Source organism: Flavobacterium sp., from assembly GCF_044349645.1.
Classification (GTDB): Bacteria; Bacteroidota; Bacteroidia; order Flavobacteriales; family Flavobacteriaceae; genus Flavobacterium.
Window position 1 is genome coordinate 57,672 of the sequence record NZ_JBIKQP010000003.1, and the last position, 45,004, is coordinate 102,675.

Annotated in this window: 31 protein-coding genes and 1 other RNA gene (1 of these 32 running past the window's edge); 27 read left to right on the forward strand and 5 right to left on the reverse strand. The window is 32.3% G+C overall.

Going from position 1 to position 45,004, the window contains the following annotated elements; genetic code table 11:
• A protein-coding gene (gene metH / locus AC9UFV_RS01290; RefSeq protein WP_509571965.1) for a methionine synthase crosses the window boundary here: on the forward strand, positions 1–953 show its 3' portion. It extends 1,735 nt beyond the left edge of the window; the window shows 953 of its 2,688 coding nt (coding positions 1,736–2,688); the start codon falls outside the window, past its left edge; it ends in the stop codon at positions 951–953.
• A 12-nt stretch (positions 954–965) separates the two neighbouring features.
• Entirely contained in the window at positions 966–1,922 is a 957-nt protein-coding gene (gene metF, locus AC9UFV_RS01295; protein WP_509571967.1) for a methylenetetrahydrofolate reductase [NAD(P)H], read from the forward strand.
• 4 nt (positions 1,923–1,926) lie between these two features.
• Here the strand turns inward: metF and gldA are convergent, their stop codons facing one another.
• Positions 1,927–2,826, reverse strand: a complete 900-nt coding sequence (gene gldA, locus AC9UFV_RS01300) for a gliding motility-associated ABC transporter ATP-binding subunit GldA (protein ID WP_509571969.1) — start codon at positions 2,824–2,826, stop codon at positions 1,927–1,929.
• A gap of 196 nt (positions 2,827–3,022) precedes the next feature.
• Here gldA and AC9UFV_RS01305 point away from each other — a divergent pair, with 196 nt between their 5' ends.
• From AC9UFV_RS01305 to AC9UFV_RS01355, 11 genes are all read left to right on the forward strand, one after another.
• Complete coding sequence (locus AC9UFV_RS01305) at positions 3,023–4,111, forward strand: chorismate mutase (RefSeq protein ID WP_509572033.1); 1,089 nt, start codon at positions 3,023–3,025, stop codon at positions 4,109–4,111.
• A gap of 15 nt (positions 4,112–4,126) precedes the next feature.
• The gene (gene rsgA, locus AC9UFV_RS01310) at positions 4,127–5,107 is read left to right on the forward strand and encodes a ribosome small subunit-dependent GTPase A (RefSeq protein WP_509571971.1); all 981 of its coding nucleotides are present in this window, start codon (positions 4,127–4,129) and stop codon (positions 5,105–5,107) included.
• Positions 5,108–5,112: 5 nt separating this feature from the next.
• Positions 5,113–5,565, forward strand: coding sequence for a D-aminoacyl-tRNA deacylase (gene dtd, locus AC9UFV_RS01315; protein WP_509571973.1), 453 nt, complete (start codon positions 5,113–5,115; stop codon positions 5,563–5,565).
• 56 nt (positions 5,566–5,621) lie between these two features.
• Complete coding sequence (locus tag AC9UFV_RS01320; protein WP_509571975.1) at positions 5,622–7,529, forward strand: DUF3858 domain-containing protein; 1,908 nt, start codon at positions 5,622–5,624, stop codon at positions 7,527–7,529.
• 10 nt (positions 7,530–7,539) lie between these two features.
• Positions 7,540–9,555, forward strand: a complete 2,016-nt coding sequence (locus AC9UFV_RS01325) for a transglutaminase family protein (protein WP_509571977.1) — start codon at positions 7,540–7,542, stop codon at positions 9,553–9,555.
• Positions 9,556–9,578: 23 nt separating this feature from the next.
• Positions 9,579–9,905 (forward strand): MazG nucleotide pyrophosphohydrolase domain-containing protein, encoded by a 327-nt coding sequence (locus AC9UFV_RS01330; RefSeq protein WP_027310794.1) that lies wholly within the window; start codon positions 9,579–9,581, stop codon positions 9,903–9,905.
• Positions 9,905–11,134 carry a 3-phosphoshikimate 1-carboxyvinyltransferase gene (locus AC9UFV_RS01335; protein WP_509571979.1) on the forward strand — a complete coding sequence of 410 codons (1,230 nt, stop codon included), beginning with the start codon at positions 9,905–9,907 and terminating at the stop codon, positions 11,132–11,134. Before AC9UFV_RS01330 ends, AC9UFV_RS01335 begins: the two co-directional genes overlap by 1 nt.
• A 144-nt stretch (positions 11,135–11,278) precedes the next feature.
• Positions 11,279–12,328, forward strand: coding sequence for a tRNA preQ1(34) S-adenosylmethionine ribosyltransferase-isomerase QueA (queA, locus tag AC9UFV_RS01340; protein WP_509571981.1), 1,050 nt, complete (start codon positions 11,279–11,281; stop codon positions 12,326–12,328).
• A 132-nt stretch (positions 12,329–12,460) separates the two neighbouring features.
• Positions 12,461–13,735, forward strand: coding sequence for a kynureninase (gene kynU / locus AC9UFV_RS01345; protein ID WP_509571983.1), 1,275 nt, complete (start codon positions 12,461–12,463; stop codon positions 13,733–13,735).
• A gap of 219 nt (positions 13,736–13,954) precedes the next feature.
• A complete protein-coding gene (locus tag AC9UFV_RS01350; protein ID WP_509571985.1) occupies positions 13,955–15,724 on the forward strand; it encodes a hypothetical protein in 1,770 nt (589 codons plus the stop codon).
• Between the two features lie 106 nt (positions 15,725–15,830).
• Positions 15,831–17,891 (forward strand): CotH kinase family protein, encoded by a 2,061-nt coding sequence (locus AC9UFV_RS01355; protein WP_509571987.1) that lies wholly within the window; start codon positions 15,831–15,833, stop codon positions 17,889–17,891.
• 15 nt (positions 17,892–17,906) lie between these two features.
• Here the strand turns inward: AC9UFV_RS01355 and ssrA are convergent.
• Positions 17,907–18,303, reverse strand: a transfer-messenger RNA (tmRNA) gene (gene ssrA / locus AC9UFV_RS01360).
• Between the two features lie 155 nt (positions 18,304–18,458).
• The gene (locus AC9UFV_RS01365) at positions 18,459–19,553 is read right to left on the reverse strand and encodes a serine hydrolase domain-containing protein (RefSeq protein ID WP_509571989.1); all 1,095 of its coding nucleotides are present in this window, start codon (positions 19,551–19,553) and stop codon (positions 18,459–18,461) included.
• A gap of 290 nt (positions 19,554–19,843) precedes the next feature.
• On the opposite strand from AC9UFV_RS01365, the gene AC9UFV_RS01370 reads away from it, so the two are divergent.
• From AC9UFV_RS01370 to AC9UFV_RS01385, 4 genes are all read left to right on the forward strand, one after another.
• The gene (locus AC9UFV_RS01370; RefSeq protein ID WP_509571991.1) at positions 19,844–21,046 is read left to right on the forward strand and encodes an NAD(P)-dependent oxidoreductase; all 1,203 of its coding nucleotides are present in this window, start codon (positions 19,844–19,846) and stop codon (positions 21,044–21,046) included.
• Positions 21,047–21,217: 171 nt separating this feature from the next.
• Complete coding sequence (locus tag AC9UFV_RS01375; protein WP_509571993.1) at positions 21,218–22,657, forward strand: MFS transporter; 1,440 nt, start codon at positions 21,218–21,220, stop codon at positions 22,655–22,657.
• Positions 22,658–22,787: 130 nt separating this feature from the next.
• A complete protein-coding gene (locus AC9UFV_RS01380) occupies positions 22,788–24,890 on the forward strand; it encodes a TonB-dependent receptor domain-containing protein (protein ID WP_509571995.1) in 2,103 nt (700 codons plus the stop codon).
• Between the two features lie 92 nt (positions 24,891–24,982).
• Positions 24,983–26,353: a M28 family peptidase gene (locus AC9UFV_RS01385; RefSeq protein WP_509571997.1), complete on the forward strand. Its 1,371-nt coding sequence runs from the start codon at positions 24,983–24,985 to the stop codon at positions 26,351–26,353.
• Between the two features lie 52 nt (positions 26,354–26,405).
• On the opposite strand, the gene htpG is transcribed toward AC9UFV_RS01385, so the two are convergent.
• Positions 26,406–28,307: a molecular chaperone HtpG gene (htpG, locus tag AC9UFV_RS01390; RefSeq protein WP_509571999.1), complete on the reverse strand. Its 1,902-nt coding sequence runs from the start codon at positions 28,305–28,307 to the stop codon at positions 26,406–26,408.
• A 285-nt stretch (positions 28,308–28,592) separates the two neighbouring features.
• On the opposite strand from htpG, the gene AC9UFV_RS01395 reads away from it, so the two are divergent.
• The 9 genes from AC9UFV_RS01395 (at position 28,593) to AC9UFV_RS01435 (ending at position 40,371) form a co-directional block, all read left to right on the forward strand.
• Positions 28,593–31,541 carry a TonB-dependent receptor gene (locus tag AC9UFV_RS01395; RefSeq protein ID WP_509572001.1) on the forward strand — a complete coding sequence of 983 codons (2,949 nt, stop codon included), beginning with the start codon at positions 28,593–28,595 and terminating at the stop codon, positions 31,539–31,541.
• Between the two features lie 172 nt (positions 31,542–31,713).
• Positions 31,714–34,728, forward strand: a complete 3,015-nt coding sequence (locus AC9UFV_RS01400; protein WP_509572003.1) for a T9SS type A sorting domain-containing protein — start codon at positions 31,714–31,716, stop codon at positions 34,726–34,728.
• Positions 34,729–34,915: 187 nt separating this feature from the next.
• Positions 34,916–35,599 carry a response regulator transcription factor gene (locus AC9UFV_RS01405; RefSeq protein ID WP_509572005.1) on the forward strand — a complete coding sequence of 228 codons (684 nt, stop codon included), beginning with the start codon at positions 34,916–34,918 and terminating at the stop codon, positions 35,597–35,599.
• 204 nt (positions 35,600–35,803) lie between these two features.
• Positions 35,804–36,652 carry a sensor histidine kinase gene (locus tag AC9UFV_RS01410; protein ID WP_509572007.1) on the forward strand — a complete coding sequence of 283 codons (849 nt, stop codon included), beginning with the start codon at positions 35,804–35,806 and terminating at the stop codon, positions 36,650–36,652.
• A gap of 54 nt (positions 36,653–36,706) precedes the next feature.
• Positions 36,707–37,381: a tRNA (guanosine(46)-N7)-methyltransferase TrmB gene (gene trmB / locus AC9UFV_RS01415; protein ID WP_509572009.1), complete on the forward strand. Its 675-nt coding sequence runs from the start codon at positions 36,707–36,709 to the stop codon at positions 37,379–37,381.
• Positions 37,382–37,384: 3 nt separating this feature from the next.
• Positions 37,385–38,020, forward strand: a complete 636-nt coding sequence (locus AC9UFV_RS01420; RefSeq protein WP_509572011.1) for a lysine transporter LysE — start codon at positions 37,385–37,387, stop codon at positions 38,018–38,020.
• 2 nt (positions 38,021–38,022) lie between these two features.
• A complete protein-coding gene (locus AC9UFV_RS01425) occupies positions 38,023–38,355 on the forward strand; it encodes an MGMT family protein (protein ID WP_509572013.1) in 333 nt (110 codons plus the stop codon).
• Between the two features lie 23 nt (positions 38,356–38,378).
• The gene (locus AC9UFV_RS01430; protein WP_509572015.1) at positions 38,379–39,326 is read left to right on the forward strand and encodes an ABC transporter ATP-binding protein; all 948 of its coding nucleotides are present in this window, start codon (positions 38,379–38,381) and stop codon (positions 39,324–39,326) included.
• Between the two features lie 37 nt (positions 39,327–39,363).
• Positions 39,364–40,371: a 3-oxoacyl-ACP synthase III family protein gene (locus tag AC9UFV_RS01435; protein ID WP_509572017.1), complete on the forward strand. Its 1,008-nt coding sequence runs from the start codon at positions 39,364–39,366 to the stop codon at positions 40,369–40,371.
• Here the strand turns inward: AC9UFV_RS01435 and AC9UFV_RS01440 are convergent, their stop codons facing one another.
• Positions 40,372–41,304: a bifunctional riboflavin kinase/FAD synthetase gene (locus tag AC9UFV_RS01440; protein ID WP_509572019.1), complete on the reverse strand. Its 933-nt coding sequence runs from the start codon at positions 41,302–41,304 to the stop codon at positions 40,372–40,374.
• Positions 41,305–41,581: 277 nt separating this feature from the next.
• Here AC9UFV_RS01440 and AC9UFV_RS01445 point away from each other — a divergent pair, with 277 nt between their 5' ends.
• On the forward strand, positions 41,582–44,962 hold the full coding sequence (locus AC9UFV_RS01445; protein WP_509572021.1) for a zinc-dependent metalloprotease: 3,381 nt from the start codon (positions 41,582–41,584) through the stop codon (positions 44,960–44,962).
• Positions 44,963–45,004: the final 42 nt, after the last annotated feature.

Sequence of the window (45,004 nt, forward strand, 5' to 3'; positions counted from 1 at the left end):
CTCGTGCTAATAAATTAAAATTAGATTGGGATAATTTTACGCCTGTAAAACCAAATTTTATTGGAACAAAAACCATAGAGGTAGATTTAGATGATTTAATTCCTTACATTGATTGGACTCCGTTTTTTAGAACTTGGGAATTGTTCGGAAAATATCCAGCTATTTTAACAGATGAAGTAGTAGGCGAACAAGCAACTTCTGTTTTTGCAGATGCACAAGAAATGTTGAAAGTAATTTTGAATGAAAAGAAATTATCTGCTAAAGGGATTTATGGAATTTTTCCTGCGAATCAAATTAACGACGATGACATTTTGGTTCAACCAACAACCAACAACCAACAACCAATAGCTTTTCTAACATTACGTCAGCAATCTCAAAAAACTGCTGGAGCACCAAATATTTCATTAGCTGATTTTATTGCACCGAAAGATTCTGGTAAAACAGATTATATTGGAGCATTCTGTGTTACAACCGGTTTTGGAGTTGATGAATGGGCTGCGGAATTTGAAACAAAATTAGACGACTATAATTCAATTATGGTAAAAGCACTTGCGGATCGATTGGCGGAGGCTTTTGCGGAATATTTGCATGAAAAAGTGAGAAAAGACATTTGGGGCTACGCTAAAGAGGAGGTTTTATCACCGGATGATTTAATAGACGAAAAGTATAAAGGAATTCGACCAGCGCCAGGTTATCCAGCTTGTCCGGACCATTTGGAGAAACCTACCATTTGGAAATTACTAGATGTAGAACAAGAAATTGGAGTTAAACTTACCGAAAGTATGGCCATGTGGCCTGCTTCATCCGTATCTGGATATTATTTTGGAAATCCTGAAAGTAAGTATTTTGGACTCGGAAAAATTAAAGAAGATCAAGTTATAGATTATTCAAAACGTAGAAACATTTCAACAGAAGTAGCAATAAAATGGTTAAATCCAACAATTGCTGATTAAATAATAATACAAATGAAAGTAACAAAACACATCGAAAAAGCGAAAGGGAATACATTATTTTCTTTTGAAATTATACCGCCTCAAAAAGGGAAAAGCATTCAAGAATTGTATGACAATATCGACCCATTAATGGAATTTAATCCGCCATTTATTGATGTAACAACTTCTCGTGAAGAGTTTGTTTATATCGATAAAGGAAACGGATTATTAGATAAAAAGCTAACAAGAATGCGGCCTGGAACTCTTGGAATTTGTGCTTCCATAAAACATAAATACGATGTAGATACCATTCCGCATGTACTTTGTGGTGGTTTTACTAAAGAAGAAACAGAATATTTATTGGTGGATTGTCACTATTTAGGAATCGATAATGTAATGGCATTAAGAGGCGATGCGATGAAAGAAGAGAAATATTTTATGCCTAAAAATGGCGGTAATAATTACGCGGTAGATTTAGTAAAACAAATTAAACAATTAAATGACGGTAAATATTTACATGATTTAATTGATGTTGATAATAAAGCAGATTTTTGTATAGGTGTGGCCGGTTATCCTGAGAAACACTTGGAATCACCATCACTACAATCGGATTTAAAAAGACTAAAAGAAAAAGTAGATGCTGGCGCCGATTATGTGGTTACCCAAATGTTTTTTGATAATTCTAAATACTTCGAATTTGTAGAAAAAGCAAGAGCAATTGGAATTACAATACCAATTATCCCAGGAATTAAACCAATTGCCGTAAAGAAACACATGCAGCTTTTGCCACAAGTTTTCCGAGTAGATTTGCCAGAAGATTTAATTAGCGCTATTGAAAAAAGCACTTCTGCGGCTGAGGTAAAAGCGGTAGGTATTGAATGGGCAATCCAACAATCATTAGAATTAAAACAAGCTGGAGTTCCTGTTTTGCATTATTATTCTATGGGAAAATCAGAAAACATTCGACAAATTGCTAAAGCAGTATTTTAGAAAATTATTTTTTAGTAATTTCCCTAAAAATGGCTTCTAAATTTTTATTCTTTTGATTCAATTGAAGGGTTTTTAAACCATTTTCATTTGCAAAATCAAAAACGACTGGACGCATATCGGTTTCAGAAATAAATGTCAATTCCCAGACCATATCGTGAACATTTTTATAGGATCTTAAGTGAGGAATTTTTGCAATAGCTTGCTCTTCGATTTTAAGATCAAATTCAACTTCGATAACTTGTTCTTTGTCGGAAGAAATCAGTTTGTCTAATTTTTTATCAGTTACAATTTTACCATTATTGATAATAATTACCCGATCGCAAATTGCCTCAACCTCTTGCATAATGTGTGTTGACAAGAATACCGTTTTATCTCTACCAACGTTCTTAATCACATTTCTTATTTCAACCAACTGATTTGGATCTAAACCTGTGGTAGGTTCATCTAATATTAAAACATCAGGATTGTGTAAAAGCGCATTGGCTAAACCCACTCTTTGACGATATCCTTTGGACAATTGCCCAATTTTTTTATGACTTTCAGAGGTTAATCCTGTTAATTCAATAACGTCATTAATTCTTGATTTTTCTACTTTAAAAACATCGGCATTGAAAGCCAAATATTCTCTAACATACAAATCTAAATACAATGGATTGTGCTCAGGCAAATAACCTACAGACAATTGAACTGATTTTTGATGAGAATTTACATCAAATCCGTTTACGGCTGCACTACCTTCATCTGAAGTGATATAGGTAGTTAATATTTTCATTAATGTTGATTTTCCAGCACCATTCGGACCTAAAAAACCTACAATTTCTCCTTTTTTAACAGAGAATGAAACGGCGTCCAGGGCTTTCTGATCACCATAACTTTTAGAAATATTTACAACTTCAATTGACATATTATTTATTTTTAACAAAAGTAAGCAGAATAATTAGGTTTTCCATAATCATTTCTAAAATGCCGAATCATTATTTATTTAGGTAACGAACAAAATCTAAAATTGTTGTAAATAATAAGCAAACAAAAAGGAAATTCAAGATAATTGTAATAATTTTGTAGAGTATTTAAATAGCGCAATCCAAAGAATGAATAACATGGTTAACAATAAAGAAATGAGAAAGTGGTTAGACGATTTTAACTTGCCACATCCATTAATGATTGCGGGGCCTTGTAGCGCAGAAACGGAAGAGCAGGTTTTAAAAATTGCACACGAATTGAAAAATTCTGATGTTACTATTTTTAGAGCAGGAATTTGGAAACCGAGAACTCGCCCTGGGGGATTTGAGGGTGTGGGTGAAATTGGGTTGAAATGGTTGCAAAAAGCAAAAGCAGCAACCGGTTTGATGATGGCAATTGAAGTTGCGAATGCTGCTCATGTTAAGTTAGCTTTAGATCATGATATCGATGTACTTTGGATAGGAGCTAGAACAACAGTAAATACTTTTGCAGTTCAAGAAATTGCGGACGCATTAAAAAACACCGACAAAATTGTATTGGTTAAAAACCCAGTAAATCCTGATTTGGGTTTATGGATTGGTGGTGTAGAGCGATTATATAATGCTGGAATTAAAAAATTAGGTGTGATTCACAGAGGTTTTTCAACCTATGAAAAAACAAAATATAGAAATATTCCCGAGTGGCAAATTGCTATCGATTTACAAAGTAAATTCCCTGATTTACCTCTAATTTGCGATCCTTCGCACATTACCGGTAAAAGAGCGATGATAAAAGAGGTTTCTCAACAAGCGATGGATTTAAATTATGATGGTTTGATGATTGAAACGCATAATGACCCAGAAAACGCTTGGAGTGATGCCGATCAACAAGTAACGCCTCAAGCTTTAAAGCAAATAATTCAAGAATTAGTAATTAGAAAAGCAACATTTGAAGAGGATTTCAATATTGACATTGAAAAGTTGAGAACAAAAATTGACATCACCGATTCTAAAATATTGGAATTATTAGGAAATAGAATGAAGGTTGCAGAAGAAATTGGTGCAATAAAAAAGGCAAAAAATGTTTCTGTTTTACAAAATAAAAGATGGGCAGAAATTTTAGAAAAAATGGTCGCTGACGGAGAAGAAAAAGGATTAAGTGAGGAGTTTATTTTAAAATTATTTAAAGCGATACATCAAGAAAGCATTAGTCATCAAGAAAAAATAATGAATCATTCTTCCAATTAACTTTATCTTTGCCTCATGACAGGACTTGTATATAAATCTACTGGAAGTTGGTACACTGTAAAATCTGAAAATGGTGATTTTATTGAATGCCGTATGAAAGGAAAATTCCGAATCAAAGGCATTAAAAGTACCAATCCAATTGCCGTTGGCGATTGGGTAGATTATGAACTTGAAGAAACATCCGATTCTGTTACAGGTACGATTCACAATATTCATGAAAGGAAGAATTATATAGTTCGAAAATCAGTGAATTTATCCCATCAAATGCACATTATCGCCTCCAATATTGATCGTGTTTTTCTTTTAATTACTATTAATAATCCTCCTACGACAACTAGTTTTATTGATCGTTTTTTGGTAACTGCTGAAGCTTATGGAATTGAAACGGTTTTAGTTTTTAATAAAATCGATACGTTGGATGAAGCGACTTTAGACGAACAATTGTACTTACAACACATCTATCAAGAAATTGGTTACCAATGTTTGCGGGTTTCCTCAACAGAAATGAAAGGAATAGAGGTATTAAAAGAACTAATGATTGGGAAAGTAAGTATGTTTTCAGGACATTCAGGGGTAGGAAAATCTACATTGGTAAATGCACTTGAACCTAATTTACAATTAAAAACAAAAGTTATTTCCGAGCAAAGCATGCAGGGACAACATACCACAACATTTGCCGAAATGTACGATTTAAGTTTCGATGCTAGAATTATTGACACCCCAGGAATTAAAGGATTTGGGATTGTAGATATGGGAAAAGAAGAAATTAGCGGTTATTTCCCGGAGTTTTTTAAGTTAAAAGACCAATGTAAATTCAATAATTGTTTGCACAAAGACGAACCACATTGTGCCATTAAAAAAGGCCTTGAAAACGATCAAATTTCATGGTCTCGATATAAAAGTTACCTTAGAATTTTAGAAGGTGATGACGAACATTATCGTACTGATATTTATGATGAGGATCGAAAAGCTAGTGATGAAACCCGAAATAAGTAATTAATTTGAAAGTAGTAATTCAGAGAGTATCTTCCGCTTCGGTAACTATTGAAATCGAAATTGTAGCTAATATTCAAAGGGGTTTATTGGTATTGGTTGGTATTGAAGACGATGATTCCCAAGAAGACATCAATTGGCTTAGCCAAAAAATAATTAATCTTCGAATTTTTGGCGATGCTAATGAAGTCATGAACTTATCTGTGAAAGACATTCAAGGAGAAATTATTATTGTTAGTCAATTTACATTACAAGCAAGTACTAAAAAGGGAAATCGCCCATCTTATATAAAAGCTTCAAAACCAGAAACAGCAATTCCGTTGTATGAAAAATTCATTCAGCAAATGGAATTGGAGCTTGGAAAGAAAATTCAAACGGGAAAATTTGGTGCAGATATGAAAGTAGAATTGGTAAACGATGGCCCCGTAACCATAATTATTGACAGTAAAAACAAATCATAATTGGTATACATATTTTGTTTATATTTGGATTTTATAAACTCTTTTTCAGCCAAATTTTGAAACAAAACCTTATAATTCTGCTAGTTACATTTTTTACATTTGCTGCAGCAGCCCAAAAGATAAAATTTCCAGTAATCCAAATAGCAGATAGTTTGTCAACCAATTCAAATGCTGTTGTTCGTTTAAATCATCAAGAAATTTCAATCTCTTCTCAAAGAAAAATGATTGTTACTACCAATAGAGTTGTAACCGTTTTTAATAAAAATGGATTGAGTGCAGTTGGCGCAATTACTGGTTATGACAAATCTAGATCATTAAATGCTATTGAAGCAATAATTTATGATGCCTTTGGAAATGAAATTAAGAAAGTTAGAAAAAAAGACTTCATTGATGAAAGTGCAGTAAGTGGCGGAACCCTTTTTTCGGATAGCCGAGTTGTTTACTTAGATTACACTCCAATTAATTATCCATTTACGGTTAATTTTACCTGTGAAATTCAAACATCAAATACAGCTTTAATACCAAAGTGGATTCCAATTACCGATTATTACGTTAGTATTGAAAAAAGCTCCTTAAATGTTACCTATCCTAATGACTTAGGTTTTAAAAAGAAAGAGTTTAATTTAGATAAATTTAATGTTAAAAAAACTTTAGATACTTCAACACAATTGTCCTATGTTGTTGAAGGTGTAATTGCTCAAAAACCGGAAGAATTAAGCCCCGATTTTATTAAAATTTACCCAAGAGTAATGTTGAGCTTAGAGTCATTTAATTTAGAAGGAGTTGATGGTACAGCCAAAAATTGGAAAGAATACGGTCAGTGGTTTTCTGATAAAATTTTAAAAGGAACTTCCGAATTGTCTGATGAAACTATTACAAAAATTAAATTGTTAGTGGGAACTGAAAAAGATCCGATAAAAAAAGCAAAAATAGTTTACCAATACCTTCAAAACAAATCAAGATACATCAGCGTACAAGTTGGAATAGGTGGGTTTAAACCAATGCTAGCAAGTGATGTTGATCGATTGAGTTATGGTGATTGTAAAGCTTTATCGAATTACACTAGGGCACTATTAAACGCAGTTGATGTTCCGGCCTATTATACAGAATTATATGGAGATCAGGATAAAATCGATATTGAATCCGATTTTTTTTCCGTTCAAGGAAATCACGTTATTTTGGCTATTCCAAATCAAAGCGAGTATGTTTTTTTAGAATGTACAAGCCAAGACAATCCATTCGGATATCAGGCTAATTTTACTGATGATCGAAACGTAGTAGTTATTAAACCTGAAGGTGGTGAAATTGTTCGCACTAAAAATTATGATGAAAATGCCAATTCACAATTCAGCAAGGGCAACTATTCCATTTCTGAAACTGGTGATTTTGAAGGGGAAATTTCAATTGTTTCTGAAGGTACTCAATATGGAAAAAAGTACCAAATTGAGAAACTACCACCCAATGAAAAAGAGAGAAATTATAAAAGTTATTGGAGTAATATTAATAATTTAGTCATCAATAGTAATACTTTTATAAACGACAAAGAAAAGATTTCATTTACAGAAAACCTTAAAATTAGTGCCGTAAATTATGGTGCTATTTCTCAAAATAAAATTTTATTTGTAGTAAATGCTTTCAACCAATATTCCGGTAATCTTAAAAAAACTAGGAGCCGACGCAACCCATTTGAAATTGAAAGAGGTTTTATAGACAATGATGAAATTGCGATCAGTTTACCTGCTGGTTTTTTAATTGAAGCAATGCCAGAAAACACCGAAATAAGTAATAAATTCGGTATTTATAAAACGGAAATAATAAAAAAAGACGGTCTGAATCTAGTCTTTAAACGTAAACTGCTTTTGAAAAAAGGGATTTATCCAAAAGAGGATTTCGAAGAATTTAGGTTGTTTATCGAAAAAGTAAGAAGGGCTGACAATTCTAAAATAGTAATAGCTAAAATTTAAATCAAAGAAAATGAAAAATAAAATAATACTTACCATTGTATTTTTATTAATAAATACTATTGCTTTTTCCCAGAAAAAATTCGAATTGGGTAAGGTAACAATTGAAGAATTGAAAGAAAAAGCACATCCTGTAGATACTTCGGCAGTAGCTGCAGTTCTATTTCAAGTTGGAAGAACCTATTTTGAATATTCCGAATTAAATGGTTTTGGGATGGTTACCGAAATTGATACTAAAATAAAAATATACAAAAAAGAAGGATACGGCAATGCTTCTCATTCTTACAATTATTATACTGGAGGATCGCCATCTGAAACCGTTACTTTTTCAAAAGCGATTACCTACAATTTAGTTGATGGTAAAATTCAAAAAGCGAAATTAAAAAGCGAAGGAGAGTTTACGGAGAACCGATCTAAAAACTATTTTAGAAAAAAAATCACACTTCCAGATGTAAAAGTAGGTTCCATTCTAGAATTTAAGGTCGTGATTCGTTCACCCTATTTTTCAACTTTGCCAGAGTGGTATTTCCAAAGAGACATTCCTGTAAATTACTCAGAATTTTTAGCATGTATTCCTGAATATTATGTCTACAATGTTAGAAACAAAGGGTATGTTCCAATTACATCTTCGGTAGAAAGCAAAAATAGAACGATCACTCTAACGGATAAAACCAGAGCCACAGGCACTTCAACGGATCCTACTAAATTTGACTATGAAAAAATAGATTACATAGAAACACAAACTAAATATATAGCCGAGAATGTGCCTGCAATTAAGGAAGAGGCTTTTGTTAATAATATTGATAATTATACCTCTTCTGTAATTCATGAACTTTCTGGAAAAAGAATGCCGCAAAGCAGTTTTGAGAATTTTGCATCCGACTGGGAAGGTGTTGTGAGAAAAATTTATATGGCTGAGAACTTTGGACCTGAAGTTGATAAAACTGGGTATTTTGAAAAGGATCTCGACATAATTTTAAGTGGATTAGTTTCTAATGAAGAAAAAATTGGAGCTATTTTCAACTTTGTAAAATCAAGGATGAATTGGAATAATAATAACAGTTATTATTGTGATGAAGGAGTTAGAAGAGCCTATATCGATAAAACTGGAAATGTTGCCGAAATTAATTTGATGCTTGTGTCCATGTTGCGTTATGCGGGAATTGAAGCTAATCCTGTATTGTTGAGCACTCGTTCAAACGGGATAACGGTTTATCCATCTCGAACGGCTTTTAACTACGTAATTGCAGGGGTTGAATACAATAATAGCTTAATTCTTTTGGACGCCACCCACAAAAATACTTTGCCTAATATTTTGCCTTTTAATGCTTTGAATTGGATCGGAAGAATGATAAGAAGAGATGGAACATCAACAGAAGTTGATTTAATGCCAAAGAACAATTCTAAAGACGTAATTAATATGATGCTAACTATTGAAAAAGATGGTACAATGACAGGGAAAATTAGAGAAAATTATTTCGATTACAATGCGTATTCGTTTAGAGAAAGGTTCAATTCTTTAAGTAAAGAAAGTTATTTGGAAAAACTTGAAAAAAAATATCCTGGAATTGAAATTGGCGATTATGAAGTGCTTAATAAAACGGATTTATCAAAACCAGTAGTGGAAAACTATACTTTTTCTCATAACAATTCAATTGAAGTTATAGGTGATAAAATGTACTTTTCTCCAGTATTCTTTTTAGCAGAAACTAAAAATATTTTTACTCAAGAAAAGAGAGAATACCCTGTAGATTTTATTTTTCCAAATCAGGATAAATACAATATTAGTTTTACAATTCCTGATGGATATGCCGTAGAAACTGTTCCGCAATCAAAATCTGTTGCCATGATTGATGGAATTTGTAATTTTACTTACCTAGTTTCCAATACTGAAAATAAATTTCAAATTGTCTATACTTTAGACATTAACGAAGCAATTATTAGTCCTGAATACTATGATGTATTAAAAAATTTCTTCAAAGAAATAGTAGATAAGCACAGTGAGAAAATTGTTTTAAAGAAGATTTAATTTGCTAATAAAATTTAAGTGATATGAACCTTAAAAACTCCCAATTAGAAGTTGATAATTGGATCAAAGAACACGGTGTTCGTTACTTTAATGAACTTACCAATATGGCCCAACTTACAGAAGAAGTAGGAGAAGTAGCTCGAATTATTGCTCGCCGTTATGGAGAACAATCGGAAAAAGAGTCCGATAAAAATAAAGACCTTGGTGAAGAACTTGCCGATGTTGTTTTTGTTGTTCTTTGTCTTGCAAATCAAACAGGAATTGACCTTCAAGCTGCTTTTGATAAAAAAATGGATCTAAAATCTATTCGAGATAAAGACCGTCATCATGACAATGAAAAATTGAAATAATGAAAGTAAGGCTATCGGCAAAGAAGATAAACCCAAAATCTCGAATTACTATCTCTGGTTCCAAATCGGAAACCAACAGATTGTTATTGCTAAAAGCTCTTTATCCAAATATCGTTATAGAAAATGCCTCTAATTCTGATGATTCAGAAGTTATGAACTCGGCGTTGACCTCCAACAACCAAACAATAGATGTTCAACACGCAGGAACTGCAATGCGTTTTTTAACTGCTTATTTTGCATCACAAGAAGGAAAAACGATAAAATTAACGGGTTCCTCAAGAATGAAAGAGCGACCAATAAAAATTTTAGTTGACGCTTTAAAACAACTTGGAGCAACAATCGAATACCTTGAAAAAGAAGGATTTCCTCCAATAAAAATCACAGGGCAAAAACTTACCGTTTCTAAAATTTCGCTTCAAGCAAATGTGAGTAGCCAATACATTTCAGCACTTTTGTTAATCGCGCCAAGTCTCCAAAACGGAATGGAATTGAAATTAATTGGAGAAATCACCTCTTTTTCCTATATTAAAATGACATTGGAATTACTTCAAGAAATTGGAGTTGAAACCTCATTTATAGATAAAACAATTGTCGTAAAACCCAAAACTCAAAACCCAACACAAAAAACAATTGTTGTAGAATCCGATTGGAGTTCAGCATCTTATTTGTATTCAATAATTGCACTTTCAGAGGTGGGTACGCAAATTGAACTATCTAGTTTTAAAGAAAATAGTTTGCAAGGCGATGCTGTTTTAGCAAAAAATTATCAGCAAATGGGAGTTGAAACCCATTATAAAAAAGGAAATATCACCCTTATTAAAAATTCAAAAATCATCAATCAAAATATAAATCTAAACTTAAATAGCGCTCCCGATATCGCACAAACAATTGCTGTAACTGCTTTTGGATTAGGAATTTCCTGTGAATTAACAGGATTACAAACCCTAAAAATCAAGGAAACGGATCGTTTAGAAGCACTTCAAAATGAACTTTCGAAATTGGGTGCAATAATTTCAATATCTAATGATAGCTTGAAAATAGAATCTTCAAAATCAATTAATTCAAATCAGAAAATAGCAACCTATAATGATCATAGAATGGCAATGGCATTTGCACCTTTAGCATTAAAAACAACTTTAAATATTGAAAATGCAGCCGTTGTGTCAAAATCATATCCAAATTTTTGGAATGATTTAGGAAAAATAGGATTCGAGATTTCAGAATATTAATCTGAAACTTCTTAGAGTATCTGCGCCCTTGCATCTCATTTCAAAAATAAACTCCAAAACACTTGACAACGCCTGTCTCACAATCGTATATTTGCACACGATTTTGAATTAATCTCAAAATCCATAACTTATAATTTATTCTAAATGAAATTATCACATTTTCAATTCAATTTACCTAAAGAACTATTAGCTGAATTTCCAGCAGAAAACAGAGATGAATCTCGATTAATGGTTATCAACCGTGAAAAGAAAACCATTGAGCATAAAATGTTCAAAGATGTTATCGATTATTTTGATGATGGAGATGTAATGATTCTTAATAACACTAAAGTTTTTCCAGCCCGTTTGTACGGAAATAAAGAAAAAACAGGAGCGAGAATTGAGGTTTTCTTGTTAAGAGAATTGAATGCTGAGCAACGCCTTTGGGACGTTTTAGTTGATCCAGCGCGTAAAATCAGAATTGGAAATAAATTGTATTTTGGTGATGATGATTTACTTGTTGCTGAGGTAATCGACAACACCACTTCTCGCGGAAGAACATTGCGTTTCCTTTTTGATGGGCCTTATGATGAATTCCGAAAAAAATTGACTGAATTAGGAGAAACTCCAATCCCAAAATATATTAACAGAGAAGTAACTCCAGAAGATGCGGATCGTTATCAAACAATTTATGCTAAAGAAGAAGGTGCTGTAGCTGCTCCAACTGCAGGATTACACTTTTCGAAACACCTTTTGAAAAAGTTAGAAATCAAAGGAGTTGGATTTGCTGAAGTAACTTTACACGTTGGTTTAGGGACTTTTAATCCAGTAGAAGTAGAAGATTTATCGAAACATAAAATGGATTCTGAGGAACTAAAAATATCTCAAGAGGCTTGTGATATTGTGAATGCTGCTAAACTTGGTAAAAAACGTATTTGCGCTGTAGGAACTACTTCAATGCGTGCAATTGAAAGCTCTGTTTCTTCACAAAGAACATTAAATCCATTTGATGGTTGGACAAATAAGTTTATTTTCCCTCCACACGATTTTAGTATCGCAAATTGTATGATTACCAATTTTCATACTCCTAAATCAACTTTATTAATGATGATTTCAGCTTTTTGTGGTCACGATTTAATGAAAGAAGCCTATGAAATTGCGGTAAAAGAAAATTATAGATTTTATTCTTATGGAGATGCTATGTTAATCATCTAATTAAAATTGATACCTATTTAAAATCTCGTCTGAAAAGTCGAGATTTTTTTTGTTTACACAAAATTAATTCTGATTTTTTAAATTCATAGGTGCTATATTTTTTCTATTTTTACAACTATAAAAAATGAATTTATGACATTCCAAAATACACTTGAATTTGCTAAAGAACTTGACTCTCAAGACCATTTAAAAGAATATAGAAAAGAGTTTTATTTTCCTAAAGTTAATGGTAAGCAGGCAATATATTTTACAGGTAATTCTCTCGGATTGCTTTCCACTCGAGCCAAAAAATATGTGGATGATATTATGAACGATTGGCAAAATCTAGCTGTTGAAGGATATTTTTATGCTGAAAAACCTTGGTTGGATTACCACGAGCGATTTGCTAAACCATTAAGTAATATTGTTGGCGCTTTGCCTTCTGAAGTTACAGTTATGAATACCTTGACGGTGAATCTTCATTTGTTAATGGTGTCATTTTATAAACCACAACCTAAAAAATTTAAAATTCTTTGTGAAGCCAAAGCGTTTCCAAGTGACCAATATATGATGCAAAGCCAAGTGCAATTTCATGGTTATAATCCTGATGATGCAATTGTGGAAATTCACCGTAGAGAAGGAGAACACAATCTTCGATTAGAAGATATTTTAGCTAAGATTGAAGAGATCGATGACGAATTGGCTTTGGTATTAATAGGTGGCTTAAACTATTACACCGGGCAGGTTTTTGATATGAAAAAAATCACAGAAGCTGGACATAAAGTAGGTGCTTTTGTTGGCTGGGATTTAGCCCATGCCGCAGGAAACATCAAATTAGAATTACACGATTGGGATGTGGATTTCGCTTGCTGGTGTAGCTATAAATACATGAATTCCGGACCAGGAAATGCTTCCGGGTGTTTTATTCATGAAAAACATCATAACAATATGAATCTTAACAGATTTGCTGGTTGGTGGGGTCATAATAAAGAAAGACGTTTTAAAATGGAACCTAAATTTGATCCTGTACGCGGTGCAAATGGATGGCAAGTTAGTTGTTTACCTGTACTTTCTCTTGCGCCTTATTTAGCATCGGTAGAAATGTTTGATGAGATTGGTATGGACGCCATTATTGAGAAAAGAAACAAAATCACCTCTTATTTAGAATTTATCATACTAGAAATTTCCAAGGAGGTAAAAGGGTCTTTTGAGATAATTACACCCGCAGATCCTAGTCAACGTGGAAGTCAGTTGTCAGTATTGTTGCATGGAGAAGGAAGATCACTTTTTGATTATTTAATGTCAAATGGTGTTATTGTTGATTGGAGAGAGCCAAACGTAATCCGATTTGCACCAGCACCATTGTATTGTTCTTTTGAAGACATGTATGAGTTTGGTCAAATATTAAAACGAGGGATTTTAAAATAAACAGAAACTTCAGTTGAAAGTTATTTCACAAAGCGCTAAAAGAATACACAAAGACTAATGAAATTTAAATTAATTTAGTGAATCTTTGGGTACCTTTGTTTAACTTAGCGAAATAGCTTTTTGAAAAGCGCTCAAAGACCACTCAAACATTAATTTAAACCAACCATGTTTTTTAGATATCTAATAGTTTCTTTAGTTCTTTTTAGCTGTCATATATCAATGGCACAAGACACTACGAAAACTATAGAGGAAACTAAAAAATACAGCAAAATTGAGGTGTATTCTAATAAGCATAAATTCACTAAATTTATTTACAAACTTATCTTTGAACCTATTTACAAACCAGAAACAAAAAAAAATACGTTCAATAAAGTTAGAAAGACAAATTTTGCTACGTACGAAGGTAAAATAATCCGAAATATTAACATAAATACCTTCGATCCATTTGGTTATTCAGCAAATGATAGCACAGAAACACCTAAAAATTTTTTTTTAAGAGCAGGAAATTCACTTCATATAAAAACCAAAAAATTAGCTATCAAAAATTTACTATTAATGAGGGAAAACGAACCCTTAGACTCCTTATTGGTAAAAGAATCTGCACGTTTAATCAGAAGCCAATGGTATGTGAGTGAATTGGCTTTAAATACACGATTGGTTTCTAAAGATTCTGTTGATATCTCTATTCGAATATTGGATTCATGGAGTGCGCTTCCCGAGTTAGACCTTACCAATACTCAATCAACATTTATATTAAGTGAAAAGAACTTTTTTGGACTTGGACATGAATTTTCTAATTCCTATTCCAAAAATTTTGTGGGAGTTCACGACGGTTATAGTGGAAGTTATATCATACCAAATATTAGAAATACATTTATAAAAACAACACTAGCATATTCAATTGATTTTAATCAAAATTATACCAAAATGCTTAGCGTTGAAAGGCCTTTTTATTCTACGTTTACAAAATGGGCTGGGGGATTTTCCTTGAGTCAAGTTTATGGAAGTCAATTAACTTTTACACCCGCTCAAACTCAAGAGCTTCAGCGTTATAAAGCCAATTATCGCGATTATTGGGCGGGACATTCTGTAAGACTATTCAAAGGAAATTCTGAATACGAACGCAGTACTAATTTCTTCACAACGGCACGGTTTTTCAATAAAAATTTTATTGAAAGCCCGATAATTATCAATGACATTCTAGGGACTTTCACTAATGAAAAATTATATATTGCAAGTATTGGAATTGCTTCAAGAAAGTTTATTCAGGATAAATATATTTTCAATTTTAATATTGTTGAAGATATTGCTTCTGGTTTTATTTACACTTTAACGGCTGGATTTCAGAATAAAAATAAAATCAATAGAACTTATATTGGAGGAAAAGCTTCATTTGGAAACTTCTTCAATTTTGGATACTTAGGAACTAACTTTGAGTATGGAACTTATTTTAATAATGGAACAATTGAAGAAAGTGCAGCAGTTTTTAAAGCCATTTATTTTACTGAATTGAAAGAAATTGGCAGTTGGAAATTACGGCAATTCGTAAATCCAGAAGTGGTTATTGGGATGAACAGGCCCAACGTACTTTCAGATAGAATTACACTTAATGGCGACTCAGGAATTAATGGTTTCAACAGCCAATCTCTATTTGGAACTAAAAAATTATTAATCAGTTTTCAAACGCAAGGATATTCTCCTTGGAGAGTTACAGGATTTCGTTTGAATCCCTATTTTAGATACACAATGGGATTAATTGGCGATGATAATCAAAAAATATTTTCTAGTAAAGTATACTCACAAATAGGAGTGGGAGTAATCATTAGTAATGATTATTTGGTATTCAAATCCTTTCAATTCTCATTTTCTTATTATCCCAATTTACCACTTGATGGTGGTTCATTATTTAAAACAAATGCTATTCGAACCAATGATTTTGGATTAGAAAGTTTTGGAATCTCAAAACCAGAATTGGTTAAATATCAATAATTTTATTTTAATCAAATAACGCTACTTAAATAGGATATTTTGCTTAATTAATATTTATTATGATTTTTTTTAAGTATTTTTACAAGAAATCAACCAATTACTAAATATGCAAAACAGTAGAGTTTTTAATAAAAAAATTATTCGTAATCTAATTCTAATTATTCTATTAGTATTTATTCGGTTAAGTACCTTTTCTCAAGTATTTACAAGTAGTAACCTCCCGATAATTATAATAAACACTGATAATTCTGCTACTATTCTTGACGATCCTAGAATACTAGCGAATATGAAAATTATATATAATGGACCCGGAATTCAAAATTTTGTCACCGATCAAAATAATGCAGCTTCCTTAAATTATAATGGAAGAATAGATATTGAAATTAGAGGATCTAGTTCACAATCTGTAGAGAAAAAAAGTTATGGATTAACAACAAGATTAGCAGATAATGTTTCAAACAATAATGTTTCTTTGCTTGGGATGCCTTCAGAAAATGATTGGGTATTGAACGGATTAGCATTTGAACCATCATTAATAAGAGATTATATTTCGTATGCTATTTCTAGAAATATGGGTAATTATGCTCCTCGAACTGTCTACTGTGAATTAATTGTAAATGGAGATTATAGAGGTTTATATTTACTTCAAGAAAAAATAAAAGCAGATTCTCAAAGAGTAAATGTCACCAAAATTACTACTACTCAAAATACAATGCCTGAGCTCTCAGGAGGATATATTACCAAATCTGATAAATTAACTGGTGGAGATCCTGTAGCTTGGACTATGCCATCCTATGTTTCGGGGAATGATGCTGTTTTTATTCACGAATTGCCGAAACCAACAGAAGTTACTGTGCAACAAAACAATTATATTCAAAATGAATTTAATAGACTAGCCAGTACAACAGCTGTAAATAATTTTTCCCCTGAAGATGGTTATCCTTCAATTATAGATATCCCTTCTTTTGTAGATTTTATGTTATCCAATGAACTAGCGAGTAATCCTGATGGATATCATTTTAGTACTTTTTTTCACAAAGACAGAAATGGAAAATTAAGAGCGGGACCTATTTGGGATTTTAATTTAACTTATGGTAACGATTTATTTTTATGGGGCTTCGACCGAAGTCATCCCAATGTATGGCAATTTTCTGATGGTGGAAATGATGGAGCTAAATTCTGGAAAGATCTTTACTTAAGTCCTCAATTCAAATGCTACTTAGCAAAACGCTGGAATGAACTTACTCAGCCAGGAAAACCAATGAATATTACAACTCTAAATACATTAATTGACAATACAGTTTCCTTAATTGCCCCAGCTGTTGTTAGAGAACAAACTAGGTGGAGTACTATTGGTGTACATGCAAATCAAGTAAATACCATTAAAACTTTTTTGTTAGCGAGAATTTCTTGGATGAATAATAATTTAAGCGATTTTTCAAGTTGTAATTCAATAACAACTCCTCCATTAGTTATCACAAAAATAAATTATAATCCAGTGGCAATTACAGGGTTTACTAGTAATAACCAAGAGTTTATTGAAATAAAAAATACCGGTAACCAACCAATAAATTTAACAGGAATCTATTTTAATGGTTTAGGGCTTTCGTATCAGTTTCCATCAAATAGTACCCTTGCTGCAAATTCAAGTTTGTATTTAGCAAGTAATGCTGCTACTTTTTTGAGTAGATATGGATTTAGTCCATTTGGTGAATTTTTTAGAAATTTATCAAACAGCAACCAAAATTTAATATTATCTGATGCATTTGGTAATACTATCGATAATGTTTTTTATTACGATAGTGCACCTTGGCCTACAACTGCTGATGGTGGTGGAAGTTATCTTCAATTGATTGATACTGCGTTAGACAATAATTTAGCTTCCAGTTGGATCGCAACAAATACTCTAGCCATTCCTGAAATTGAGATCTCAAACAGTATTATAGTTTCTCCAAATCCTACTTATGATGTAGTAAATATTAATTCGCCAAATGATATTTCAAAAATAGAAGTTCTAGATTTAGAAGGTAGAATTATAAATAGGGTTGAAGTAAATTCAAATTTATATTCAATTGATTTTGGAAATTATGCGAATGGGATTTATTTATTAAAAATAAACCAAAACAATAAAATTACAATTAGAAAAATAATAAAAAAGACAAACTAGTAAGTTTGTCTTTTTTTGTGGAATCGCCGGGAATCGAACCCGGGTCCAAACAAGCAACTAAAGAGCTTTCTACACGCTTATTTCCTGATTGAATTTTCGATGTTGTGTTTGACCAGAAACAGTCGCACAACACTTATCTTCTTTATTTTCGAAATCCACCCGAAGCTCATGAAAATCTAGGTTTAAATTTACGATTCACCTTTATCGACCGCCATAAACCAAAGCTTTCGTGGTGAATCCTGCTTTCCTACCTTGTAGGACGAGGCTAATCTTACTATGATTCAGATTATGCAGCAAGAGCGTAGTTTCCTTCGCCGTGTAAATGTTTTGAAACCTTTTATTAACGAGAATTGTCCCAGTTCTCGGCGTGCTTACTTTTCAATTCGACTTGCTGTCAAAACCAGTCGACCCCAAATAGAACTGCAAATATACGAATAAGGAATTAAGATTAAAGATTTAAGATTTTTGAAAAAGAAGATAGACGAACAGATGATAGACTTTTCAATTCGGTTGAATCTTTTTCTTGACTCTATTATCTAACAATCTATTGTCTAACAGTCAATTACCTTACTCCTCCAACTCATCCTCAACTTTAAAAGGATAATCTCCAAATAATGGCGCTATTTTTTTAATGTTATAAACGCTTTTCATGGATTTATTGGTTAGTGCAATAATGGTAACATTTTCTTTAATTAAAGTCACATAAGATGACATATTCCCATGCCACCAACCGTTGTGAAAATAAAAATTCTGTCCCGTTTCAAAGTTGATCATTCTAATTCCAAGCCCATAATTTTTTTGCCCTTTATGTTCGTTGCTACAACCTTGGTAAATTTGATTTCTCAATTCCGGAGTTAAAAAATATTTTGAATTTTTAGCCAAATCAAAAAGCAACAAATCTTGAGGAGTAGAAAAAATATTCTTATCTCCATATATAGCATCTAAAAAATCAAAAGCGATTTGCATTCCGCTAACTTTGTAAGAAGGAGTAATTACCGTTTTATCTTTTTTATAATCAAAAACAAATGTATGTTTCATTCCCAATGGATCAAAAATCATCGATTTCATTGCTTCAGGATAACTTATCCCAGTAACTTTTTCTATAATTAATGCCAACATTGCATAATTGGTATTGCAATATTGGAATCTAGTATTTATTTTACTTTCCAGACCTATTTTTTTATTAATCATGATGTTCAAAATATCTTGATTACTCATGATTTTATGGTTGTCCCAAATTTTTCTATCATCAGTAAAATAGGCGTAATTGCGCATTCCACTTCTATGACTTAGTAGATTTTTTATAGTAACATCAGGATAGGGAAACCCTTTTAATAAGGTTGTTACTTTTTGATCTAATTCAATTTCACCAGCATTTATTAGTTTTAAAATAGCTGCAGCCGTTAATACTTTACTCACCGATGCTATGTGGATTGGAGTTTTACTAGTAATCGGAGTTTTCTTTCTTACATCACCAAAACCAGAGTAATTCTCGTAAATTATTTGACCGTCTTTAGCAACTAAAAAACTAATGTTGTTGTTTTTTGAAGGCCAATTTTTATTGAAAAAATGCTCAATTTTATATTTTTTAGAATTGATATAAGAATCAGTCAATTTAGGATAAACAGAATCGTTTGGGGTCATTTCTAAAGAAGAAATCAAAGATTCTAGATTTTTTTCATTTTGGCTTTTGCAAGACAAACATAGAAATAAGATAAAGATTATTTTAATAAAAATTAGTGGCGTTTTTTTTGTCATTGGATAAGGGAAACAACAAATATATAGGAAAGTTATTTATTTTCAAACCCATATATAGATATAAATGATTAAAAAAAACATGCCAAAATATAAGGGGTTGTTTTTCAATTATAAACGATTTTTTTTTAATAAAATAAATTTTGAGATCCATTTACTTAAGCTTACTTTTGAATGAAAATTAAAGAAATTAAAGAATGAAATTCGGAATCATAAAAGAAAGAAAAAATCCACCAGACAGAAGAGTTGTTTTTTCTCCTGAAGAATTGAAGCAATTAAAAAGTGAGTTTCCAACTGCTGAAATTGAAGTGGAAAGTTCCGATATTAGAATTTTTCTAGACGGAAAATACTCCAATCTTGGAATTAATGTTACTAATGATATGAGCTCATGTGATGTTTTATTTGGTGTTAAAGAAGTTCCAGTTGACGCATTAATTCCAAATAAAAAATATTTCTTTTTTTCCCACACAATAAAAAAACAACCCTACAATAGAAAACTATTACAAGCCCTTCTTGAAAAAAATATCGATTTCTACGATCACGAAACTATCGTTGACGCTAATTATAATCGACTGATTGGATTTGGAAGATATGCTGGAATTGTTGGAACTTACAATGCTTTTAGAGCATTTGGAATTAAATTTGGGTTATTTACAATGCCAAAAGCAGAAACACTTGCAGGAAAAGAGGAGTTAGTTACCAAACTAAAAAGACAAGTATTACCTCCTATTAAAATAGTTTTAACGGGTTGCGGAAAAGTTGGGAATGGCGCTAAAGAAATTCTAGACGCTATGAAAATGAAGGAAGTTTCAGTAGAGAATTTTCTATCGAAAAAATATTCCGAACCTGTTTATGTTCAAATTGATGTATTGGACTATAACAAGCGTAAAGATGGTAAAGTATCAGGAAAGAGCGATTTTTACTCTAATCCTACCGAATACACTTCGGATTTTGAACGATTCACTAAAGTATCTGATATATTTATTGCCGGGCATTTTTATGGAAATGATGCTCCTTATATTTTAACTCAAGAAATGCTTAAAGCAAATGATTGTAAAATTAAGATTGTTGCCGATATCTCTTGTGATGTTAATGGACCAATAGCTTGTACAATTAAAGCTTCTACAATTGCGGAACCACTTTTTGGATATTTACCAAGCGAACATAAAGAAGTAGATGTATTTCATCCTGCAGCAATTGTGGTTATGTCTGTTGATAATTTGCCATGTGAATTACCTAAGGATGCTAGCGAAGGTTTTGGCGAAATGTTCATGAAAAATGTAATTCCAGCTTTTTTTAATGGCGATAAAGACGGAATTCTGCAAAGAGCTAAAATTACGGAAAACGGAAAACTTACAGAAAGATTCCAATATTTACAGGATTTTGTTGACGGCAAATAGTCGTTTGCTATATTCAAAAATTCAGAAATCGATTTCGTTAATAAATTTATCAAGTAAATATTATATATTCTTTTTATATAAATGTATATTTATCAAATATTAATATTTATTTCAAAAATTAATTTATTAAATTTTAAAGATTTATTTTTAACCAACTTTTAAACCAAATTTATGAATTCAGAAAATGTTCAAACCAAATGGGGCCAATTTATTCCCTTAGTTACCGTTTTTTTCTTTTGGGGATTTGTTGCAGCTAGTAACGACATCCTTATTCCAGTATTTAAAAAAGCATTCGATTTGACTCAAGGTCAAAGCCAATTAGTTTCATTGGCATTTTATATAGCCTACACCGTAGGTTCCCTTATTTATATGGGGATTTCTTTAATAATGAAGGAAGATCTAGTAAACAAAATAGGATACAAAAATGGTCTAGCTCTAGGTTTAGGAATATCAGCTTTAGGAACATTGTTGTTTTATCCTGCCGCAAATACCGGTTCATTCAATTTAATGTTGTCTGGTTTATTCATAGTAGCATTAGGATTTTCATTGCAGCAAACCGTTGCAAATCCTTTAGCGATTGCCATGGGACCAATTACAACCGGTTCTCAAAGATTAACATTGGCAGGAGGAATCAATAATTTTGGAACTACAATTGGTCCATTGGTGGTTAGTTTTGCTATTTTTGGTTCTAGTGTGGCAGGTGCAGAAACTGAAATGAGTATTGAAAGTGTGAAAATCCCCTACTTAGTTTTAGGATTGGCATTTTTATTAGTAGCAATATTATTGAAATTTTCTTCTATACCCGATAAACCAGAAGCTGTGGTTGAGGTTAAAAATGAATTAAATTCGTCTAGAAGTTCAGCATTAAAATACCCACAATTAATAATGGGAATGATAGCGATTTTCGTATATGTTGGTGTTGAGGTTTCAACGGCAAGTAACCTTCCAGCCTACATGGAAATCGATTTGGAATACAAAATGCAAGACATTGCTCCTTACATTTCATTGTATTGGGCGAGTTTAATGATTGGTCGTTGGACTGGAGCTGTTGGGGCTTTCACCAATGATATGAACCTTCAAAAAATATTTAAATTCCTTGCTCCTTATTTAGCATTTGGTGTATTTTTATTGGTAAACGCAATTGCAAAACACGATTTAACTCCTTTTTATGTATACGGTTTAATTATTTTAGTTTTGATAGCTGCTGATATATTAAGTAAAGGAAATCCTGCTAGAATGTTACTTATTTTCTCTATCTTAGGAATTGCAGCTTTAGCAATTGGAATGGCAACTTCTGGAATAACAAGTGTCTATGCATTTACAAGTGTAGGTTTGTTTTGTAGTACTTTATGGCCTTGTATCTTTACATTAGCGATTAGCGGATTAGGGAAAAACACCAGCCAAGGAAGTAGTTTCTTAATTATGATGATTATGGGAGGTGGAATTGTAAGTTGGGCACAAGGGGTACTTTCTGAAAGTATTGGGATTCAAAGTAGCTATATTGTTGGAGTATTGTGTTTTGCATACTTGGCATTTTATGCTTGGAAAGTTAGTGGAATATTGAAAGATCAAGGCATTGATTTTGACAAGCCAGTTTCAGGCGGTCATTAATAATAATTAACATTATTTTATTAAAAGGATTTGTATTTTTGCAAATCCTTTTTTTATTTGAAAGAAGCATCAACATTATTATTGTAACAAAAACACTTTTTATTCGTTTTCAATAAAACGAAATCTAACAATGAAAAAAATTAATATTTTACACGCCCTCTTTTTGTGCACCGCACTTAATTTATCTGCCCAAGAGAACAATAAAAAAGCCGAAGAATTAAAAGAAGTTACAATTGTTAAAACCAAAAAAGCAATTGAACAAAAAGCAGATCGAACCATTTTTGATTTTGCCAATCAGCCTAGTTTGAATTCAGGTTCTGTTTTAGAAGGATTAAAAAAACTACCCGGATTAATCGCTTCCGATATTGCCGGAATGATGTACCAAGGAAAGCAACTTGACGTCTTTATGGACGGAAGACCTCTAAATATTTCGTCGAATGAATTGAATGGGTTTTTAGAAGGAATGCCGGCAAATGCAATTGAAAAAATAGAAATAATTACCCAGCCAGGAGCTGAATTTCCTGCAACTTCAGGTGGTGCAATTCTAAATATCATTACCAATAAAAATGCAAAAAATTTTCTAAGTGCAACCTATACCAATAGTGTTAATGTTACCAATTATGATCATTTAAGATGGAGAGTTAATAATAGTGTTTTGTTGAATGCCAAAAATAAGTACTTCGGATGGCAATTAAATATGGGTCAAAACTATCGAGAAAGTGCAGTTTGGGCTACTTTATACAAAGAAGAAAATGGTGGTCAATCAGTAATTACTTCTACAGCAACCGACAGAACTGGAAGAAACAACTTTCTAAAATCAGCTTTGACATTTGATTTTAAAAAAGACCGATTGTTGCTTAACTACGATTTAAATCATAATAACAATGGAAATGCAACGTTAACAAACGGACCTGGTTTTTCTTCACAAGATCAATCAGATTCTAAAGGTTGGAGACAAGATGCGGTAGCTACTTATCAAAAACGATTTTCAGACAAAACTAAAAAATTAGATTTTAGATATAATTTCAACCGAAATCAAAATAGTTTTAACTTTAATACAACGGGTTCTACTTTAGATTTGGAGAACTCATCTGATCAAAAATTGTCTAACTTGAAGTTTGACTATTCCCAACCAATTTCTTTCTCTGACGAAGGTAAATTGAGCTTTGGGAGTTTGTATGAAGTATTGAGTTTTCAAACAAAAAATAGGTCAGTAGTTAATTTGGAATACGAAAGAAAAACGACCGCAGGTTATTTCGAATTACAAACCAAATTCAATAACTTAAGCTTTATTCTTGGCGGTAGAGCTGAAGATTACAACATTACAGGAAAAACAAATACAAATGAATTAACTCCTTTCAAACAGTTTCGTTTCTTCCCAAATGCAAGTGCTCAGTATAATTTTAATAAGTCCGTTTTCTTTAATTTAAATTACAATAAGAAAATCACTTTGCCAAGTACATCTGCTTTAAATCCAAACAATACGACTTATCAAAATCAAAACGTAAGTACTGTTGGAAATCCAAATTTACAACCTACAATATATGATAATTATGAAGTGAAATTGAGCGCTTATGATTATGCATTTATTGGATATTCATTAAGCAGATCAAAGAATCAAGTGATACAAAGATTGAGTTTGAATTCGAATATAGTTGTAAATACTAATGAAAATGCACCCGAGGTTAAAGTACACAATTTAAATATTGGAATGCCGATACCTTATATGTTGTTTACCAAAGGTTTTGCTGAAACAATGAAAATGAACGTCAATCCTGATGAAATGAACTTCCTTTTTGTTTATGCAGGTTACCAGTTGCACCAATTACCATCAATTGAAACCAAAGGATTTTGGGTTTATAATTTAATGTCACAATTGGTATTGCCAAGTAAAATTAAGTTTGTTGCCAATTTCAGTTATATTACTGCTAAAGGAAATTACTATTATTTCATAGCAAATAAACCGTTTAATAATACCCTAGACTTAACATTTTCTAAGAAGTTTTTAAATGATCAATTGTCAGTTTCAATTAATGTTGATGATGTTTTTAACACCAATCAATCAGAATTTTTGGCCTACAACACCCCTTTGTTGTCAAACAATAAATTGGATACGCGTCGTTTTGGTTTTAGTTTAAATTACAAAATTCCAACTAAAAATAAATTAGCCAAAGAAACTCCTATTTTATTAAATAATGATAAAAAAGAAGAGACTGGTATTATTGGAAATTAATCCTTGATAATTGATTTTTGCATTTAGCTTTACAAACTTACGTTTGGTATAATTGTTTTAATATCCTATTTTTACTAAATTAAAATTAGTTTATGAAAAATATATTTTACTCTTTTTTCCTTTTTTCGACAGTAACTTTTGCGCAAAGCAGTGATGAAATCAAGTTCAAAGAAATTTATAAGTCAGCTTTAACCAATTCGAAATGTTACTCCTGGCTGGACGATTTATCAAATAAAGTTGGTGCTCGTTTATCCGGTTCTGAGGGTGCTCAAAAAGGAGTAGAATATACCAAAGCACAATTAGAAGCTTTGGGTTTAGACAGAGTCTATCTTCAAGAAGTGATGGTGCCTAAATGGGTTCGTGGCGAAAAAGAAGTCGCATATATTTTAGACAATAAATCAAAAATCAACATTCCTGTTTGCGCTCTTGGAGGTTCGATTGCAACTCCTAAAAATGGAATTACAGCCTCCGTTATTGAAGTAAAATCCATTAAAGAAATAGCTGAATTAGGGGAAGATAAAATTAAAGGTAAAATTGTATTTTTCAATCGTCCTATGCAAGCTGATAATATTGAAACATTTACTTCTTACGGAGGTTGTGTAGATCAAAGATTTGGTGGTGCTAAAGAAGCTTCAAAGTTTGGCGCAGTAGCAACCATTGTTCGTTCAATGAACATGAGACTGGATGATTTTCCTCATACGGGAGCTCAAAGTTATGGTGATCTACCAAAAGATAAATACATTCCTGCAGCAGCAATTAGTACCAACGCGGCTGAATTATTGAGTAAATCGCTTAAAGCAAATCCTAATTTGAAGTTCTTTTTGAAGCAATCGTGCCAACAATTTGACGATGTTTTATCCTATAATGTAATTGGGGAAATTAAAGGAAGTGAACACCCAGAAAGAATTATGGTTGTTGGAGGTCATTTAGATTCTTGGGATTTAGCAGATGGTTCTCAGGATGATGGAGCAGGAGTAGTGCAAAGTATGGAGGTTTTAAATATTTTTAAGAATATAGGTTACAAACCTAAAAATACTATACGCGCGGTACTGTTCATGAATGAGGAAAATGGTGGCCGTGGTGGAAAGAAATACGAGGAGCTTTCAAAAGCTAATAATGAAAATCATATTTTCGCCTTAGAAAGTGACTCGGGTGGATTTACTCCTCGAGGGTTTTCATTTGATACCGACGATGTAAATCTAGCAAAAATTCAAACATGGAAAGGCCTATTTGAACCGTATTTAATTCATAGTTTTACTAAAGGACATTCTGGCGCCGACATAGAGCCACTTACTTCTTCCAAAATAATTAAGGCGGGTTTGCACCCAGATTCACAACGCTATTTTGATTATCATCACGCTGCAAACGATAATTTTGACGGCGTAAACAAGCGTGAATTAGAATTGGGAGCTGCAACTATGGCCGCTTTAATGTATCTCATAGACCAAAACGGATTGCAATAAAATAAAAAAGACCTGTAAGCAATTACAGGTCTTTTATTTTAATTCAAAATGATTATTTTATCAATTCAAAGCTACGTTTTACAAAAGCCGTAAGCTCTTCTCCTTTTAATAAATTCTGAGATAATTTTGCCAAATCTAAAGCTTGTTTCACCAAGTTTTCTTGATTTGCAGTATCATTAGAATTCAGAATATTGGAAGCCAATTCAGAGTTAGTATTTACCACCAAATTGTACATTTCAGGCATATTACCCATTCCAAACATTCCGCCGCCACCAGTCTGACTCATTTCTTTCATTCTACGCATAAACTCTGGTTGAGTGATTATAAATGGCGCTTCATTACTGTCTAAAGCTTCCATCTGAACTGAATATTTTTGTTTTGGAACAAATCCTTCTAATACTGTTTTTAGCTTCTCTTTTTCATCATCCGATAATTTAGAAATCGAAGTTTCTTCCTTTTTGATTAATTTATCAATTGGATCAGAATCCACACGAACAAAGGTCATTGTGTTATTATCGCTTTCAATTTTTTGAATCAAATGCGAGATAATTGGGGAGTCAAGAAGTAAAACTTCATAACCTTTATTTTTTGCAATTTGGATATAGCTGTGTTGCGCTTCTTTATTGGATGCATATAAAACAACTAGTTTTCCATCTTTATCAGTTTGATTTGGAGCTAATTTTTCTTTTAATTCTTCCAAAGTAAAATAAGTATCGTCAACCGTTGGATACAATGTAAATGCTCCAGCTTTTTCATAGAATTTATCTTCTGAAAGCATACCATATTCTAAAACGATTTTGATATCATTCCATTTTTTCTCGAAATCTTCTCTATTTTCTGTAAATAAAGATTTTAACTTGTCGGCTACTTTTCTAGTAATATAATTGGATATTTTCTTTACCGCGCCATCTGCTTGAAGGCTAGAACGAGACACATTTAAAGGAATGTCTGGCGAATCAATTACCCCTTTTAGCATTGTTAAAAATTCGGGTACAATTCCTTCCACATTATCAGTTACATAAACCTGATTTTGATACAATTGGATTTTGTCTTTCTGAATTTGCATATCAGAACCCAATTTTGGGAAATATAAAATTCCAGTTAAATTAAAAGGGTAATCTACATTTAAGTGAATGTGGAATAACGGTTCTTCAAATTGCATTGGGTATACTTCACGATAGAAGTTTTTGTAATCTTCATCAGATAATTCTGTAGGCTGTTTGGTCCAAGCTGGATTAGGATTATTGATAATGTTATCTACTTCTACTTCTGTAAATAGGTTGTCTTTATCTTCTTCAGCAACAGATTCTCCTTTTTTCTGTTCGATTTTTTCTGTTCTTGTTCCAAATTTAATTGGAATAGGCATGAACTTATTGTATTTGTTCAACAATTCACGGATTTTGAAATCTTCTAAAAATTCTAAAGAATCCTCAGCGATGTGCAAGATAATTTCTGTTCCGCGAGTTGTTTTATCACTTGGGTCCAATGTAAATTCTGGGCTTCCATCACATGTCCAATGAGCAGCTGGCTCGTCTTTATATGACTTTGTGATTATTTCTACTTTGGAAGCAACCATAAAAGCAGAATAAAATCCAAGGCCAAAATGTCCTATAATTCCTGAATCTTTGGCAGAATCTTTATATTTATCAAGAAACTCCTCAGCTCCAGAAAAGGCCAATTGGTTGATGTATTTTTCAACTTCATCAGAAGTCATACCAATACCTTGGTCAATAATGTGTAATTTTTTTCCTTCTTTATCGATTTTAACCTCGATAATAGGATTGCCATATTCTACTTTAGCCTCACCAATACTCGTAAGGTGTTTTAATTTTAAAGTAGCATCAGTTCCATTAGAAATTAGCTCACGCAAAAAGATTTCGTGATCGCTGTATAAAAATTTCTTTATTAGTGGGAAGATATTCTCCACCGAAACATTGATTTTTCCAGTTGTCATAAATTAAAATTTTAAGATTTAAAATTCATTATTCAAATAGAATACCAATTCAAAAAAAAGTGACAAATTGGCGTAAACATATTAATCTCAATTGCTTTTGATTTTATAATATATGGTATTGTGTAAATTTAACATTAACAATGTAAGTAAACCTCGTTATAATCTTAACAATAATTTTACATTAAGTTTTAAAATTCAACTTTTCATAATGAATAGGTAACATTTGACTAGTAAATCGATATTAATTTTGCCTCAATAATAATCCATAATTTAAAAAAACTAATAATGAAGTATTTTTATTCTTTATTAATCGTACTTGTTTCAAGTACAATTTATTCTCAAACCGCAATTATTAAAGGTACAGTTGTTGAAGAAGGAACTGGGAAATCCATACCAGGTGTTTTAGTAAAAGTATTAAACACAAAATTAGCAACTCAAACAGATGCTTCAGGAGAATTTATTATAAGAAATGTACCTGTTGGAAAACAAGAACTTCAATTTTCTGATTTTACATTAGAAACCAAAATTATCTCAGATGTTGACGCCATAAAAGACGAAACTACTACCCTTACAGTTTCAATGGCAGAAAAAAACAACACATTGAACGAGGTGGTTATTAAAAAAACAAAAATGAAAGCTGAATCTGTAGCTTCATTATTATCAGTTCAAAAAAACAGCACAAGAGTATCTGATGGTATTTCTGCAGAAACCATAAAAAGAACACCAGATAGAACAACTTCTGATGTATTAAAGAGAATTAGTGGTGCGAGTGTTCAAGATAATAAATTTGTTATTATTCGTGGATTGAACGACCGTTATAATACTACTTACTTAAATGGAGCGCCATTACCAAGTACAGAGCCGGATAGAAAAGCATTCTCATTTGATATCTTTCCAGCAAATATGCTTGATAATTTAGTAATTTATAAAACCGCTACTCCTGATTTACCGGGAGAGTTTGCAGGAGGAATTATTGAAATAAATACCAAAGCAACTCCAGACAAAAACTTTGAAACTCTTTCATTGGGTTCTGGTTATAACACTATTACTACAGGAAAAAAACAACTATACAGTGCCTCTGGAAAAACAGATTGGCTTGGTATCGACGACGGAACTAAAGGGTTGCCTTCTTCTTTTCCAAGTGTTTCTAGTTTCCAAGCTTTGCAAGGAATTCGTTCTCAAGCAAGTACTTTAGCAATTGCAGATTTAGCTAAGTCTACTACTTCAGATTGGAGTTTGTATGAAAAAGCATTTAGCCCAAATACTAGTTTTCAATACACTTTAGGGAGATATTTCAAGTTGAATGAAACCAAGAGTATAGGTTTCTTATCTTCAATTACATATAATAGATCTAATGTATTTAACGAGACAAACAGAAGAACCTACGACGCACCTGCCCAATTGGTTACAAATCAAATGGATCAAAATTATATTGTTCAAACCTTGTTAGCAGCTATTGGGAATGTTTCTTTTAAAGCGGATGCAAATAATTCATTTAATTTTAAGAATTTATACAGCATTACTTCTGAAAATAGAGTATTAGATAGAAATGGTAGTTTAGTTGAAGAAAGCGATCCATTATGGATAAATACTACGTCTAGAATTTTTACTAGTAGTAAAATTTATACAGGACAATTAAGTGGAGATCATTTCTTAACTGAAAGTAAAATTAAATTGAACTGGGTAGGATCTTACAGTAATGTAAATAGAGAAATTCCTAGTGAAAGAAGAAATAATTACGTATTTATTAAATTTGATGATGGAACAGTTTCACAACCAGTTGCCAATTTTTCAACTAACATTGTAGGTGCCGATTACCCAGGTTCTATTTTTACTTCTTTAAATATTGAAAATATCTACAGCGCAAAATTAGATGTCAGCAAAAAGATAAAATTATCTGAAGATTTTACAACTGATATTAAAATAGGTGGAATTACTCAAAATAGATCTCGTAATTTTGAAGCAAGACAATTGGGTTACGTTCAATTTACAGGTATTGTAAATGGAGTAAATTATGGTAATAATACCTTTTCACAAAATATTTCAACTTTACCTAATGAAACAATTTTCAGCCCATCGAACATGGGTGTTTTAGGACCGAACTCAAGTGGATTGACATTATTTGATGGAACAAAAGGGAACGACACTTATACAGCAAGTTCTTTACTAGATGCTGGTTACTTAATGTTTGATAACACTTATAAAAAATTCAGATTCATTTGGGGAGCTAGAATTGAAAGTTATAAGCAAATATTGGATTCAAAATCTGATACTGGAGCTCCAATTAATGTAGATGCCAGACAAACTGATTTTCTTCCGTCTTTCAATTTAATTTATGGTTTAACCAAAACTCAAAACTTAAGATTAAGTGCTTCTAAAACACTAAACCGTCCAGAGTTTAGAGAATTAGCACCTTTCTTATTTTTTGATAGTGCCACGAGATTCAATACTTCTGGAGATCCAGATTTGAAAATCGCGATAATTAATAACTTGGATTTTAGATATGAAATTTTCCCAGGTAAAGGGCAGTTATTTTCTTTTTCTGCTTTTTATAAGCAATTCACTAACCCTATTGAACTTCAAGCGCAAGCTAATAATTCCAACCAATACAAAAATGCTAAAGAAGGAACCAATAGTGGGATTGAATTAGAATACAGAACGTTAGTAAGTTCGATTTTTGGAACTGAAAACAACAAAATTTTGGACGATTTAACTGTATTTACCAATTTGGCAATTATTCGTTCTAAAGTAGATATTTCTAATTTAGTAACTTCTGCAACTTTAAGAGATATTCCAATGCAAGGACAATCACCATATGTTTTTAATGGTGGTTTTCAATACATGAATAAAGAGTTTGGTTGGTCAGGTACTTTAAATATGAATAGAGTTGGAGATAGAATTGCTATACATGGAAATCAAACTCCAGGAGGAGCTACGCCAGCGTTCTGGGAAAAAGGAAGAACATTTTTAGATATACAAATTGCAAAAATGTTTATGGATAATAAATTAGAATTGAAATTCAACGTTCAGAATTTACTAGCACAAGATTTGATTTACTACCAAAACAACGAGTTTGATATCGAGGATAAAGTTTCAGGAACTACAGCTTTTTTCAATTCTGTTTTATTGGGAGATCCACAAGATAAAAACGGTTTCGATCCTAGTGAAGACGATGTAGTTTGGAGAACTAAATTTGGGCCTACATTTTCATTTTCAATCAATTATTCTTTCTAAAAGATTTGCATTTTATATTTATATACAAGGGTCCGTATTTCGGGCCCTTATTTTTTTGGCAACCTTACTTAACAATTTAGAAACACAATATTGATGTTAAAATAATAAATTAGAAACAGTTTGTTTAAATACCACGCCTACTTTTGACCTAAAATAAATTAAAAAATCTAACATGAAAAAGTTTTACTTATTTACAATGCTTTTATTAGTTGTAGCTTCCATGAACGCTCAACTAGAAACAACTACTTATCGTGGAGCATTTGCTCCAGCGCCAACAGCAATGTGGACAGACAACTGGGCTAATTTTGACCCACAAAATGCGGTTTACCCAGCTCCAAACGTTGATGTTACTGCTAACATTACAACTGATACTCGTTGGACAGCAGGAAACACTTATTATTTGAAAAACCAAATTTATGTAAAAAACAATGCTACCTTGACTATTGAGCCAGGAGTTGTTGTTCGTGGTGATGCTTCTGCTGCAGGAGCAGGATTATTCATTACAAAAGGATCTAAATTAATAGCTGAAGGAACCGCTACTAGCCCAATTGTATTTACATCTGATAAAGCTGTAGGTTCAAGAACAAAAGGAGATTGGGGAGGAATTGTATTGTTAGGTAAAGGAGCCTTAAACATTAATAATGGTGTTAACAACATTGAAGGTATTGCTGCAAGTGCAGATACTCAATTTGGTGGAGGAACAACTCCTGACAATACAGACAATTCAGGAATATTAAAATATGTTAGAATTGAATTCGCAGGATATGTTTATGCACAAAACCAAGAAATCAATGGTTTAACTTTTGGAGCTGTAGGTTCTGGAACTACTGTTGATTATGTTCAAGTTTCTCATTGTAATGATGACTCATTCGAGTGGTTCGGTGGAGCAGTAAATTGCAAACACTTAGTTGCTTTTAGAGGTTTAGATGATGATTTTGATGTGGATAATGGATTCAGCGGAAAAGTTCAATTCTGTTTAGCTGTAAGAGATCCAAATGTTGCAGATGCTCCAACAGTTTCAACTTCTGAAGGATTTGAATCAGATAACAATAATGCAGGTGATAATGCTACTCCATTTACAACTACTGTTTTTTCAAACTGTACATTAATTGGGCCATCTTACAGAGCAACATTGCCAAACGGTGGAACTATGCCAACAGGTGCTTATAAAAGAGCAGCTCGTATAAGAAAAAATTCTAAAATGAGCATTTACAACTCTATTTTCATGGATTATCCAGAAGGTCTTCACATTGATAGTTCAGGAAGTGCGCCAAATGGAGCATGTGAGTTAAATGCTTTGAATGAAGAATTAAACTTTAAAAACAACATTTTAGCAGGAATAACAAATGCAGCTAGAATTGTTCAAGTAAGTACAACTAATAACAATCCAAGTTTCAATATTGCCAACTGGTTTAATGCTTCAAACAATACAGGTTTAGCAACTCCAATTACAAGTGCAGGTTTATTGACATTGCCATACAATACAACTAATGGAAGTATTTATACAGGATTGGATTACAGACCAAGCGCTACTTCTATTGCATTAACAGGTGCTAGTTTTAATGATTTTCAACTTATTGTAGATGTACCTTACCGTGGAGCATTTGCTCCAGCTCCAGTAGCAATGTGGACAGACAACTGGACCAATTTTAACCCACAAAATGCGGTTTACCCAGCTCCAAACGTTGATGTTACTGCTAACATTACAACTGATACTCGTTGGACAGCAGGAAACACTTATTATTTGAAAAACCAAATTTATGTAAAAAACAATGCTACCTTGACTATTGAGCCAGGAGTTGTTGTTCGTGGTGATGCTTCTGCTGCAGGAGCAGGATTATTCATTACAAAAGGATCTAAATTAATAGCTGAAGGAACCGCTACTAGCCCAATTGTATTTACATCTGATAAAGCTGTAGGTTCAAGAACAAAAGGAGATTGGGGAGGAATTGTATTGTTAGGTAAAGGAGCCTTAAACATTAATAATGGTGTTAACAACATTGAAGGTATTGCTGCAAGTGCAGATACTCAATTTGGTGGAGGAACAACTCCTGACAATACAGACAATTCAGGAATATTAAAATATGTTAGAATTGAATTCGCAGGATATGTTTATGCACAAAACCAAGAAATCAATGGTTTAACTTTTGGAGCTGTAGGTTCTGGAACTACTGTTGATTATGTTCAAGTTTCTCATTGTAATGATGACTCATTCGAGTGGTTCGGTGGAGCAGTAAATTGCAAACACTTAGTTGCTTTTAGAGGTTTAGATGATGATTTTGATGTGGATAATGGATTCAGCGGAAAAGTTCAATTCTGTTTAGCTGTAAGAGATCCAAATGTTGCAGATGCTCCAACAGTTTCAACTTCTGAAGGATTTGAATCAGATAACAATAATGCAGGTGATAATGCTACTCCATTTACAACTACTGTTTTTTCAAACTGTACATTAATTGGGCCATCTTACAGAGCAACATTGCCAAACGGTGGAACTATGCCAACAGGTGCTTATAAAAGAGCAGCTCGTATAAGAAAAAATTCTAAAATGAGCATTTACAACTCTATTTTCATGGATTATCCAGAAGGTCTTCACATTGATAGTTCAGGAAGTGCGCCAAATGGAGCATGTGAGTTGAATGCTTTGAACAATGAATTACAATTCAGAAACAACATTTTAGCAGGAATAACAAATGCAGCTAGAATTGTTCAAGTAAGTACAACTAATAACAATCCAAGTTTCAATATTGCTAACTGGTTTAATGCTTCAAACAATACAGGTTTGGCAACTCCAATAACTAATGCAGGTATCCTAATTTTACCATACAATAATGCAGACGGAAGTGTTTATACTGGATTAGATTACAGACCAGGAAGCTCTTCAATTGCAGTAACAGGAGGTGGTTTAGGATTTTTAGATACTGATACTTTTACTACAGTTGCTAATGCATCTTTAAAATCATATCCAAACCCATTCAGCACTAGCTTCAGATTAAGTTTTGAATCTACAAGTACTGAAGAGGTAAGCGTAAATGCTTATGATTTAACTGGAAGATTAATGGAATCTCACAAATTGAATTACAATGATGTTAACAATCAAGAATTTGGATCTAACTACCAATCTGGAATGTACATTATAGTATTAAAACAAGGAGAAATTTCTAAATCTTTCCGAGTAATCAAAAGATAATTAACAGATTAGATATTTAAAAGCCCTGCTTAGCAGGGCTTTTTTTATGAACAGAAATAAAATTTCCAATATTAATGAATTGTTTTTTTAGTGTTACCAAATCATCACTAAAATAAAATAGTAATAATTGTGTTTTTGAATTGTTTTATATTTACATTTATATTAATAATTGAATTAATTTTGCATTATGAAGAAGAAAGACATTCGAATTCTATTGGTTGACGATGATGCAGATATCCTAGAAATTGTAGGGTATAATTTATCTCAAGAAGGCTATCAAATTTCTACTGCAATTAATGGTAGAGAAGCTATTGCAAAAGCCAAAAAACTACTTCCACATTTGATCATCATGGATGTTATGATGCCAGAAATGGATGGAATGGAAGCATGTGAAAACATTCGTAAAATCCCAGAATTAAGTAATGTAATTATCACTTTCCTAACGGCCAGAAGCGAGGATTATTCTCAAGTTGCAGGTTTTGATGCTGGAGCTGATGATTATATCACCAAACCTATAAAGCAAAAATTATTAGTTAGTAAAGTAAAAGCCCTTTTAAGACGATTAAAAGAAACCGAAAAAGATTCTGAAACACTGAACGTCGGTGGAATTGAAATTAATCGCGAAGAATATAAAATAGTAAAAGACAGTATTGAAATAGTATTACCTCGTAAAGAGTTTGAATTATTTTATTTATTAGCCACTAAACCTGGAAAAGTATTTAAACGGGAAGAAATTTTAGATAAAGTTTGGGGTAATGATGTTATTGTGGGAGGAAGAACTATTGATGTTCACATTAGAAAATTAAGAGAAAAAATTGGTGACGATTTTTTCAAAACCATAAAAGGGGTGGGCTACAAGTTTGAGGTATAAATGAATTTAAAAAATAAAGAAACTTTTCGATTTGCGTTTATTACGGCATTGCAAATAACCTTTTTTGCAACATTGCTTGTAGCAATTCTGACTTATTTTTTTCATGAGTTTTCCATTCTTTTCTGTTTGATTTTTGCAATTTTAGTAGCGCTTAGTTCCTTTATTTTACTTACTATAAAAGTCCAGCTATTTATTTTCCGAAAGGTGAAAAAGATATATGATGATTTTTCTTTTTTAGAATCATCAACTATTATTAATAAGTCTTCAGCAACCGATTTAAATATTATTTCTAGAGAGGTATCCAAATTTGCTTCCGATAAAAAATTGGAAATTGAAGCTTTAAAAGTCCGTGAAGAATACCGTAGAGAATTTTTAGGGAATATTTCTCACGAATTAAAAACCCCACTTTTTACTGTTCAAGGTTATGTTTCAACCCTACATGATGGTGGTTTTAAAGATAAAACTATCAGAAAAAAATACCTGGCAAGAGCATTAAATGGTGTAGATAGATTAATTCACATTGTTGAAGATTTAGATACTATCTCTAAACTTGAAATATCCGATGAGCCCATAACAAAAACGACTTTTGATATTATTCCACTGATTCAAAATGTCATGGATTTATTGGAAATGAAAGCCAATAAAAAAGACATCTTAATGACATTTGACGATAAATATACCAAGCCAATTTATGTTTTAGGAAATTATGAAAAAATCCAACAAGTGGTCACCAATTTGATTGAAAATTCAATTAAATATGGAAAAACTGGTGGTTCAACAGAAATTGGTTTTGAAGAAGTTAACAATAGAATTCAAATAGACATTAGAGATAATGGAGAGGGAATCGATGCAAAACACATTCCTAGATTATTTGAACGTTTTTTTAGAGTCGATAAAAGTGGTTCTAGAAATGAAGGAGGATCAGGGCTTGGTCTGGCAATCGTGAAGCATATTATTGAAGCTCACAATGAAAAAATCATCATTCAAAGTGAACTTGGAAAAGGTTCTCAATTTTCATTTACGCTGCAAAAGAGTGAAGAATTAGATACTTAAAATCTACTATTATCCTATTATATTACTTATTTTTGCAAAAAAATACAGCAAACTGTGGGAAGCAAAAATAAATTAAAAAGGTTTAAAGAAAACGATACATTTAGTAATGTATTTCAGCCTACAAGAGAAGAAGTAATCACCGACCAATTTTCACTAAAAGGAAAATGGAACCAATATTATTTTAAAAACAACAACCCAATTGTTTTAGAGCTTGGATGCGGTAAAGGAGAATATTCTGTTGGTTTGGCAGAGAAATTTCCTCATAAAAACTTCATTGGAATAGATTTAAAAGGAGCTCGTTTTTGGCGTGGCGCTAAAACCGCTGTAGAAACTGGCTTAACAAATGTAGCTTTTATTCGTACCCAAATCGAATTAATAAATCATGTTTTCAATGAAAATGAAGTTGATGAAATTTGGATTACCTTCCCGGATCCCCAAATAAAATACAAGCGTACCAAACACCGAATGACGAATTCTCAATTTTTGAAGTTGTATAAAAAAGTGCTAAAACCTGAGGGAGTTGTGAATCTAAAAACAGATAGCGAATTCATGCACGGTTATACTTTAGGACTGCTGCACGGCGAAGGACACGAGGTGATTTATTCAAACCATAATGTATATGTAAACGAAGGAAGTCCAGAGGAAGTAACTGGTTTACAGACGTTTTATGAAAAACAATATTTAGAAATTAATAAAGCAATTACGTATATTCGTTTTAAAATTAAATAATATTTGGACTTTTTATTGCCCCTTTTTTTAGGTTTTGCAATAGCTGTAATTGGAATTTTGCCCCCGGGTTTAATTAATATGACCGCTGCAAAAGTAAGTGTAGTTGACGGAAGAAATGAAGCTATTTCTTTTGCAATTGGGGCGTCAGTTATTGTTTTTATTCAAACCTTTATTGCAATACAATTTGCTAAATTTATTAATAGTCGGCAAGACATAATTACATTACTTCAAGAAATCGGGTTATTTCTATTTATAGTAATTACAATTTTTCTTTTTTGGACCGCAAGAATACCTAAAAAAGAGAAACAAGAAATTAAACTTCACAGTAAGTCAAATCGTTTTTTTCTAGGAATGCTAATTTCTGCATTAAATTTATTTCCAATTCCTTTTTACGTATTTGTAAGCGTTTCTTTATCAAGCTATGGTCTTTTTTACTTCAATTCATCGCATATTTATTCTTTTGTTTCGGGAGTTGTTATAGGTTCTTTTACCGGTTTTTATTTGTATATTCTCTATTTTAAAAACCATCAGAGTAAAAGCGATTACCTGATTAAAAATGGAAATTACATTATTGGAACTATTACCGGATTGATTTCATTGGTAACTTTTTTCAAACTTATAAATACTTTTTGTACTTAAAAATGCCTGCAGAAAACGATAATTTTTTTGAAAGAGTTTATGAAGTAGCTCGACAAATTCCTTATGGAAAAGTTACTTCCTATGGTGCGATTGCAAAAGTTCTCGGCGCTGCCCGTTCAGCAAGAATGGTAGGATGGGCAATGAACGCTTCCCATAATTTAGCTGATGTCCCGGCTCATCGAGTGGTAAATCGAAACGGACTTTTAACTGGAAAACACCATTTTGATGGAACTAATTTGATGCAACAACTTTTAGAAAGTGAAGGAATAGTTGTAAAAGACAACCAAATTGTAGATTTTCAAAAGCACTTTTGGACGCCTGAAATTAAATTATAGTTTATTAATGTTATTCTAAATATATGCTTCAAGTCGAAAATATTACTTTTAGTTATGACAAAAATAAAGTCATAAAAAACATCAATTTTTCAGTTAGTAAAGGTCAGAATATTGCAATTATTGGAGAAAGCGGATGTGGAAAAAGCACGCTCTTAAAATTGATTTATGGTTTGTATGACTTAGACGGAGGGCAAATATTTTGGAATGAAAATGAAGTTTTAGGCCCTAAATTTCACCTTGTTCCCGGAATGCCTTTCATGAAATACTTAGCTCAAGATTTTGATTTGATGCCTTTTATTACTGTAGCCGAAAATGTTGGGAAATACCTTTCAAACATCTATCCCGAGAAAAAGCAAAGTCGCATAAACGAATTATTAGAAATTGTTGAAATGACAGAATATTCAAATGTGAAAGCTAAATTTCTAAGTGGTGGACAGCAGCAAAGAGTGGCATTAGCAAAAGTATTGGCCCTAGAGCCAGAAGTATTATTATTGGATGAACCGTTTAGTCAGATTGATAATTTTAGAAAGAATTCTCTTCGAAGAAAACTGTTTTCCTATTTAAAATCGAAAGAAATTACTTGCTTGGTTGCAACACACGATAGTTCCGATTCGCTTTCATTTGCAGATGAAACCATAGTATTAAATGATGGTAAAATTGTAACTAAAGAAAAATCTGATTATTTATATAAACATCCAATAAATAAATATGTAGCAGCGCTTTTTGGAGATGTAAATGAGCTTAAATTATCAGAATTGATTGAAATTGATGGTGAAGATGAAACGATATTATTATTTCCACACCAACTAAAAATAGTGGAATCGGGTAAATTAAAAGTGAAAATTAAAAAATCATATTTCAAAGGGAGTCATTTTTTAATAGAGGCTGAAGCCAATAGGAATTCGATTTTCTTTGAACATATTTCAGAATTAAAAATAAATTCAGAAGTTTTCTTAGGTAAAATAAAATAAACTTAACTTTGAATGTTTTCAATTTAAAAATGTAACTATGTATCATTCTAAAATTTCAGGATTGGGTTTTTATGTCCCTTCAAATACCATAACTAATGATGATTTGTCAAAAATCATTGACACTAATGATGAATGGATTCAAGAAAGGACAGGAATTAAAGAACGACGACACATTATAAATGGAGAAGACACAACCACTACAATGGGCGTAAAAGCAGCTAAAATTGCTATTGAACGTGCTGGAATTTCAAATGACGAGGTCGACTTTGTAATTTTTGCAACATTAAGTCCAGATTATTATTTTCCAGGACCAGGAGTTTTAGTTCAACGAGATTTAGGTTTGAAAACAGTAGGAGCATTAGACGTTAGAAACCAATGTTCCGGATTTGTATATGCACTATCGATAGCCGATCAATATATTAAAACCGGTATGTACAAAAATATTTTGGTGATTGGGTCTGAAGTTCAATCAACAGGTTTAGATATGACTACTAGAGGTCGTGGCGTTTCAGTAATTTTTGGTGATGGCGCTGGAGCAGCAATTGTAAGTCGTGAAGAAGATTTAACAAGAGGAATTTTATCTACCCATTTGCATTCCGAAGGTGTTCATGCCGAAGAGCTAATTGTAAAAGCACCAGGAATGGGAGGAAGATGGGTCACCGATATTATTGCAGATAACGATCCCGATGACGAAAGTTATTTTCCCTACATGAATGGTCAATTTGTATTTAAAAACGCAGTTGTTCGTTTTAGCGAAGTAATAAATGAGGGCTTGGAAGCCAATAATTTGAAAGTTTCCGATATTGATATGTTGATTCCACATCAAGCAAATTTGAGAATTTCTCAGTTTATTCAAAAGAAATTTGATTTAACCGATGACCAAGTTTATAATAATATTCAAAAATACGGTAATACAACTGCAGCCTCAATTCCAATTGCTTTAACTGAAGCTTGGGAACAAGGAAAAATAAAATCGGGAAACACGGTTGTTTTAGCAGCTTTCGGAAGTGGATTTACATGGGCTAGTGCTATTATCAAATGGTAATTAAGCCATTTTTCTGATAATTGAAATTGCGTAATTTTTATCTTTTTGAATTTGAGCTTTTAATAAATCTACAGAAGTAAATTTTTCTTCATCACGAATTCTAGCAATAACTGAAACCGATATTTGGGTGTTGTATAGATCGGTATTAAAGTCTAGAAAATGTACTTCAATCGATAAATCCTCACCATTAACTGTTGGATTCAGTCCAATATTCATAATACCAAAAACTGTTTTTCCTTGCAAATGACTTTTTACAAAATAAACGCCATTCTTCGGAATTAACTTATAGTTTTCTTCAATTTTTATATTGGCAGTTGGAAATTCGATGGTTCTTCCTAATTGTTTACCTTGAATTATTTTTCCAGATAATAAATAATCGTAGCCTAAATATTCATTGGCTACAGCCATAGTTCCATTTGCAATAGCGCCTCTAATTTTTGTAGAACTCACAGAAACAGAATCTATTTCTTGAGCAGAAATTTGTTCGACCTCAAAGCCATATTTTTTCCCAAATAGAATTAAATCCTCAATATTTGCTGCTCTATTTTTTCCAAATCGATGGTCGTAACCAATGATAATTTTTTGAATATTGAAGGAGTCAACTAAAATTGTTTTAACAAACTCTTCCGCAGATAAATTGGAGAATTCCTTATCAAATGGATGAATTACTAAGTTGTCCAATCCCATTTTTTCAAGCAAACAACTTTTTTCACCGATGGTATTTAATAATTTGATGGAAGAAGTTTCATGTAAAACCATCCTTGGATGTGGAAAAAAAGTAAGAATCAAACTCTCGCAATCAGCGTTTTTTGTTTCTTGAATTAGTTTTTCAATTATTTTTTGATGACCAATATGAACCCCGTCAAAAGTTCCAATAGTAACTATAGTTTTTTTGGTAGAATTAAATTCGCTAATTGAAGGAAATGCTTTCAAGATTCTGGTTTTATTTTTGTGCAAATTTAGAAGATTATATCCTATTTCATACTATTTAAATTTCAATCTGTAGCTATATTTAATTTATTTGGTTTCAATAAAACTAAAATAACTAGCCATTATTTAATCAAGAGTCTTTAATTCCAAATTTTAAATTATTCTTATGAATAATTAAATTAAATTGAGAATATCATAGCTTATTTTTTATTAATTTCGAATAATAATTTAAAATAAATACTATATTTGACAACTTTTTGATTTTTAAACCACTATTATAATGACTAAAAAATTACTTTTTTCGCTTACACTTACATTATTTTTTTTAAATGTAAATTCACAAAACACCCAAGTTTGGACAAAACACAATAACAGTTTAGGAAAAATTACACTAGATAAATCGGCTTCTAGAGACAATTTCCCAAAAGTTTTCCAACTATTCGATTTAAACATTAATCCTTTACGACAAGAATTATTTTCAGTAATTAATAAAGGAGGAAAAAGCACCACTATTATTTCATTACCAAATGCTGATGGTCAAATTGAATTATTTGAAGTAAATGATGCTTCAAATTTTGATGCTGAGTTACAGGCTAAATACCCAGAAATTAGAGCTTATTCAGGTAAAGGAATTACTGATAGATATGCTACACTGAAACTTAGTATTTCCCCTCAGGGAATTCAAACTATGGTATTTAGAACCGATAAAGAAAATGAATTTATTGAGCCTTATTCAGAAGACCATTCAGTTTATGCAGTATTCAAATCTCAAAGAAATAAAAACACTGGTTGGACTTGTTCTACAGCTCAAGAAAAGTCGATTATGGAAACTACTTCAAGATCTGCAGTAGGATCAAACTCAATTCAGTCAAGTGCAGGACAATTAAAAGTAATGCGTTTGGCTCTTTCATGTAATGCGGAATATGCCAACTATTTTGGAGCTACAAGTGCTGCACAATCAGCATTAGTTTTAGCTGCATTCAACAATACATTAACCCGTTGTAACGGTGTTTATGAAAGAGATTTAGGGGTTCATATGAATTTGGTAGCAAGTACTACTAATGTAATTTATTATGTAGCTTCATCGGATCCTTACACTTCAATGGCAAATTGGAATACTCAATTACAAGTTGCTTTAAATACTACTTTAACAGGAGTTGGAACTACATTAGAAGCGAATAATGCAGCTTACGATATCGGTCACATGTTTGGTAGAACTGGTGGAGGTGGTAACGCAGGATGTATCGGTTGTATATGTGTTGATGGAATAGCTGCTGGTACTGGATCAACTAAAGGAAGAGGAATTACTTCACCATCAAACGGGGTTCCGTCTGGAGATACATTTGACATTGATTATGTAGTACACGAAATGGGGCATCAAATGGGTGCCAATCATACTTTTTCAAATGGAAATGAAGGAAGAGGTGTAAATAAAGAAGTTGGTTCAGGTGTAACCATTATGGGATATGCTGGGATTACTAATGAAGATGTTGCGGCTAACTCAATAGATATTTTTCATCAAACTTCAATTGAACAAATTCAAAATAATTTAGCAGGAAGACCATGTATCGTTTCTACAAATTTGGTTGATAATGCTACACCTGTTGTTCAACCTGTAAGTGATTTTACTATTCCATTCAGTACTCCTTTTGTTTTAACTGGAGCCGCAACAGATGCGAATACGGCAGACGCTTTAACCTATTGTTGGGAGCAAAATGATGATGGAGGAGCTAATACTGGTTTGCTTAGTAGCGCGAGCGAAACTAAAACTATTGGACCAAATTTCTTGACTTGGTATCCTACAGCTTCCCCTTCAAGATATTTTCCAAAAATTGAAAGTATAGTTGCAAATTCTAATACAACAAGTGAAGTTGGTGGAACAGCAGGATTTTTATCTGAAGCTTTAAGCTCTGTTTCTAGAGTATTAAATTTTAGATTAACGGTTAGAGATAATGCACCCTATAGAGCTACAGCGCCTGTAAAAGTAGGTCAAACCAACTACACAGATATGAAAGTTAATGTAACTGCTTCTGCAGGACCATTTGTTGTAAATGCACCAAACACAGCTGTATCATGGGTTGTAGGTTCAAATCAAACCGTAACTTGGGCTGTTGCTGGAACTACTGCAAATAATGTTAATGCTGCATTTGTAGATATCTTTTTATCAACAGATGGTGGCTATACTTACCCAATTCAATTGGCTAGTAAAGTTCCAAATAATGGTACCGCAACTATAACTGTTCCTAACAACCCTGGTTCTTCAAATAGAATTATGGTTAAAGGATATAAGCATGTTTTCTTTGATATTTCAAATACTAATTTTACAATTTCAGCACCAACTTCAAGTTTTGCAATTGCCTTTAATGGAATAGCAGAACAACAAAATAAACAGGCTTGTCAAGGAGGAAATGCATTATATACATTCCCGTATACTGCCTATGCTGGTTTTACAGGAACAACAACTTTCGCTGTTACAGGTTTGCCTGCTGGAGTAACCGCAACTTTTGCGCAGTCTACTCTGTCAGCTAATGGAATGGTTTCAATGACTGTTGCTGCAGCAAATAATGCAACAGCAGGATTAGTACCAATAAATGTTACGGCAACCTCTGGGGCAACAGTAAAAACGGCAACTTTCTATTTTGAAATTTTTAATTCAAATTTTGGAACACAAGCCTTAACAAGTCCTGCTGATTTAGCAACAACAATTGATCCTTTAACGTTGGTGTTATCTTGGCCAGTAAATGCTGCAGCTACTTCGTATGATGTGCAAATTGCTACTGATATCAATTTCACAACTATCGTTAGAAATGTAAATGTTACTACAACAAGTTATGCACCAACAGGATTGGCAAATTCTACTTTTTATTATTGGAGAGTTTTACCTAAAAGCCCATCATGTTCTGGTACATTTAGCTCAGCATATCGATTCACTACTGGTCAATTGACTTGTTTAAACGAAGTTTCAACAGACACACCAATTGACATTCCTATTGTTGTAAACACAACACCTTTCATTTCATCAATAACTTTAGCTTCTACGAACTTGGTTACCGATGTAAATGTAACGGTTGATATTAGTCATACCTGGGTAAATGACATGACAATTTCATTAGTAAGTCCTACTGGTACTGAGATTCAATTAGTGTCTAGGCCTTGTACGAACGCTTCTTTATTAGATATTATTGCTACTTTTGATGATTCAGGAAGTACTGTAGTTTGTGGAACAAATCCTGCAATATCAGGAACTGTTAAGCCTGTTCAGCAGTTATCTGGATTTAATGGTGAACCAATTAATGGTGTATGGAAATTAAAAGTTCTAGACCCATACAATGAAGATGGAGGAGCAATAAATAGTTGGAGCTTAAATGTTTGTTCATTGAGCCAAGCTGTTTTGGGTGTTGTTGATAATTCATTGTCTAATTTTGTTTTGTATCCAAATCCAAATAAAGGAAACTTTACTGTACAGTTTGATTCAACATCAAGTAATGAAATTGGAATTTCTGTTCACGACATGAGAGGCAGATTGATATTAAACAATACCTATAATAATACTGGTTTGTTTTCTCAAAACGTTGAGTTAGCAAATGTTCAAGCCGGAGTTTATCTTGTAACTGTTCAAGATGGAGACAAAAAAGTAGTTAAGAGAATTGTAATTGAATAATTTTTAATCTTAATAATTTAAAAAAAAGAGACTGTTAATTCA

Excerpts from the sequence above, each read along its gene's own strand:
- metF (WP_509571967.1), top strand. The coding sequence starts at position 966 with ATGAAAGTAACAAAACACATCGAAAAAGCGAAAGGGAATACATTATTT.
- gldA (WP_509571969.1), bottom strand. The coding sequence starts at position 2,826 with ATGTCAATTGAAGTTGTAAATATTTCTAAAAGTTATGGTGATCAGAAA.
- AC9UFV_RS01305 (WP_509572033.1), top strand. The coding sequence starts at position 3,023 with ATGGTTAACAATAAAGAAATGAGAAAGTGGTTAGACGATTTTAACTTG.
- rsgA (WP_509571971.1), top strand. The coding sequence starts at position 4,127 with ATGACAGGACTTGTATATAAATCTACTGGAAGTTGGTACACTGTAAAA.
- AC9UFV_RS01325 (WP_509571977.1), top strand. The coding sequence starts at position 7,540 with ATGAAAAATAAAATAATACTTACCATTGTATTTTTATTAATAAATACT.
- AC9UFV_RS01330 (WP_027310794.1), top strand. The coding sequence starts at position 9,579 with ATGAACCTTAAAAACTCCCAATTAGAAGTTGATAATTGGATCAAAGAA.
- AC9UFV_RS01335 (WP_509571979.1), top strand. The coding sequence starts at position 9,905 with ATGAAAGTAAGGCTATCGGCAAAGAAGATAAACCCAAAATCTCGAATT.
- queA (WP_509571981.1), top strand. The coding sequence starts at position 11,279 with ATGAAATTATCACATTTTCAATTCAATTTACCTAAAGAACTATTAGCT.
- kynU (WP_509571983.1), top strand. The coding sequence starts at position 12,461 with ATGACATTCCAAAATACACTTGAATTTGCTAAAGAACTTGACTCTCAA.
- AC9UFV_RS01350 (WP_509571985.1), top strand. The coding sequence starts at position 13,955 with ATGGCACAAGACACTACGAAAACTATAGAGGAAACTAAAAAATACAGC.
- AC9UFV_RS01355 (WP_509571987.1), top strand. The coding sequence starts at position 15,831 with ATGCAAAACAGTAGAGTTTTTAATAAAAAAATTATTCGTAATCTAATT.
- AC9UFV_RS01370 (WP_509571991.1), top strand. The coding sequence starts at position 19,844 with ATGAAATTCGGAATCATAAAAGAAAGAAAAAATCCACCAGACAGAAGA.
- AC9UFV_RS01375 (WP_509571993.1), top strand. The coding sequence starts at position 21,218 with ATGAATTCAGAAAATGTTCAAACCAAATGGGGCCAATTTATTCCCTTA.
- AC9UFV_RS01380 (WP_509571995.1), top strand. The coding sequence starts at position 22,788 with ATGAAAAAAATTAATATTTTACACGCCCTCTTTTTGTGCACCGCACTT.
- AC9UFV_RS01385 (WP_509571997.1), top strand. The coding sequence starts at position 24,983 with ATGAAAAATATATTTTACTCTTTTTTCCTTTTTTCGACAGTAACTTTT.
- htpG (WP_509571999.1), bottom strand. The coding sequence starts at position 28,307 with ATGACAACTGGAAAAATCAATGTTTCGGTGGAGAATATCTTCCCACTA.
- AC9UFV_RS01395 (WP_509572001.1), top strand. The coding sequence starts at position 28,593 with ATGAAGTATTTTTATTCTTTATTAATCGTACTTGTTTCAAGTACAATT.
- AC9UFV_RS01400 (WP_509572003.1), top strand. The coding sequence starts at position 31,714 with ATGAAAAAGTTTTACTTATTTACAATGCTTTTATTAGTTGTAGCTTCC.
- AC9UFV_RS01405 (WP_509572005.1), top strand. The coding sequence starts at position 34,916 with ATGAAGAAGAAAGACATTCGAATTCTATTGGTTGACGATGATGCAGAT.
- AC9UFV_RS01425 (WP_509572013.1), top strand. The coding sequence starts at position 38,023 with ATGCCTGCAGAAAACGATAATTTTTTTGAAAGAGTTTATGAAGTAGCT.
- AC9UFV_RS01430 (WP_509572015.1), top strand. The coding sequence starts at position 38,379 with ATGCTTCAAGTCGAAAATATTACTTTTAGTTATGACAAAAATAAAGTC.
- AC9UFV_RS01435 (WP_509572017.1), top strand. The coding sequence starts at position 39,364 with ATGTATCATTCTAAAATTTCAGGATTGGGTTTTTATGTCCCTTCAAAT.
- AC9UFV_RS01445 (WP_509572021.1), top strand. The coding sequence starts at position 41,582 with ATGACTAAAAAATTACTTTTTTCGCTTACACTTACATTATTTTTTTTA.